Origin of the sequence: Aeromonas sp. sif0611 (assembly GCF_019218845.1) — a bacterium.
Classification (GTDB): domain Bacteria; phylum Pseudomonadota; class Gammaproteobacteria; order Enterobacterales; family Aeromonadaceae; genus Aeromonas; species Aeromonas media.
The window spans coordinates 1-42,650 of sequence record NZ_JAHUWU010000014.1; the positions used below are offsets into that span (position 1 = coordinate 1).

At 61.3% G+C, this 42,650-nt stretch carries 42 protein-coding genes and 1 tRNA gene; 20 read left to right on the forward strand and 23 right to left on the reverse strand.

Annotation, left to right across the window (positions count from 1 at the left end; translation table 11 throughout):
* Together KW824_RS20185 and KW824_RS20190 are read left to right on the forward strand one after the other, a co-directional pair.
* Positions 1-283, forward strand: a 283-nt coding sequence (locus KW824_RS20185; RefSeq protein WP_218410844.1) for a hypothetical protein, incomplete at its 5' end; no start/stop codon positions are given.
* On the forward strand, positions 268-807 hold the full coding sequence (locus KW824_RS20190) for a gamma carbonic anhydrase family protein (RefSeq protein WP_041206725.1): 540 nt from the start codon (positions 268-270) through the stop codon (positions 805-807). The genes KW824_RS20185 and KW824_RS20190, both read left to right, overlap by 16 nt.
* A gap of 83 nt (positions 808-890) precedes the next feature.
* Here the strand turns inward: KW824_RS20190 and polA are convergent, their stop codons facing one another.
* A complete protein-coding gene (gene polA, locus KW824_RS20195) occupies positions 891-3,647 on the reverse strand; it encodes a DNA polymerase I (protein WP_218410845.1) in 2,757 nt (918 codons plus the stop codon).
* A gap of 400 nt (positions 3,648-4,047) precedes the next feature.
* Here polA and elbB point away from each other — a divergent pair, with 400 nt between their 5' ends.
* Entirely contained in the window at positions 4,048-4,698 is a 651-nt protein-coding gene (gene elbB, locus KW824_RS20200; protein ID WP_161506733.1) for an isoprenoid biosynthesis glyoxalase ElbB, read from the forward strand.
* A gap of 72 nt (positions 4,699-4,770) precedes the next feature.
* Here elbB and KW824_RS20205 read toward each other — a convergent pair whose 3' ends face one another.
* The 4 genes from KW824_RS20205 to KW824_RS20220 form a co-directional block, all read right to left on the reverse strand.
* Positions 4,771-4,980 carry a cell division protein ZapB gene (locus tag KW824_RS20205; protein ID WP_025325277.1) on the reverse strand — a complete coding sequence of 70 codons (210 nt, stop codon included), beginning with the start codon at positions 4,978-4,980 and terminating at the stop codon, positions 4,771-4,773.
* Positions 4,981-5,215: 235 nt separating this feature from the next.
* Positions 5,216-6,496, reverse strand: a complete 1,281-nt coding sequence (locus KW824_RS20210; RefSeq protein WP_161506732.1) for a hypothetical protein — start codon at positions 6,494-6,496, stop codon at positions 5,216-5,218.
* 21 nt (positions 6,497-6,517) lie between these two features.
* Positions 6,518-7,297 (reverse strand): serine O-acetyltransferase, encoded by a 780-nt coding sequence (gene cysE / locus KW824_RS20215; protein WP_161506731.1) that lies wholly within the window; start codon positions 7,295-7,297, stop codon positions 6,518-6,520.
* Between the two features lie 8 nt (positions 7,298-7,305).
* Entirely contained in the window at positions 7,306-8,217 is a 912-nt protein-coding gene (locus tag KW824_RS20220) for a cation diffusion facilitator family transporter (protein ID WP_043132612.1), read from the reverse strand.
* A gap of 86 nt (positions 8,218-8,303) precedes the next feature.
* Between KW824_RS20220 and KW824_RS20225 the strand changes: the two genes are divergently transcribed.
* From KW824_RS20225 to trmL, 3 genes are all read left to right on the forward strand, one after another.
* Positions 8,304-8,996 carry a response regulator gene (locus tag KW824_RS20225; RefSeq protein WP_043132614.1) on the forward strand — a complete coding sequence of 231 codons (693 nt, stop codon included), beginning with the start codon at positions 8,304-8,306 and terminating at the stop codon, positions 8,994-8,996.
* Entirely contained in the window at positions 8,993-10,348 is a 1,356-nt protein-coding gene (locus KW824_RS20230) for an ATP-binding protein (RefSeq protein ID WP_171272991.1), read from the forward strand. The genes KW824_RS20225 and KW824_RS20230 overlap by 4 nt, the downstream gene beginning before the upstream one ends.
* An 81-nt stretch (positions 10,349-10,429) precedes the next feature.
* Positions 10,430-10,894 carry a tRNA (uridine(34)/cytosine(34)/5-carboxymethylaminomethyluridine(34)-2'-O)-methyltransferase TrmL gene (trmL, locus tag KW824_RS20235; protein WP_005331110.1) on the forward strand — a complete coding sequence of 155 codons (465 nt, stop codon included), beginning with the start codon at positions 10,430-10,432 and terminating at the stop codon, positions 10,892-10,894.
* Positions 10,895-10,944: 50 nt separating this feature from the next.
* Here trmL and KW824_RS20240 read toward each other — a convergent pair whose 3' ends face one another.
* The 4 genes from KW824_RS20240 to lexA form a co-directional block, all read right to left on the reverse strand.
* Positions 10,945-12,303 (reverse strand): MATE family efflux transporter, encoded by a 1,359-nt coding sequence (locus tag KW824_RS20240; RefSeq protein ID WP_171272990.1) that lies wholly within the window; start codon positions 12,301-12,303, stop codon positions 10,945-10,947.
* Between the two features lie 28 nt (positions 12,304-12,331).
* Positions 12,332-12,958, reverse strand: a complete 627-nt coding sequence (locus KW824_RS20245; RefSeq protein ID WP_218410846.1) for an SCO family protein — start codon at positions 12,956-12,958, stop codon at positions 12,332-12,334.
* A gap of 213 nt (positions 12,959-13,171) precedes the next feature.
* The gene (locus KW824_RS20250) at positions 13,172-13,381 is read right to left on the reverse strand and encodes a hypothetical protein (protein ID WP_256351442.1); all 210 of its coding nucleotides are present in this window, start codon (positions 13,379-13,381) and stop codon (positions 13,172-13,174) included.
* Positions 13,382-13,845: 464 nt separating this feature from the next.
* A complete protein-coding gene (gene lexA, locus KW824_RS20255; RefSeq protein WP_043132624.1) occupies positions 13,846-14,472 on the reverse strand; it encodes a transcriptional repressor LexA in 627 nt (208 codons plus the stop codon).
* A 204-nt stretch (positions 14,473-14,676) separates the two neighbouring features.
* Between lexA and plsB the strand changes: the two genes are divergently transcribed.
* Entirely contained in the window at positions 14,677-17,100 is a 2,424-nt protein-coding gene (gene plsB / locus KW824_RS20260; RefSeq protein ID WP_218410848.1) for a glycerol-3-phosphate 1-O-acyltransferase PlsB, read from the forward strand.
* Positions 17,101-17,161: 61 nt separating this feature from the next.
* Here plsB and ubiA read toward each other — a convergent pair whose 3' ends face one another.
* Both ubiA and KW824_RS20270 read right to left on the reverse strand, forming a co-directional pair.
* Positions 17,162-18,025, reverse strand: a complete 864-nt coding sequence (gene ubiA / locus KW824_RS20265; RefSeq protein ID WP_218410849.1) for a 4-hydroxybenzoate octaprenyltransferase — start codon at positions 18,023-18,025, stop codon at positions 17,162-17,164.
* Positions 18,022-18,573 (reverse strand): chorismate lyase, encoded by a 552-nt coding sequence (locus KW824_RS20270; RefSeq protein WP_218410850.1) that lies wholly within the window; start codon positions 18,571-18,573, stop codon positions 18,022-18,024. Before KW824_RS20270 ends, ubiA begins: the two co-directional genes overlap by 4 nt.
* A gap of 145 nt (positions 18,574-18,718) precedes the next feature.
* Here KW824_RS20270 and KW824_RS20275 point away from each other — a divergent pair, with 145 nt between their 5' ends.
* Together KW824_RS20275 and KW824_RS20280 are read left to right on the forward strand one after the other, a co-directional pair.
* Complete coding sequence (locus tag KW824_RS20275; RefSeq protein WP_043132631.1) at positions 18,719-19,153, forward strand: flagellar basal body-associated FliL family protein; 435 nt, start codon at positions 18,719-18,721, stop codon at positions 19,151-19,153.
* Between the two features lie 15 nt (positions 19,154-19,168).
* A complete protein-coding gene (locus KW824_RS20280; protein WP_218410860.1) occupies positions 19,169-19,399 on the forward strand; it encodes a hypothetical protein in 231 nt (76 codons plus the stop codon).
* A 48-nt stretch (positions 19,400-19,447) separates the two neighbouring features.
* On the opposite strand, the gene KW824_RS20285 is transcribed toward KW824_RS20280, so the two are convergent.
* The 4 genes from KW824_RS20285 to KW824_RS20295 all read right to left on the reverse strand — a co-directional run bounded on the left by KW824_RS20285 (position 19,448) and on the right by KW824_RS20295 (position 22,199).
* Positions 19,448-19,792 (reverse strand): DUF2799 domain-containing protein, encoded by a 345-nt coding sequence (locus KW824_RS20285; RefSeq protein WP_371166203.1) that lies wholly within the window; start codon positions 19,790-19,792, stop codon positions 19,448-19,450.
* Between the two features lie 178 nt (positions 19,793-19,970).
* Positions 19,971-20,093 carry a hypothetical protein gene (locus KW824_RS21050; protein WP_081934617.1) on the reverse strand — a complete coding sequence of 41 codons (123 nt, stop codon included), beginning with the start codon at positions 20,091-20,093 and terminating at the stop codon, positions 19,971-19,973.
* Between the two features lie 72 nt (positions 20,094-20,165).
* Positions 20,166-21,146: an MDR family oxidoreductase gene (locus KW824_RS20290; RefSeq protein WP_218410851.1), complete on the reverse strand. Its 981-nt coding sequence runs from the start codon at positions 21,144-21,146 to the stop codon at positions 20,166-20,168.
* Between the two features lie 30 nt (positions 21,147-21,176).
* Positions 21,177-22,199 carry a LacI family DNA-binding transcriptional regulator gene (locus tag KW824_RS20295; protein ID WP_043132637.1) on the reverse strand — a complete coding sequence of 341 codons (1,023 nt, stop codon included), beginning with the start codon at positions 22,197-22,199 and terminating at the stop codon, positions 21,177-21,179.
* A gap of 252 nt (positions 22,200-22,451) precedes the next feature.
* On the opposite strand from KW824_RS20295, the gene KW824_RS20300 reads away from it, so the two are divergent.
* The 4 genes from KW824_RS20300 (at position 22,452) to KW824_RS20315 (ending at position 25,797) form a co-directional block, all read left to right on the forward strand.
* A complete protein-coding gene (locus KW824_RS20300) occupies positions 22,452-22,895 on the forward strand; it encodes a PTS sugar transporter subunit IIA (RefSeq protein ID WP_218410852.1) in 444 nt (147 codons plus the stop codon).
* Positions 22,896-22,927: 32 nt separating this feature from the next.
* Positions 22,928-23,215, forward strand: a complete 288-nt coding sequence (locus KW824_RS20305) for a PTS sugar transporter subunit IIB (RefSeq protein WP_043132641.1) — start codon at positions 22,928-22,930, stop codon at positions 23,213-23,215.
* Between the two features lie 60 nt (positions 23,216-23,275).
* Positions 23,276-24,532, forward strand: coding sequence for a PTS ascorbate transporter subunit IIC (locus tag KW824_RS20310; protein ID WP_218410853.1), 1,257 nt, complete (start codon positions 23,276-23,278; stop codon positions 24,530-24,532).
* A gap of 215 nt (positions 24,533-24,747) precedes the next feature.
* Complete coding sequence (locus KW824_RS20315; protein WP_218410854.1) at positions 24,748-25,797, forward strand: glycosyltransferase family 9 protein; 1,050 nt, start codon at positions 24,748-24,750, stop codon at positions 25,795-25,797.
* A gap of 25 nt (positions 25,798-25,822) precedes the next feature.
* Here KW824_RS20315 and KW824_RS20320 read toward each other — a convergent pair whose 3' ends face one another.
* The 5 genes from KW824_RS20320 to rfaD are packed head-to-tail and all read right to left on the reverse strand — an operon-like array spanning position 25,823 to position 31,345.
* A complete protein-coding gene (locus tag KW824_RS20320; RefSeq protein ID WP_043132643.1) occupies positions 25,823-26,518 on the reverse strand; it encodes a glycosyltransferase family 32 protein in 696 nt (231 codons plus the stop codon).
* A complete protein-coding gene (locus KW824_RS20325) occupies positions 26,515-27,246 on the reverse strand; it encodes a glycosyltransferase family 25 protein (RefSeq protein WP_182786949.1) in 732 nt (243 codons plus the stop codon). The genes KW824_RS20320 and KW824_RS20325 overlap by 4 nt, the downstream gene beginning before the upstream one ends.
* Positions 27,227-28,549: an O-antigen ligase gene (locus tag KW824_RS20330; RefSeq protein WP_256351445.1), complete on the reverse strand. Its 1,323-nt coding sequence runs from the start codon at positions 28,547-28,549 to the stop codon at positions 27,227-27,229. The genes KW824_RS20325 and KW824_RS20330 overlap by 20 nt, the downstream gene beginning before the upstream one ends.
* Positions 28,550-28,572: 23 nt before the next feature.
* On the reverse strand, positions 28,573-30,336 hold the full coding sequence (locus tag KW824_RS20335) for a polysaccharide deacetylase family protein (protein ID WP_218410856.1): 1,764 nt from the start codon (positions 30,334-30,336) through the stop codon (positions 28,573-28,575).
* Between the two features lie 49 nt (positions 30,337-30,385).
* Positions 30,386-31,345, reverse strand: a complete 960-nt coding sequence (gene rfaD, locus KW824_RS20340) for an ADP-glyceromanno-heptose 6-epimerase (protein ID WP_025325251.1) — start codon at positions 31,343-31,345, stop codon at positions 30,386-30,388.
* A gap of 146 nt (positions 31,346-31,491) precedes the next feature.
* On the opposite strand from rfaD, the gene KW824_RS20345 reads away from it, so the two are divergent.
* The 5 genes from KW824_RS20345 to KW824_RS20365 all read left to right on the forward strand — a co-directional run bounded on the left by KW824_RS20345 (position 31,492) and on the right by KW824_RS20365 (position 37,738).
* A complete protein-coding gene (locus tag KW824_RS20345) occupies positions 31,492-32,136 on the forward strand; it encodes a TetR/AcrR family transcriptional regulator (protein WP_218410857.1) in 645 nt (214 codons plus the stop codon).
* Positions 32,137-32,320: 184 nt separating this feature from the next.
* Positions 32,321-33,511, forward strand: a complete 1,191-nt coding sequence (locus KW824_RS20350; protein WP_043132653.1) for a glycine C-acetyltransferase — start codon at positions 32,321-32,323, stop codon at positions 33,509-33,511.
* Between the two features lie 89 nt (positions 33,512-33,600).
* Positions 33,601-34,626, forward strand: a complete 1,026-nt coding sequence (gene tdh, locus KW824_RS20355; protein ID WP_043132655.1) for an L-threonine 3-dehydrogenase — start codon at positions 33,601-33,603, stop codon at positions 34,624-34,626.
* A gap of 274 nt (positions 34,627-34,900) precedes the next feature.
* The gene (locus KW824_RS20360; protein ID WP_043132658.1) at positions 34,901-35,353 is read left to right on the forward strand and encodes a cytochrome c5 family protein; all 453 of its coding nucleotides are present in this window, start codon (positions 34,901-34,903) and stop codon (positions 35,351-35,353) included.
* Between the two features lie 84 nt (positions 35,354-35,437).
* Positions 35,438-37,738: a bifunctional diguanylate cyclase/phosphodiesterase gene (locus tag KW824_RS20365; protein WP_182786960.1), complete on the forward strand. Its 2,301-nt coding sequence runs from the start codon at positions 35,438-35,440 to the stop codon at positions 37,736-37,738.
* Here KW824_RS20365 and rep read toward each other — a convergent pair.
* Positions 37,725-39,737 carry a DNA helicase Rep gene (rep, locus tag KW824_RS20370; RefSeq protein WP_182786962.1) on the reverse strand — a complete coding sequence of 671 codons (2,013 nt, stop codon included), beginning with the start codon at positions 39,735-39,737 and terminating at the stop codon, positions 37,725-37,727. The two genes, KW824_RS20365 and rep, sit on opposite strands and share 14 nt — an antisense overlap.
* Before the next feature lie 152 nt (positions 39,738-39,889).
* Here rep and KW824_RS20375 point away from each other — a divergent pair, with 152 nt between their 5' ends.
* Both KW824_RS20375 and KW824_RS20380 read left to right on the forward strand, forming a co-directional pair.
* Positions 39,890-41,110: a cysteine desulfurase gene (locus tag KW824_RS20375; RefSeq protein ID WP_218410858.1), complete on the forward strand. Its 1,221-nt coding sequence runs from the start codon at positions 39,890-39,892 to the stop codon at positions 41,108-41,110.
* Between the two features lie 14 nt (positions 41,111-41,124).
* A complete protein-coding gene (locus KW824_RS20380) occupies positions 41,125-41,559 on the forward strand; it encodes a SufE family protein (protein ID WP_218410859.1) in 435 nt (144 codons plus the stop codon).
* Between the two features lie 21 nt (positions 41,560-41,580).
* On the opposite strand, the gene tcdA is transcribed toward KW824_RS20380, so the two are convergent.
* Both tcdA and KW824_RS20390 read right to left on the reverse strand, forming a co-directional pair.
* Positions 41,581-42,417, reverse strand: coding sequence for a tRNA cyclic N6-threonylcarbamoyladenosine(37) synthase TcdA (gene tcdA / locus KW824_RS20385; RefSeq protein WP_182786967.1), 837 nt, complete (start codon positions 42,415-42,417; stop codon positions 41,581-41,583).
* Between the two features lie 154 nt (positions 42,418-42,571).
* Positions 42,572-42,648, reverse strand: a tRNA-Asp gene (locus KW824_RS20390).
* Between the last annotated feature and the right edge of the window lie 2 nt (positions 42,649-42,650).

Here is a 42,650-nt window from a genome sequence, read left to right on the forward strand (position 1 = left end):
CAACCGCCTTCTCGAGTCAAGCCTTATTTTCAAAGGCTTTTCGAGGTTACCGACGAGGTTGTTTGCGTTGCCGCTTGCCCTGTCGATGGAGGCGCATTATAGGGAGCTGAAACTTTCTGGCAAGCCCATTTTTGCAAAAAGTGGCAATAAATCTTCAAAAATAGGCCTTTCTCTAGTTATTCATAGCCAACCACAGCTTTTGTACAAACTTATCCACAGAAGCGGGCCCGGGATTGCTAGAATGGCCAGAAAATTGAGGAGGCCGAGATGGACTTGCGACTGAGATCCTATAAAGGAAAACGCCCACAACTGGGCAAACGGGTATATGTGGACCCCTGCGCCACCCTGGTGGGAGACATAGTGCTCGGCGATGATGCCAGCATCTGGCCCCTGGTAGCGGCACGGGGGGATGTGAACCATATCCGTATCGGCGCCCGCAGCAATGTGCAGGACGGCACAGTTCTGCACCTCAGCCGCAGGAGCGCCGCCAATCCCGATGGTTATCCCCTGCTGATCGGGGAAGACGTCACCGTGGGCCACAAGGCTATGCTGCATGGTTGCACCATAGGCAACCGGGTGCTGGTCGGCATGGGGGCCATACTGCTGGATGGGGTGGTCGTTGAGGATGATGTGATGATTGGCGCCGGCTCTCTGGTGCCACCGGGCAAGCGGCTCGCATCCGGCTTCCTCTATATGGGGAACCCGGCCAAGCAGGCGCGGCCGCTCAAGCCGGCAGAGATTGCCTTTCTGAAGACCTCGGCCGACAACTATGTCCTGCTCAAGGATGAGTATCTGCAAGAGGCTTGAGACAGACAGAGAACGAAAGCAAGAAGCCCGGCATGCGCCGGGCTTCTCTGCTTAATATAGCTAACCAATCACTGTGGTCAGGATCAGTGAGCCTGGTCCCAGTTGTCGCCGGTCCCGGCTTCCACCACCAGCGGCACGTGCAGCTCGGCCGCCGCCGACATCTTCTCCTTGATGAGCGCTATGTACTCCTCCAGCTTCTCTTCGCGGATCTCGAACACCAGTTCATCGTGAACCTGCATCAGCATGTGGATGGAGCCATCGGTAATGCCCCGGATCCAGCCATCGACGGCGATCATGGCGCGCTTGATGATGTCGGCGGCCGTGCCTTGCATGGGGGCGTTGATCGCCGCCCGCTCCGCCGCCTTGCGCAGACCGGCGTTACGGGACTTGATGTCCGGCAGATAGAGGCGACGACCGAACAGGGTCTCGACATAGCCCTGAGCTTCCGCCTGCTGGCGGGTACGCTCCATGTACTCCAGCACGCCCGGGTAGCGTTCGAAGTAGAGATCCATGTATTTCTGCGCCTCGGCACGGCCGATCCCCAGCTGCTTGGCCAGACCGAAGGCACTCATGCCATAGATGAGGCCGAAGTTGATCGCCTTGGCGCTGCGGCGCATGTCGGTGGTCACCGCCTCGAGCGCCACATCGAATACCTCGGCGGCAGTCGCCTTGTGGATGTCCTTGCCCTCGGCAAAGGCGGTCAGCAAGCCTTGGTCACCGGAGAGGTGCGCCATGATGCGCAGCTCGATCTGGGAGTAATCCGCCGCCACCAGCTTGTAACCGGCGCTCGGGATGAAGGCCTGCCGGATCCGGCGTCCCTGCTCGTTGCGCACCGGTATGTTCTGCAGGTTGGGATCGGTGGAGGAGAGCCGGCCGGTCGCCGCCACCGCCTGATGGTAGGAGGTATGTACCCGCCCGGTCTGGGGCTTGATCATCAGCGGCAGCTTGTCGGTATAGGTGGACTTGAGCTTGGCCAGGCCACGGTGCTCCATCAGCAGGCGCGGCAGATCATAGGTCTCCGCCAATTCCGCCAGCACCTCTTCGGCGGTGGACGGGGCCCCCTTGGGGGTCTTCTTGAGGATGGGCAGCCCCAGCTTGACGAACAGGATCTCGCCGAGCTGCTTGGGTGAGGAGAGGTTGAACTCCTGCCCGGCCAGCTCGTGCGCCTGCCGCTCCAGCTCCGCCAGACGTACTTCGATCTCCTGACTCTGCTGGTGCAGCAACTTGGGATCTATGGTGGTACCGAGCAGCTCCATCCGTGCCAGCACCGGCAGCAGGGGCAGTTCGATCTCGGTGAACACCTTGGCAAGCTCAGGCTGTTTGCTCAACTCGCCCCACAGAGTCTGGTGCAAACGCAGGGTGATGTCGGCATCTTCCGCCGCATAGGGCGCGGCCTGCTCCAGTTCGATCTGGTTGAAGGTGAGCTGCTTGACCCCCTTGCCGGCGATATCCTCGAAGGAGATGGTCTCGACCCCGAGGTACTTGCTGGCCAGGGAGTCCATGTCGTGGCGGCTGGCGGTGGAGTTAAGCACATAGGATTCGAGCATGGTGTCGAAGGCGATGCCCTGCAGATCAATGCCGTGGTTCTGCAGCACGTTGCGATCGTACTTGAGGTTCTGCCCCACCTTGAGGCGGGCCGGATCTTCCAGCAGCGGCTTGAGCTTGCCCAGCACCTGCTGTTCGGTCAGCTGGGTTGGCGCCCCCAGATAGTCGTGGCCGAAGGGAACATAGGCCGCCTTGCCCGGTTCGATGGCGAACGACACGCCGACCACTCGCGCCTCCATATAGTCGAGACTGGTGGTTTCGGTGTCGAAGGCAAACAGTGGTGCAGCCTGCAACTGTGCCAGCCAGCCGTCGAACTCGGCCTCCTCCAGAATGCAGCTGTAGTTGGTCTCGATGGCGGCAGCGGGGGCAGTAGCGTCATCAGCTGCGCCTTCCTGCCCGGCGCTCTCTTCGCCACCGGACTCCAGCTCCTTGATCAGGTTGCGCAGCTCGTACTCCCGGTAGACCGCCAGCAGGGACTCCTTGTCGATCGGGCCCAGCAACAGCTCTTCGAGGCTCTGCTCCAGCTCGACGTCGGTCTTGATGGTCGCCAGCTGGTAGGAGAGGCGAACCTGATCCTCCTGCTCGCGGAATTTGTCGGCAAACGTCTTGGAACCACGGAAGCCGAGGGCGGCGACCTTGTCGAGGTTGGCGGCGATCTGATCGATGCTGCCTATCCCCTGCAACAGCGCCTGGGCCGTCTTCTCGCCCACCCCTGCCATGCCGGGAATGTTGTCCACCTTGTCCCCCATCAGGGCCAGGTAGTCGATGATGAGCTCGGGGGGCACGCCGAACTTCTCGATCACCCCTTCCCGATCGGTCTTCACATCTTTCATGGTGTCGATCAGGGTGACATGGTCGGAGACCAGCTGCGCCATGTCCTTGTCGCCTGTGCTGATGAGCACGGGCAGTTGCTTCTCGGTCGCCTGGCGGGCGAGCGTGCCGATCACGTCGTCGGCCTCGACCCCTTCGACCATCAGGAAGGGGAAGCCCATCGCCTTGATCATCTGGTGAATGGGGGCAACCTGGCTGCGCAGATCGTCCGGCATGCTGGCGCGGGTCGCCTTGTACTCGGGGTAGATGTCGTCACGGAAGGTCTTGCCCTTCGCATCGAACACCACGGCCACATGACAGTCAGGGTATTGCTTGCGCAGGCTGCGCATCATGTTGGCCATCACCCGGACGGCGCCGCTTGGCAAACCGGTCGATGTGCGCAAATCGGCCTGCTGGGAGGCGAAGAAGGCGCGGTAAAGATATGAAGAGCCGTCGACCAAGATAAGGGGATTGCTAGGGGCCATGAAATCGTCCTGCCAGGAATAAACAGTCGCTAGGATGCCACAGGGCCCGCGGCACACCAAGGGGCTGACCCCCTCCCATTCGTGCCACGAACCGCCCCATGACCTGTGGATAACTCTGTGCTCAAAAATGGGCTCATGGCTGTGTCATGGTGGCAAAGTTGTGGATTAAAAACAAAAAAGACATATAAAACAGTGTATTGAGATCGTAAAAACAAACCATGACGCCTTCGTCATGATCTCGATCAATGTGGAAAAAAATTCAAGGGGGTCAACGAGGCAGGATCCAAAACGAAACAATCCTAGCACAGCAAGATGACTTGACCAGTGGAGGCCGAACGATAACCATACAAAAGTACAACAATCTACCCTGACTCACATTTTCAACAACGAGGAGTCTGCCATGAAAAAAGTGGCCGTGATCTTGAGTGGCTGTGGCGTGTTTGATGGCGCCGAGATCCATGAAGCCGTCATCAGCCTGCTGGCACTGGCCCGTCAGGGCGCCACCGTCCAGTGCTTCGCGCCCGACGTGCCTCAATTGCACGTCATCAACCACCTGACCGGCGAGGTGAGCGAGGGGGAGAGCCGCAACGTCCTGGTCGAGGCTGCCCGCATCTGCCGCGGCCAGATCCAGAATGTGGCCGAGCTGGATGCGGCCGATTTCGATGCCTTGCTGGTGCCCGGCGGCTTTGGCGCCGCCAAAAATCTGTGCGACTTCGCCGTTCAGGGCGCCAACTGCCAGATCCAGCCCGACGTGCTGAAAGCCTGCCAGAGCTTTGCCGAAGCCCGTAAACCGGCGGCCTATATCTGCATAGCACCGGCCATGATCCCCCTCATCTATGGCGCCGGCACCCTGGCCACCATAGGCCATGACGAGGGCGCCGCCAATGCCATCGAGGCCATGGGGGGCAGCCATCTCAACTGCCCAGTCAGCGAGTTCGTGGTGGATCAGGAACGCAAAGTGATCTCGACCCCGGCCTACATGCTGGCGCAGAACATCGTCGAGGCCGCCGACGGCATCGAGAAGACGGTCAAGCAGTTGCTGGCCCTGTGATCCCCTCCCCTGCCAAAACAAGCGGGCCGCTCAAGGAGCGGCCCGCTTTCATTCCAGTCAATCAAGACGGGATCAGATGGCGTCGCCCATCTGGTCCATCTTGCCCAGCAGGGCGCGCAGACGTTCCTGCCAGGCAACGTGCTCGTTGCGCAGCTGATGGTTCTCGTCTTGCAGTTTGTTGTTCTGCTCTTTCAGCTCGTCCAGCTCCATTTTCAGCAGGGAGATGTTGTCGACGGCGGATTGTACTTTGGATTCGAGTTGCTCAAGGACTTCTAGTGACATATGCATACCTGTATGTTCAATTGCGATGCCCCACAGGGGGCGATTCAAGCGCGTGAAGCCAGCATACCCTGATGCGCTCGGCACAAACAAGCCAGCGCGTTGCAAAATGCGCCCTCCGTGCCGGTATTGCTTAAATATGCGTCGGTTTTTCTCGCAGGCGGCAGGAACCGCGATCCGGGACGCTCGCCACGGCGTCACGGCCCCCTGCTAACCGCCTCCTCTCCCGCCGCCGGCATCAGCCGTGCAGGGCGATGAAGCCCCCCATCAGCAGACAGGCCACCCCGTACATCAACAGCCCGTAGAGCAGGTTCCAGCGCAGCAGCAAACCTGCGCTCAGGTTGTAGCGGGAGGCCAGCGCCAGGTTGGAGCCGGATAGCGGGCTGGTGCCGGTGGCGAGCCCCCATCCCAGCAGGAAGCACATGCCGAGCAGGCTGGGATCCGGCGACAGCGGCCACAACAAGGGGGCCATCCCCGAGATGCTGATGAGGGGGTGCACGCCTATGATGGCGACCAGGAAGATAAGCAGCAGGGTGAGGGATGCCTCAAGCCAGCCGAAGTGGTTGAATAGCGGCAGACCGTGACCCGCGCCGAAGTCGATGACAGAGAGGGCGCTGTTGATGCCGGCAGCCAACAGGCCAGCCCCGAGAAACAGCACCAGCTGGCCGCCGATGGCGGGGAAACGCTCCACCACCTGGCGCTTGAGCGCAGCCCCGCGCCCTTGGCTTGGCATGAAGAGCAGCGCCAGCAAGGGGGCCACCAGGGCGATCACCGCCAGAATGCTGAGCCCGGGCCAGAGCCGGTGGATCACCAGCACCAGCAGCGCCAGGGTCACCGGCAACCCCAAGGTCTGCAGCCTCAGGGGATAACCTGCAAAGTCCGCCACCCCGAGCCGCTCCACCTGCCAGGCCGTCAGCCCCATGGCCAGCAGGGCGGCAAGGATGCCAAACGGCAAAATCTGGGAGAGCTGCAGGCCGGGGGCGTAAGTGAGCGCCACCGCCATGGCGACGAAGAAGGGAGACCAGAAGGCCGCGGCACAGAAGATCCGGCTCAGCACCATGACCTGGCGCCGCTCCAGGGTACCGTTGCGCTCCAGCCGATCACCGATGATGAAGAGCACCGAGAGGTTGATGACGGCACCGAGCAGATTGAGGCTGGCCATGGTGCTCCACAGCCCCTTACGACCGGACCAGGAGGCGGTGCCGGTCAGCAGACCCGAGGTAGCGAGGTTGAGGGTACTGACGGCGGCAAACATGGTGAGCATGTTGATGTTGGGCAGCAGCCAGTCCCCGGGGCTGAGGCTGGCGCCGCGCCACCAGGAGAAGATCAGCAGCAGCAGTGCCGCCCCATAGAGCGCCAGCGCCTGACGACGGGCGGCTCCCACCAGCCAGGGCCAGGTGAGCAGGGAGGCGGCCCAGGCCGCGACGGCGGCTGGCCAGGGGGAGAATCCCAGATAGAGGTGCAGCAGGTTGAGCAGCCACATCCCCAGGATCAGATAGCCTGACCAGCGCTTGACCATACAGCGGCCTCGGTCAGGGGATCAGAGACACTGATCCATATCCAGGGAGGGTTTGTCACACTCGGGCCGACCCACGATCTTGGCAGGCACACCGGCGACCGTGGTGTGGGGCGGCACGGGGTTGATCACCACACTGCCGGCTCCTATCTTGGCGCCGACCCCCACTTCGATGTTGCCGAGCACCTTGGCACCCGCCCCTATCATCACCCCTTCGCGGATCTTGGGATGGCGGTCACCGGTCTCCTTGCCGGTGCCCCCCAGGGTCACGCTCTGCAGAATGGAGACATCGTTCTCGATCACTGCTGTCTCACCGACCACTATGCCGGTGGCGTGGTCAAACATGATGCCCTTGCCGATCCGCGCGGCCGGGTGCACGTCGACCCCGAACACCACGGAGATCTGGTTTTGCAGGTAGAGCGCCAGCGAGCGACGCCCCTGGCGCCACAGCCAGTTGGCAACCCGGTAGCCCTGGAGGGCATGGAACCCCTTGAGGTAGAGCAGCGGCGTCGAGAAGAGGTCGACGGCGGGATCCCTGTCCTGCACGGCGCAGATGTCGGCCGCCACTGCGGCCAGCAGCTCGGGTTCGCTGCGCAGGGCCAGTTCAATCACCTCGCGCAGAGCGATGGCTGGCATGGTGGTGCTGTCGAGCTTGTTGGCGAGCTGAAAACTCAGAGCCGAGCGCAGATCACCGTGATTGAGAATGGTGGAGTGAAAGAAGCTGGCCAGCATGGGCTCCTGGGCCGCCATGCTCTGCGCTTCCTGCTGAATTTTTTGCCACGTTTGGGCAACCAGATCATCCATGTTGCAGCCTACTGTTGTTCAGGGTGAGTGCCTTGTTGTTCTTTTGTCAGCACCGAGATGGGGTCCATATGAATGATCACCTCCATCCGCTCGAAGGACTGGCGAACCGCCAGTTCAGCCTCGTCGGCTATCTGATGGGCCTGGACCAGGGGGAGCTGATCGTCGAGCTCCAGATGTAACTGCACGAAGCGGGTCGGCCCGGATTGGCGGGTACGCAGATCATGTACGCCATGCACCCCCTCTACGGCACAGCAGAGCGCCATTATTCTCGCTTGTTCTTCCTCTGGCAACTGACGATCGAGCAGGGCCTGTACGGATTCGTAGCCAATATGGGCGGCCCCCCACACCAGGAACAGACCAATCAGGATGGCGAACAGGCCATCGGCCCAGTGCCACCCCTGCCCCGCCAGCACCAGCGCCAGCAGCACGCCGGCATTGAGCAGCAAGTCCGAGCGGTAGTGCAGCATGTCGGCCTTGATGGCCACGCTGTTGGTCTTGCGAATGACCAGACTCTGGAAGCTGACCAGCAGCAGGGTCAGCAGGATGGAGCCGGCACTGACCCAGATCCCCGCCTCCAGCCGCACCACGGGGACCTGATTCAGCATCGACGAGATGCCGTGCATCATCAGCAGCAGGGCAGAGCCCGAGATGAAGGCCGACTGGATCAGACCCGCAAGGGACTCCGCCTTGCCGTGGCCGAAGCGGTGCTCCTCATCGGCTGGCGCCAGCGCGTAACGAATGGCCAGCAGGTTGATGATGGAGGCACTCACATCCATGAAGGAGTCGGTGAGGGACGCCAGCAGGCTGGAAGAGTCCGTCATCAACCAGGCGATCAGCTTGCCCAGGATCAGCAAGGTGGCGGTGACGACCGCCGCCGTGCTGGCGAGGGTGACCCAGCGGGAATAATGTTGATGGCTCAAAACCGGCTTTCCTCTGACGCGTAAAAACTTATTATACCCTGACCCGAACGTCAGTTTGGCGCGCAAAATCAACGGAGTGACCCCGAATGAACAAAATACTCCTGGTCGACGACGATCTCGAGCTGACCCAGCTGCTCACCGAAATCCTGACCCTGGAAGGATTTGAGGTCACCGTCGCCGAGGATGGAGAAGAAGGACTGCTGCGGCTGGCAGAGCAGGCATTCGATCTGGTGCTGCTGGACGTCATGATGCCCAGACTCAACGGGTTCGCCATGCTGACCAGGCTGCGCAAGACCCACGACACCCCGGTGTTGATGCTGACTGCCCGTGGCGACAGCCAGGACAGGGTCAACGGGCTCGAAGCGGGCGCCGATGACTATCTGGCCAAACCCTTCGATGACAGGGAGCTGCTGGCGCGAGTGCGCGCCATCTTGCGCCGCACCCAGCACCCCTCACCCCAGCGCGGCGCGTCCGATGAGCTGCGCTTCATGGATCTGGTGCTGCAACCCGGCCTGCAGCGAGCCCGCTGCGACGATCAACTGCTGGAGCTCACCGCCACCGAGTTCGGCCTGCTGGAGTGCCTGCTGCGCAGCCCGGGTCAGATCGTCAGCAAGAACCTGTTGTCCGAACAGGTGCTTGGCAAGAAGCTCGAACCCTTCGATCGGGCCATCGACATGCACCTGAGCAACCTGCGCAAGAAGCTGCCCGAACGAGCAGACGGTCAGCCCCGCTTCAAGACGGTACGTGGGCGAGGCTACCTCTGGCTGGAGCAGGCATGAGAACGGCCCGCACCTTCAATGGCCTCTCCACCCAGATCTTCCTCTGGTTCTGGTTCATGCTGCTGCTCGTGCTGGCCGCCGTGGTGATACTGCCCACCCTGGATCCCCGCAATACCATCCCCCTGCCCGAGCACGAGATGGCCAGGATGAACAACAACCTGCGGGCGTTGCAGGCCGGAGCCGACCCGAACCAGGACTTCGATCTGCAACAGGCCATCACGGTGGCAGGTCTCTTGCCGGTGGACAACGTCTACCTGCGTGATGCCAAGGGCCAGATGCAATCCACCACCCAGTTGAGCAAGTTCGTCATCCGCTTCATGCTGGACGCCGACGACCCGGCCAGGCCCATGCTGGGTAGCGAACACCAGCGGGCCATCGCCGGCCCCTTCCAGATGCAGCACCACGGCCAGACCTATCACGTCTACTTCGGGCTCAACGTCGAGAACTCCTATCTGTTCCTGTTTATCCAGATCCTGGATCACCCCATCCAGATCCTGGGCATCGCCATGCTGGTCAGCACCCCGCTCTGTCTGCTGCTGGCCTGGCGGCTGACCCGCCCCATACTGCAGTTGCAGCAGTCGGTCTCCCAGTTGGCGCAGGGCAAGCTGGAGACACGGATCCCCAACCTGGGGCGGCGGGACGAGATAGGTCAGCTGGCGGATCATGTCAGCCACATGGTGGATACCCTCAAGCGCATGATCCAGAAGCAGAAACAGTTGCTGTCCGACATCTCCCACGAGCTGCGCAGCCCCCTCACCCGCATTCAGCTGGCGCAGGCCTTGATCCGCCGCAAGCAGGGGGACAGCTCGGAGCTGGCGCGGATCGAAAGCGAAATAGCCCGGCTCGACAAGCTGATCGGGGACCTGCTGGATCTGTCGCGGGTTCAGCAGCATGTGGAAGCCCCGGTGGAACTGCCGCTGGCGGAGCTGCTGGAGCCCATCCTGGACGACGCCATGTTCGAGGCCAATCAGAACGGCAAGCAACTCAGGCTGCCACCGCTGCCGACCGAGACCCTCAGGATGTGGCCGGAACTGCTGGCGAGAGCCCTGGAGAACCCGCTGCGCAATGCGCTCAAGTATGCCCGCGAGTTCATCAAGGTGGACTGGTATCGGGAGGGACGGGAGTGGGTGATGACCATCCGGGATGACGGCCCCGGCGTGCCGGTGGAGCAGCAACCCATGCTGTTCCTGCCCTTCTTCCGGGTCGACGATGCCCGCAACGCCAAAACCGGCGGCACCGGCCTCGGTCTCGCCATCGCCGCCGAGGCGATCCAGCGCCATGGCGGCACCATCAAGGCCAGCAACAATCACCCGACCGGGCTCGTCATCACCATCCGCCTGCCCATGGTGTGAGCCACCCCTTTTCATCGGCACGGGCGCTGGGTATGCTGGCGCCCGTTTCGCACCACCCCAGCCTCGCATCAGGATCCCGTCATGCTCGACATCGTGCTCTACCAACCGGAAATCCCGCCCAACACCGGCAACATCATCCGCCTCTGTGCCAACACCGGCTATCGGCTGCACCTGATAGAGCCCCTGGGTTTCGCCTGGGATGACAAGCGGGTGAAGCGGGCGGGACTCGACTATCACGAGTTTGCCGAGGTGAAGCGCTGGCCGAGCTATGAGGCCTTTCTCGCGGCCGTGGCCCCCAAGCGGGTATTCGCCTGCACCACCAAGGGGCGCACCGCTCACTCGGCGGCGCAGTTTGCCCCTGGGGATACCCTGCTGTTCGGGCCGGAGAGCCGAGGATTACCGGCGGAGATCATCGAGAGCCTGCCGTTCGAGCAGCGGCTGCGCATTCCCATGCTGCCTCAGAGTCGCAGCATGAATCTGGCCAATGCGGTCGCGGTTTTCGTCTACGAGAGCTGGCGCCAGTTTGGCTATGAGGGCTCCCTCTAGCCTTTGCTGGCGCGGTGCCCCTCAGAGGCGGCACCGACCATGAGACCCCGTCAGGCGGGTTCCCGACCTTGACCCAGCAGGCGGCCGTCACGTTCCAGTTGCCAGCATAGCCAGCCCAGGGTCAGGCCCCGCCCTGTCATCAGCGCCGCCATGGCGGCCCACAAGGCCGCCACGCCCCATTCCTGGCACAGCCACCAGATCGGGAAGAAGCCGGCAAACACCGCCACCAGCATGCTGTTGCGCATCTCGCGAGCCCGAGTGGCCCCGATGAAGACCCCATCCAGCAGGAAGCACCAGACCGCCAGCAAGGGCATGGCGATAAGCCAGGGCAGTTGGCGGTTCGCCTCGGCGATCACCGCAGGGATATCGGTGATATGGGCGATGAGCTGCCGCCCCCCCATGGCAAACCCCAGAGCAAACGCGATCGCGATCAGCAAGGCCCAACCCAGGTTGAGGACTATGGCCTCCCGCAGCCCCTGCCTGTCCCGCCGTCCTATGGCGCGCCCCACCATGGCTTCCACCGCGTAGGCGAAGCCATCCAGCCCGTAGGAGATCAGCATCAGGAAGTTGAGCAACACCGCATTGGCGGCTACTGCCACGTCCCCCAACCGTGCGCCCTGCAGGGTCATGAAGGCGAAACAGAGTTGCAGGCAGAGGGAGCGGATGAAGATGTCCCGATTCAGGCCGAGCAGCCGCCGCACCGCGGGCCATTGCCACCAGCGCGGCCAGGCGCTCTGCCACACCTCGGCCGGGAGATGGCGCAGGCGGCGGCTCACCAGCCAGAGCCCCACCCCGAGCGAGCAGTAGTCCGCCAGCAGGGAGGCGGCAGCCACCCCCCTGACCTGCCAGCCGAGCCCCAGCACGAACCAGGCGTCCAGCACCATGTTGACCAGGTTGCTCAAGATCAGCAGCAGCATGGGGCTGCGCGCATCCTGCATGCCCAGCAGCCAGCCCATGATGACCAGGTTGCACAGGGCCGCCGGCGCGCTCCAGATCCGCACCGAGACATAGTCTCCGGCATAGACCTGCACCTCGGGGGATCCTCCGCTGAGCCCTATGATGGCCGGCAAGAAAGGCAGCACCAGCAACAGCAGGGCCAGCCCCAACCCGACGGCGAGGCCGAGCGCCCGCGCCAGGGTGTCCAGCTGCCCCTCGACGCTGGCGGCGCCCTGGGCCTGGGCGGTCAGACCCGTAGTGGACATGCGCAGGAAACCGAGCAGCCAGAACAGGAGGTTGATGAGGGTCGCCCCGACCGAGACACCTCCGAGAAACCAGGCCTGCCCGAGATGACCGATCACCCAGGTATCCACCAGGCCGAGCAAGGGGGTGGTGACGTTGGAGAACACCATGGGCAGGGCCAGGGCAAACACGGCCCGGTGGCGGCGAGGATCCCTGAGCCAGGACGGCATCAAGCTAAGCACGATCGAGACTGGCAACTCACTCGGCGGCCAGTCGCACTATGCGGGCGAAGTCGGAGACCATGGTCTGCATATCCACATGGACCACTTCACCCGGGGCGACCTTGGGGCGGAACATGGCCACCAGCTTCCCCTCGGGATTGATCAGCACGATCGAGGCCGAGTGGTCTATGAGGTAATCCTTGCGCTCGCTCGCCACGATGGAATAGACGAGACCAAGGTTGCGCACCAGGGGGAAGAGGGCACGGTGGGTACCGGTCGCCGCCTTGAACTCCGGATGGAAGAAGGCGGTATAGCTCTTGAGACGGGCACTGTCATCCCGCTGGGGATCCGCCGAGATGAAGACCACCTGGCTGCTGGGTTCGATCTTCTTGAGATCCGGGTAGATGGAACGCAGATCCGCCAGGGCGGTCGGGCAGACATCGGGACAATAGGTGTAACCGATGAACAGGAAGGTCCAGTGCCCTGCCAGATTGGCGGCAGTGAAGGGCTCCCCATCCCCATCCGTGAGGGTGAAGGGGTTGATGTCACGTCCTACCGGATAATAATCCGCCTGTTCAGGCAGGGAGGGTTGGCTCCAGTAATAGGCCGCCATTATGCTGCCGACGAAGAGCAACAACAGCAGAGAAAAACGTGGTTTAACCATATAAAACAAAACCTTGCTAGTTCAACCAGCCGAATGGCGGGGCCAATGAAGGGCTATTGTAACCCGCTCGGCCCCGTTTCTGCCTAGTCCCGAGTCCGGATACTGGGCTGGAAAGGGCCTTACAGGGACGAAACAGGTGCTATCACCCGATAATCACAAGATAAAGAAAAGCCCCACGCCAGGTGGGGCTCACACACGGTTCGGGGAGCGGGCTCAGGGTCGCAGTCTGCTCAGCCCCTGGGGGCGCCGGATCGTGGCGCGCAGCGGGATGACCGGGGCCGTCCAGGGTGCATCTGGCAAACCGATGTCGTGGTGGCGGCGAAACAGACGAACCAGGCGGACAATCTTGTCCTTGGGGCACCCCAGCCAGATGGTCCAGCCATCTCCCTTGTGATACACCCAGAGCGCATAAAACCATGTCATCCGACTGCCCTTGATGAATCGGGTGATGGAGGATACGGGGGGTGCAGCCGGACCCGGATCCCACGGTGAGCTTGAAGCCATACCTGTCCTCCTTGCTCAACAGGCCACGCCGACCAGTGTTCCCGCCATCAGGAGGCAGACCAAACACCGTCGCGTACTGACTGTATTGAGTCGTCCAACTGCCTGACGACTCTCCCTTTCTTGCCCCGCACCGACTCAGCGGTGATGCATCCCTGCGATCCATGCAGACCTGGCAGTACACTCAAGGTCATGACGGTTATCCGGCCATGACACTGCGGGCCTTCTCAAAGGATATATCCGAAATGCATGATGCGTGACGGTACTGTTTGCGGCGAATCTGGGCGGTGGCAATGGCGGGGATCGGGGAGAAAAAGGGGCGCGGGGAAAAGCGCAAAAACGAAGAGGCCTCCCTCCCGCAGGAGGCCCCTTGGCATGTTCGATGCCTACATCCAGTCGGCGTTGCGGATCACCCCGACCGCCAGCCCTTCGATGGTCAGATGCTGGCTGGAGAGATCCACCTCGATGGGGGAGAGATCTTCGTTTTCCGGCAGCAACCACACCTGGCTGCCCTTGCGCTGGAAGCGCTTGACGGTGACGTCTTCATCGAGACGCGCCACCACCACCTGGCCGTTGCGCACCTCCTGGGTCTTGTGCACCGCCAGCAGATCCCCATCCATGATGCCGATGTTCTTCATGCTCATGCCCTGCACCCGCAACAGGAAGTCTGCCCGCGGGTGGAACAGGGCGGGATCCACCTGATAGTGGCTCTCGATATGCTCCTGGGCCAGGATGGGCTCACCGGCCGCGACCTTGCCGATGAGCGGCAGGCCGCTCTCTTCTGGCGCAGCCTCCTCTTCCTCGAGCAGCAGACGGATGCCGCGGGAGGTGCCGGGCATGATCTCGATGACCCCTTTCTTGGCCAGGGCCTTCAGATGTTCCTCGGCCGCATTGGCCGACTTGAAGCCAAGCTTCTGGGCGATCTCGGCGCGAGTCGGCGGCATGCCGGTCTCGCTCATGTTCGCCTTGATAAGCTCCAGCACTTCAGCCTGGCGGGGGGTAAGGGGTTTCATAGCATAGGCACCTGTCTTTTTATACAGCACACTGGCAGTATATACAGTGCTGTGGCCAAGGCAAGGCGTTGCTGATATTTGTCCTCACCTTGTCGCAAAAATCCCGCACCTTCTATCCTGAAAAGGCACTCATCCTACCTCTCGGCGACAAGCCGTCGGTGATTTGCTATGCTCACGCCGCATTTTTTTGGAGAGCAGACGCACATGTCCCTTGGACAGAACATTTCCAGAGCCATCCTGCAATGGCCGGTCAGTGGCTTGGTCAATCACAAGAGCCTGCCGGAAAATCCCATCACGGAACTCAAGCTGGATCCGGCAAGACCCATCGTCTATGCCCTGAAGACCAGCTCGATCACCGACCTGATGACCCTGCAACAGTGCTGCGAGGATCTCGGCCTGCCCGGCCCGTTCACGCCGCTGGAGCTGGGTGGCCAGCTGCTGCCGCGCTACGTCTGTCTGGATCGTCCGCCTCCCCTGTTTGGCACGCGCAACAAGCCGCTGCCCTTCCTGCAGGAGTTCCACCAGCTGCTGGACTTGCACAAGCAGGATCCCGAGCTGGATATCCAGGTGGTGCCCGTCACCCTGTTCTGGGGGCGCGCCCCCGGCCGGGAAGGCGAGGAAGCCTCCGGTTGGAACATCATCAGCAGCCTGGCCCCGAACCGGCTCAAGAAGGCGTTGATCGTGATCCTGAAAGGGCGCGAAAACCTGGTGCGCTTCTCACCGCCGCTCTCATTGCGCTACATGGCGGACAAGCACGGCACCGACGAGGCCATCGCCCACAAGCTGGCGCGGGTTGCCCGCACCCACTTCAGTCGCCAGCAGCTGGCGGCCACCGGCCCCAAGCTGCCGAACCGCAACCTGCTGTTCAAACAGCTGCTCGATTCGAACGTCATTCAGCAGGCCATCGAAGAAGAGGCCAGACGGGAGGGGATTAGCCTGGAGAAGGCGCAAAAGCGCGCCCATGGCTACATGGACGAGATCGCCTCCGACTTCTCCTACCGGCTGATCCGGCTTGGCGAGAGCTTCCTCGGCTGGCTGTGGAACAAGCTCTACCGCGGCCTCTCGGTCAACGGGGCCGAGCAGGTGCGCCAGCTCGCCCAGGAAGGGCACGAGATCGTCTACGTCCCCTGCCATCGCAGCCACATGGACTACCTGCTGCTCTCCTACGTGATCTACCACCAGGGGATGGTGCCGCCCCATATCGCGGCGGGCATCAACCTCAACTTCTGGCCGGCTGGCCCGATCTTCCGCCACGGCGGTGCCTTCTTCATTCGCCGCACCTTCAAGGGCAACCCGCTCTACAGCACGGTATTTCGGGAATACCTCAACCTGCTGTTTGCCAAGGGCTACTCGGTGGAGTTCTTCACCGAGGGAGGGCGTTCGCGCACCGGCCGCCTGCTGCCGCCCAAGACCGGCATGCTGGCCATGACGCTACAGGCTATGATGCGCGGGCTGGACAGGCCGGTGACCCTGGTGCCCGTCTATCTGGGGTACGAGCACGTGATGGAGGTGAACACCTACCACAACGAGCTCAAGGGCAGCCGCAAGGAGAAGGAGAGCTTCCTGCAGGTGCTCGGCATACTGCGCAAGCTGCGCAACTATGGCCGCGGCTTCGTCAACTTCGGCGAGCCGCTGACCCTCAACGGCTACCTCAACGAGAAGGTCCCGGAGTGGAAGGCCCACATCGGCAAGGAGGAGCGCCCGGAGTGGATGGCCCCCACCGTCAACCAGCTGGCCGAGCTGATGATGACCCGCATCAACGATGCCGCCGCCGTCAACGGCCTGACTCTGAGTGCCCTGGCGCTGCTGGCCGCCGAGCGCCACGCCCTGACCCGGGACGAACTGCAGGCCCAGCTCAACACCTATCTGGACCTGCTCAAGCAGGTGCCCTATAGCCCCCAGAGCACCCTGCCGGGTGAGGATGCGAAGACCCTGCTGGAGCAGGCCATGGAGCTCAACAAGTTCGAGGTGAGTGAGGACAAGCTCGGGCAGATCATCAGCCTGGACCGCTATCAGGCAATCCTGCTGACCTACTACCGCAACAACATCCTCCATCTGTTCGCCCTGCCCTCCCTGGTGGCGGCCTTGATCGAACGCTGCGAGGGGATCTCCCGCGGCGAGATAGTCGCCCGTTGCGTCGACATCTACCCGCTGCTCAAGACGGAGCTGTTCCTGCGCTACCAAGAGGAGGAGCTGCCAGAGCTGGTCGATGCCCTGCTGGCCGAACTGCAACGCCAGCAACTGGTCGAGGCGCGCGACGGCGGCTACTGGGTCAATCCGGGCAACCAGACCCGCCTGTTGTTGCTGGCCGAGAGCATTCAGGAGACGCTGCAGCGCTACGCCATCGTGCTGACCCGGGTGCTGGCCCAGCCCCGCATAGAGGCAGAGCAGCTGGAGGCGGACGGCCTGATGATGGCGGAGCGCCTCGGCACCCTGCACGGCATCAACGCCCCCGAGTTCTTCGACCAGAAGCTGTTCAGCACCCTGATCCACACCCTGCGCAACGAAGGCTATCTGGACACCGGCTGCAAGCCGGATCTCGGCCGCTTCCAGGCGCTGGCCGACAACATAGTGCCGCTGCTGAGCAACAAGATCCGCCGCACCATACAGGCGGGAAACCGGCTCTAACCACCATCTTACAGCCAACAAAAAGGCCGCATCATGCGGCCTTTTTTATCGACAGGGGTTCTCAAAGGTAGTGGGCGATAACCCCGAGCAGCACCAGGGCACCCACATAGTTGTTGTTGAGGAACGCCTGGAAGCAGGCTTCACGCTGGCGCTCCCGGATCAGCCGCTGCTGATAGACGAACAGCGCCGCCGCCCCCAGCAGCCCCCAGTAATAACCCGAGCCGAGCGCCATCAGCTGGCCCACCCCCAGCAGGATCAGCAGGGTTGCCAGTTGCAGCACGCCAATGATCCGCTTGTCGTGACGGCCAAACAGGATGGCGCTCGACTTGAGGCCGAGCTTGAGGTCATCGTCCCTGTCCACCATGGCATACTGGGTGTCGTAGGCGATGGTCCACAGCAGGTTGGCGAGAAACAGCAGCCAGGCCACGGGCGGCAGGGCATTGGCCTGGGCCGCATAGGCCATGGGAATGGACCAGGAGAACGCCATCCCGAGCACCAGCTGCGGTATGGGAATGAAGCGCTTCATGAAGGGATAACAGACCGCCAGCAGCAGGCCGGCGAACGACAGGCCTATGGTGAGCGGGTTCAGGGTCAGCACCAGGGCGAACGAGATGAGCGCCAGCACGGCGAACAGGATCAGCACCTCCCGTTCGTCGACCCGGCCCATGGGCAGCGGCCGGCCGGCGGTGCGTTTCACGTGGCCGTCGAAGTTGCGATCCGCATAGTCATTGATGACGCAGCCTGCAGAGCGCATCAGGAAAACCCCCACCACGAACACGGTCAGGATCCAGGGATCCGGCAGGCCGCCCGCCGCGAGACAGAGCGCCCACAGGGTCGGCCACAGCAGCAAGAGGATGCCGATGGGCTTGTCGATGCGGGCCAACTGCACATAGGCCAGTCCCCGCTCCTTGGTTAACAGCTTCACTCCAGCTCCTTATGCGATGACAGCGAATGAGACGATAGCGAGGGCAGGAAGAGTTCGTGGACCAGCAAGGGCCACTGCCCCAGATAGAGACGGGAGCGGCGCCCCCAGACGGTGGCGGCCTGGCACCAGGGATTGCTCGCTATCTCGAAACAGGCCAGTTGCAGGTGATCCCGCCGCGCCGGTGCATCACCGAAGATACGCTCCCCCAATGGCTGCTCCCCCAGATCCTGCAGGCCGCTCCCTTGCAACGCCGCCTCGGCAAACAGGGTCCAGCCCAGGATGGCCGGCCCAGCGTCACCGTGCAGGATCACCTCACGGCAGATCCCCACGGGATCGGCAACGGCCACCAACACCTGCTCGTCCGCCCCCAGTGGCACGCTGCGATTGCCGAGCAGTTGCACCGAGAGGTGACTATTGTAGCGCCGCAGGCGCCGGGTCATGGAGTCTGCCTCCAACAGCCAGGGCAGCAAGGCCTCGGGTGGCTCACACTCTGCGGGCACCCGCCAGGGGACGAGCTGGATGAGGGGAACAGTCAACTCGGACTTCACAGCTTCACCATCCGGAGATTTCCGTTGTCAGGTTAAAATCCGGTTTATTATCCGTAAATCAATGGCGAATTGTAAGAACATCCGTGCTTGACGGCCCCGATGGCAGCATCAAAAATGGGGCATCCGTCGCTGCCGAGCCATCTTGATGAAGATCTTCAGAATTCTGCTGGTGTTATCCCTGGGTTGTACCTTGTTGAATACCCACGCCTTCGCCAATGAGGACGCGGCCGCCGATCCGGCCTCCGCCGCCGTCCAGCCGGGATTCGCCTATCATGCGCTGGATCCGGACATCATCACCAACTACCTCGGCGATGGCAAAACCCTGGGGTATGTGCGGGTGACGGTGGAGCTGATGGCCGAAAATGCCGCCGATCTCAAGTTGCTGGAGCAGCACGACCCCCTGATCCGCGACGCCATCATCCGCCTGATTGGCAGCAAGACGGGCGCCCAGATCAAGTCCCTGGTGAGTCGGGAAGAGCTGCGCAAGGAGTGCGAGGGCAAGGTCAACGAACTGCTGGTCAGAGAGACCGGCAAGAAGGCGGTACGCGAGCTCATTTTCACCAAGTATCTTTATCAGTAATGAACAACGAGCAGGGTGCCGACCGGCAGTCTGCTCTCCCTACCGCTCCCATTCACTGTCGAGGAAGTCATCGTCATGGGCCACAAGACGCTGTGTGAATGGCGCCGTCACGAGATCCCCGCCGATCTCAAGACGCTGCGCAAGATACTGCGCAAACCCAAGTTCGTGTGCGGCAAATGCGCCCGCAGCGCCAATGACAAGGACTACCTGTGTCAGCCGTTGCGTCTGAAGAACAAGGAGGAGTAGGTCCCCGCTTCTGCGGGGTCTGAGGAGAAATACTCGGCGGGCCGCGCCCTATTGATCGGTCCAGCCCTGGCGGCCCTGCTCGAACAGCCGACGGGCCTGAACGTCATTGGGGCAGACGCCACGGTACTCCTCCCCGGATCGCCCGGCCAGATAGAGGTGCTCCGGGCGGCAATACCAGGCCAATCCCTTCTGGCGGCCCTGCTGCCACATGGCAACGTCCACCTTGTCGCCGCACTGGGTCTGGTGGAATGCCACCCTGTCATCGGCAAACCCCAGCTTGCCATCGGCTTCCCCTACGTCGCTCCACACCTTTTCGCAGGGATCGTCCGAGTTGGAGACACAGCCCCCGAGCAGGGTGGCACAGAGCATGATGACGAGTGAGCGCATAATCATCCTTGGACGTTGTTTGAGTGGTTTATGGCGTCTCTGGCCTGACGGGCATCCCTCTTCCCACAGCGCCATTTGAGCAGTTCATTCTAACCAGAGCCTCGCGCGGCAACCAAGGGGCATGCTGCCGAACGGACAAAAAATCGGGCGGGCCACCAGGCCCGCCCTCATGCGTTACAGGGAGTCACCGATCGTCGAGGGGGTCATAGTCCTGCCAGTCCTCGTCGTCCAGCTCCTCCAGCTCGTCTTCCCAGGATTCCGGCTCCCACTCATCGTCGAGCTCGAAATCCGGCGTCTGCGTACCCATGCTCATTCTCCTTGGATAGTGCACCGGCCTTCAAAGTCTATCCAGAAACATGAGGCTCGCCAGTGGTTCCACTCAGAGCTTCACCAAGGTACGGCCAGCCACCTGACCCAGGGTAATGGCCTCGGCGGCCTCCACCACCTGCTCCAGCCCTATCTCGGTGACCGCCTGCTCAAAGAAGCTGGCGGGCAGATCCCGCGCCAGTCGCTGCCAGGCCAGTTGACGGCGCGCCAGCGGGCACATCACCGAATCCACTCCCTGCAACCGCACGTTGCGCAGGATGAAGGGCATGACGCTGGTCGGCAGATCGAAGCCACCCGCCAGGCCGCAGGCCGCCACGGCGCCGCCGTAGTTCATCTGGGCCAGCAGCTTGGCCAGCACCTGACTGCCGACGGTGTCGATAGCACCGGCCCACAGCTGTTTCTCCAGCGCCTTGGCAGGCTCCAGCAGTTCGCTGCGCGGCACTATGCGACTGGCGCCCAGCGCCGTCAGCATGGCGCCCTGCTCCTCGGGACGGCCGGTCAGGGCCGCGACGCGATATCCCAGTGCAGACAGCAGGGCGACGGCAGTGGAGCCCACTCCGCCCGCCGCCCCTGTCACCAGGATCTCGCCACTCTCGGGGGTTATGCCCGCCTCTTCCAGCGCCAGCACGCAAAGCATGGCGGTCAGACCGGCGGTGCCGATGCACATGGCCTGCCGCTCATCCAGCCCGGCCGGCAGCGGCACCAGCCAGTCGGCCTTGACTCGCGCCTGTTCGGCCATGCCGCCCCAGTGTCCTTCCCCCACACCCCAACCGGTCAGTACCACCTTGTCACCGCTCTGGTAGCGGCTGTCGGCCGACTCCAGCACTGTGCCGACGAAGTCGATACCCGGCACCAGCGGCCACTGGCGCACTATCTTACCCTTGCCGGTGATGGCCAGCCCGTCCTTGTAGTTGAGGGAGCTGTAGCTCACCGCCACCCGCACTTCCCCCGCCGGCAGCTGGCTCTCGGCCAGTTGGGTCAGGGTTGCCTTGGTCTTGCCATCTTGGTTGTCCAGTAACAGAGCCTTGAACATGCTTGCCTCTCGATGTTGTGGCGTCACCCATCAGGTGCTTTGACGCCTTTGCAGTTGAAAATCCAGGGTCAGGGCCAGGCCGGCCACCGTCTCGCCTGCCAGCTGACGCAGGATGAGATCGGCGGCCTCCTGCCCCATCTGGTGATAGGGGATCCTGACCGAGGTGAGGGCCGGATAGCAGGCCCGCGCCACATCGAGATCGTCGAAACCGGCGATGGCGAGCTTGCCCGGCACGCTCAGGTGGCGGCGCTGACACTCGAACAGCACGCCCGCCGCCAGCTCGTCATTGACGCAGATAAGCGCGTCCAGCTCGGGCCAGCGCAGCAGAAATTCCCCCAGCATGGCGGCCCCGGTGCTGAAACTCGGCAGCTCGGAGGTGTTGATGATGGCATCGGGGGAGAGGTAATTGTCCAGCAGTGCCTTCTGCCATCCCTGCATGCGCTGTTGCAGCATCCACTGCTCCTGACGGGCACAGAGAAAGCCGATGTTGCGATAACCGCGCTCGATGAGATGGCGGGTCAGCTGATAGCCGGCGTCGAAGTTGGAGACCCCCACGTTCATGTCGATGGGTTGGCGCGCCATGGCACCCACCTCCACCACCGGTAGCCGGGCAGCCTGCAGCCGTGTGCGTATGGTTTCGCCGGGATCGCCGCCAAACAGCACCACGGCGGCCGGATTGTGTTGCAGGAAGTTGTTGAGCAGGCTCTCTTCCTGCCGCTTCAGGTGCTGCGCGTCCCCCAACATGATCTGGTAGCCCTCGGCGAGCAGGGTCTGCTGCAGACCCGCTATCATGTCGCCGCAGCCGCGCTCGGTCAGACTGGGCACGATCACCACTATGGTCTGGGAGGTGGCGGAGGCGAGCGCCCCCGCCGCCCGGTTGGGGATATAGCCAAGTTCATCCACCGCCGCCTCGATGCGCTCACGCATCTTGTCGGACACCAGCTCCGGGGTGCGCAGGGCGCGCGACACCGTCATGGCCCCCACGCCGGCCAGCTGGGCCACCTCGTTGAGGGTCACCCGACCCGTGCTACGGCGCTTCTTCGCTTCTGACATCCTTTCCCTTCCTCGGCATACGGGTGCTCACTTTAAGGCAAAAGCGGGGCACTGACTATTTGCTCAAACCGGATTTTACCTCCTTTGAGCGGGTGACAGGGCAAGATGAATCCCTTCTGTGGGAGAAATGATAGCGCTATCACAGAACGATGTTAGCGCTATCTGGTAGCGCTAACTTTCGCGATCAGGCTCACAGTTATCAGCCGGCAAGATCGCTAGATTGGCGCCATCTTATCCAGCCCGGACATTGCCATGCTGACCCAATTGCTGACCGAGGAGGTCATTTCCATCGAAGCGGGCGCCCGCGACTGGCGCCATGCCATCGAGCTCGCCACCACCCCTCTGCTGGCCAACGGCACCATAGAGCCCTCCTATGTGGCGGCGCTGTTTCGTTCCCACGAGGAGCTCGGCCCCTACTACGTGTTGGGCCCGGGCCTGGCCATGCCCCACGCCCGCCCTGAAGACGGCGTCAACCGACTGGGACTGGCGCTGACCGTACTGAAGGAGGGGGTCAACTTCGATTCCGAGGGCAATGACCCGGTCCGGCTGCTCATCACCCTGGCCGCCAGCGACGGCGACTCCCACGTGGAGACAATCGCCCAGTTGGCCGAGCTGTTCATGAATGAAGAAGATGTGGCGGCCATCATGGCGGCCGACACCAAAGACGACATTTTGCGCATCCTGGCGCGTTACTGAGTGGCGCCCAGCGCCTGACAGAGGAAGAGACAATGAAAATTCTGGTTGTATGCGGACACGGCCTGGGCACCAGCCTGATGATGGAGATGAGCATCAAGAGCATCCTCAAGGAGCTGAGCGTCACCGCCGAAGTGGATCACAGGGATCTCGCCTCCGCCGGCAGCGAAACCGCCGAGATGTTCGTGGCCACCCGCGACATCGCCGAGCAGCTTATCAGCATGGGAGTCAATGGCCGACTGGTGTCCCTAGACAACATGGTCGACAAAGCTGCCATGAAAGAGAAGCTCTCCATCGCCCTGCGTGAACTGGGCGCTCTCTAACCTCGATATGACTGTCTGGGCGGCCTGTAGGCCGCCGCTTCCATCCGCTTGGAGCTGACCATGGAATTTTTCAATTTTCTGATGTTTGACGTGCTGTCGGAGCCCGCCGTGCTGGTCGGCCTGATCGCCCTCATCGGCCTGATAGCACAGAAGAAACCCGTGACCGAGTGCATCAAGGGCACGGTCAAGACCATCATGGGCTTCGTCATCCTGGGGGCCGGCGCCACCCTGGTGGTGAACTCCCTCGGCGATTTTGCCACCATCTTCCAGCACGCCTTCGGCATCAAGGGGGTGGTCCCCAACAACGAGGCCATCGTCTCCATCGCCCAGCAGTCGTTCGGCAAGGAGATGGCGATGATCATGTTCTTCGCCATGCTGGTGAACATCCTGATCGCCCGCCTCACGCCGTGGAAATTCATCTTCCTGACCGGTCACCACACCCTCTTCATGTCGATGATGGTGGCGGCCATTCTCTCCGCCGGCGGCATGAGCGGTATCCCGCTGATCGCGGTAGGCAGCCTGGTGGTCGGCGTGACCATGGTGCTGTTCCCAGCCTTGGCCCATCCTTACATGAAGCAGATCACCGGTTCCGACGACGTGGCGCTCGGCCACTTCTCTACCATCTCCTACGTGCTGGCCGGCTGGATCGGCGCCAAGTTCGGCAACAAGGCCCACAGCAGCGAAGAGGTGCAGGTGCCCAAGAGCCTGCTGTTCCTGCGCGACACCCCGGTGGCCATCTCCTTCACCATGGGTATCATCTTCCTCATCACCTCCGCCTTCGCCGGGCCCGAGTTCGTCGCCAGCGTCGCCAAGGGCAAGCACTGGTTCATGTTCTCCCTGATGCAGTCCATCACCTTCGCCGCCGGTGTCTACGTCATCCTGCAGGGTGTGCGCATGGTCATCGCCGAGATAGTGCCTGCCTTCAAGGGGATTTCCGACAAGCTGGTGCCCAACGCCAAGCCAGCGCTGGACTGCCCCATCGTCTTCCCCTACGCCCCCAATGCGGTACTGATCGGCTTCCTGTCGAGCTTTGCCGCCGGCCTGGCGGGCATGGTGCTGCTCTATCTGCTGGGGCTCACCGTCATCATTCCAGGCGTCGTACCGCACTTCTTCGTCGGCGCAGCGGCCGGGGTGTTCGGCAATGCCACCGGAGGCCGTCGCGGCGCCCTGCTCGGTGCCTTCGCCAACGGCCTGCTGATCACCTTCCTGCCGGTGTTCCTGTTGCCAGTGCTGGGGGATCTCGGATTTGCCAACACCACCTTCAGCGATGCCGACTTCGGCGTGGTGGGCATACTGTTGGGCCTTATCGTACGCTGATCACTCTTACCCATCGGGGGCCTGGCAGACGGTGCCATGCCCCCGCTAACCTTCCCGCACTGCCAGCCTGGCTCCGCCAGCCCGAACAACGTCGAAAATATGTGCAAACACAGTGCGTTGGATCGGATTTTCATCCCATAGCGGCAGCATCTGACAGGGGAGTGCGATATGCTGATGCGCTGACGTTCAACCCGACCTCGCTCGAGGCCCTTTCCATGAAATACCTGGTAGTACAAACCAAACAGATAGGAGATGTGCTGATCTCCACCGCACTGTGCAACAACCTCAAACAGCACGACCCCGCCGGGGAGGTTCACTATCTGGTCATGGATTACTGCGCGGGGATGGCGGAGGGGAATCCCAACATAGATCGCTTGATCGTCATCGAGAAATCGCGCCGCAACGAGTGGCGCTACATGAAAGAGTTGCTGCTGGACATTCGCCGCGAGCGCTACGACGTGGTGATCAACAGCCAGGGTCAGATGATAGGCCTGCTCACCTGCCTCATCTCGGGGGCAAAACTGCGGATCGGGTTTGACTCCTTCCCCTGGCGGCTCGGCCACAACCGCATCGTCCGCTTTCGCCACGACACCGAACATCAGGGTAACAGCACCCTGGTGGATGACAGATTCTCGCTGCTAAAACCCCTCGGTCTCACCAAGGAGGATCGCAACTACTATCTCTGGCTGAGTGATGAGGAAAAGCAACGGGGACGGGAGACCCTGCAGGCCGCCGGCATAGATCCGGGCAGGCCGCTGATCGCCATGGGGGTCAACTCCCTTGGGCACTACAAGCGCTGGCCCATCGACTGTTTCGCCGAGGTCGCACGCTGGCTGATAGAGCAACACGATGCCCAGATCCTGATCTACTGCGGGCCGGGGGAGGAAACGTACAACCGCAGCCTGAAGCCCTTGCTGCCCACCGCGCTGCAAGCCAGCGTGTTTGACCATGTCCAGACCCGTTCGGTGCGGGAATTGGCAGGGCTTATCGCCCACTGCCAGCTGTTCGTCGGCAACGACACTGGCCCACGGCATATGGCGCAGGCGCTGGACATACCGCTGCTGACCATAGTCTCTCCCCTGGGGCACTCCGCCATTGCCAACCCCGTCTCTCATTCCCGCTATCGATTCATCGATACCAGTCACCAAGATCCCGAGCAGGAAGTCCTGGCCGTTCAACGACAGTTGAGCATGCTTTGGGACGAAGTGGCATCACCCCATGGCAAACCAGAAGCGTCGGCATCCAACCCTATGTCCGTCGGGTAACCGGGTGACGGACCGCGTCAGGCCATCACTTCCTCAGACGGAAGAACTCCTTCTGCCACTCATAGAGATATCCGGACCATCCCTTGGCCTTGGCTCGCAGGAAGATGAGGCCGGATGAACGCTTCCAGCTGTGCTGGAACCAGTGCGTCATATAGCGCTCCGCGGCGGGCTCAAAATGAATGGCTTCCCCCTGATAGTTGTAAAAGTAATGAACCGGGGCGATAAGGGCGGCATCGCCGGACTGCGCCAACTTCTCTGACACCAGTCTGGTCATGATCTCGGGCCCCATGTACATGGGGGAGGACATAATCTCCTCTTCATAGAACCGCACCAGCTCGGACAACATGGCGGAATCCTGCCTGGCGTAGATGACAGCGGTGCCGATCAGCCGATCGGATTCGTAGCCTGCGCCAAAGGCCACTGACTCGAAGAGCGGGAAGGGATCCTGGTTGATGGTGACATCGGTATCCAGATAGAGGCCCCCTTCCTGGGTGAGGATCTTGAGGCGCAGGTAATCGGTCACGAAGGCCAGCAAGCCCCGTTGGTAGCACTCCCGGGCAAAGGTGCACTCCTGGATCCAGCGCTTTATCTGCGGGTCCGTATCCAGCCACAGCTTGTAGTCGTAACCCTGCTTTCGCCAGTCGTCGATACACACATGCGCCAGGGGCGGCAGCCGGTTGCCCAGCCAGATGGCATGAATGGTTTTATTGGTCGCGCTCATGACTTGCCCCCACAGTGCTTCACGTTCCACAGCGTCATTCTTATGAACCGGTAGAAGCGGTACAGCTCACGGGTCAACTTGAATCCCAGCGGCACCTTCTTCAGTTCAACCTGATTCTGGATGTCACTGCCCATGTCCCGCGGGCTGTAGATGGCATAGGGGATAAGGCCGGTGCAGATGAGCCCGGTGCGATAGGACTCACCGATGAAGTTGTCTACCGAGCAGAGCCACCGCTGACTGTGGGCCAGCAAACGGCGGGCTCCCTGGGGAGAGATGCTGTACCCCGTGGTCCAGCATGAGTTGTTGTGCCAGAACATCAGCTGCATGTTGTCTATGGTGGTCAATGCGGTGGCCGACCCGACCTGGGGTTCCACCTTCACATACTCATACTGCTCATGAACCTTCGGCAGGGTCTTCAACACCTCTTCAAAGTACTGGGTAGGCAGGAAATCATCTTCCAGAATAAGGATGGGTTCATTGAGTTCGACACACTTTTCCCACAACAGGAAGTGGCTGGCATAACAGCCTTTTTCCCCGGGGGTCAGGGGCCGACTCCTGAAACGGATCCTGTGCTGGTCATCCGGCAACGCCTGCAACCGTTCGGGGAGACCTTCAAAGCCATTCACGGCACTGAAGAACTCGAATTCGATGCCTCTGGCCGCCAGGACGGACTCGACGCGACGACGCCGCTCGACGGCCCTATCCAGGCTAATGACGTAAATTTTCATGAGCTTCCTTTGCAAACCGATTCAGTTCCCCATGCAGTGCAACCGAGTAGATGGCGCCCATGAAGACGCTGAATACCCACTGCCCGGAGCGCATGTAGAAAAAGGATTCAAAGTTGTTGATGATGAGCCAATAGATGATGAAAGAGATGGTCAACATCTTGATGAAACGCGAAGAGAGCGAACAGAACAGCACCTGACGGACCACGGTGAAGAGTGTGCCATACAGCACCATGAATCCGGCAATGCCCCAGCACACTAGGGTCTCCATGTTGGAGTTGTGCAGGTGACGGAACTCCCGGGTGATGTAATCCGGCAGAGTCTTGGACAGGGTAATGACCAGTGATTGACTGCCATATCCTGTGCCGAAGAGCGGGTGTGCCAGGAACCACTGGATGGCCTCGAGCCAGGTCTTCAATCTCACCCCTATGCTGAAGTCTCGTACCTCGTTCCAGTTGCCCGTCAATATGGCATGCATATCCCCTTGATGCACAAAACCCGACAACACCCTCTCCCTGATGAACGAGACCTGATAGAGGGCCAGCATGGTCAGCAGCAACATGGCGTAGGTCATCACCACCTTGCGGGTTGGCCAATGTTCGCCATCCCCCAGCAGAGGGAGAATCGCGAGCGATACCGAGATGGCCAGCCAGGACTGGCGGGATTGCAGAATAATGGAGAAAACGCCGAACAGCACTATGCCGAGCAGGATCCCGGCATTGGCCAATGACAGCTTCTTGAATCTTGAGGTGAGCAGCAACAGGACGAAAAACAGAAAGCAGGCGCCCGCGATCAAAGAGCCATGCTGGGCATTGCGGTAATTGAAATCCACCCTGGCGCCGTCGAGCCCCGTCTCGAAGATGGAGAAAAAGGCCGAGTGGTAGGCAAAGGTGAAGACCACCCCGACGCAGAAGGTCAACAAGGTGATAACGATGCGGCGCGGCTCCCCTTTCAGCCAGTAGGCAAGACCGAGGAAGAAGAACAGATAGGCCATCGACTTTACCGAAGGGTACTTGAGGGCATAGTCATGGACATAATATCGGGATGACGCCCAGCTCAGGGACTGCACCACCACGGCCAGACAGAGCAGTTGAAAGACTCTGTTTTTGATGAAAAAAGCTCTATCCACATAGAATGCCAGCAAGGTAGCGAAGACGATGATGGTCTGGCAGACATCGGCGATCAGCTGTATCGAATCCTTGAACAGGGTGTAACCCAGAATATTCAGGAAGATGAAGTTGCCAAACGCCTTGCCATGAAAAAAGCCGAGAAAATCGTGATTCGTCGACAGGGTCTGATCTTTCATCCAGGACAATGTGTATTTTCCCATCAAGATTTTCTGAACACATAGTTGCCACGGATCTTGCGCCACAACCCAAACATGTCGGTGCGGGGGAAGATGGCGATCCGACGGATCTGAAGCGGATCCTGGTGCATGGCCCTGGGGCCGCTGTTGGTGGCCACAGCATAACGGTAGCCAGCCACATCGGCCTGGGCTTTCGCGCTCTCGTTCAGATCCCCGTAAGGGTAGGCAAACGACAGCAGCGAATGGCCGAGCAGTTGCTCCAACCGTTCCTTGTTGGTCCTGATCTCGTACTCCTGCTGCGCGGGAGCCAGCGTGCTGAGGCGCGGATGTGTCAGGGTATGACCCCCAATCTCCACGTGACCGGAGGCCACCAGCGCCTTGATCTCATCGCCACTCATCAGTGCCACCGGGGTATCGGGGTGGGTCGGGTGTTCCACATCCCAACGATTGTGATCCTCGCCGGTCACTATGTATACCACGGCTTTGTAACCATATTTTTCGAGCAGGGGCAGCATGCGAGTGAGGTTGTCCCGATAACCGTCGTCGACGGTGATCATCAGGTACTTCTTGCCGTATTGCAGGCGGTGGATGAAGCCCTTGTCCGCCAGATCCGCGAACGTCAGCGTCTCGTAACCGAGCCACTTCATCAACTTGAGATGTTTCTCGAACATGGCGACGGGCAGCCAGGTGCCATGCACCCCCTTTTCGCTCTCCTGCTCGATGAAGCGGTGATACATGATGACCGGCATTTCCCGGCGCAGCGTTTCCACCACGGCATCCTGATAGATGAACTCCAGTCCGGTGACGACCCCTTGCAAGTCATACTCTTGCAAAATCCGCTGACGCAGACTACCCGGCACGCTCTTGCTCGCCAGGGCTGAGGCAATCTGCCCCTTCAGCGCGGCAAAATCGATGGCCAGATCCTGGGGCCCTATGTCGCCGAAGTTGCTGGCCAACGCCTCGTCCAGATTCTGTTCGGTCACCAGCCCGATGGCCTTGGCCTCGCCGATGGCAAACGCCGGACGGCCGCACAGCAGGGCTTCCATCGCCACCCGGCCGGCGCCGATCACCAGATCGCACTGTGCCAGCAGGGCGGGCACATCATCCACATAGCCGACGAAGTCGACCTTGTCCTGGAATCGGGCAAAGCGCTCCGGCACCTTGGTGCCGCTGACGACTCGGACTTGGCAGGCGTCCAGATCCAGCACCTCGTCCAGCAGACAATAGCAGAGCTCTCCCTTGGGGCCGCTCAGTCGACCTATGATAGCGATCACCGGCTTGGGATTCTCCGGCGCAGGCACAGGCTGGAATTTGTCGGTTTCTACACCATTGCGCAGCACCTGCACGATCGCAGGGTCGACCCCCAGATTGTCGATGATCTGGTGGGCGATATCTTCACAAACGGCAACCGCCCGATAGCCGAGGGCATGGAAGGCCTTGCGGGAGGTATGCACCGGCTGACGACCATGAACTGTGGTGATCATGGGGGTGCCGGTCAGCTTGCAGGCCACATAGCTGCTCCAGCCGGAGGCGCGGGAGTGGGCATGGACCAGCTGGATGTGGTGCTTCCTGATGAGATAGATGAGGTAAAACACATGCCAGAAGCGGCGCAGTATGCTGCGTTTGTTGAACCTCAGCTTGAATACGGGCCCTTGCGTGGGCTTGGTCAGGGTATCTGACACGTAAAAGACGTTGTGACCACGCCGGGTCAGCTCGTTGCCGACCGTGGTGGCATAGACCTCAGCTCCCGTGACTTCGAGCTGGGAGAGTGCCATCAATATGTTCATGCAAGCGCATCCGATCGACGGGCAGCCAGGGCCGCCCGTCAGAGGGGGATCAAGCCCGGTTCAACCAGGCCATGTAATCGGCCACGCCTTCGGCCACTGTCTTGAACTCGCCGTCATAACCGACGCCGCGCAAACGGGTGAGATCTGCCTGGGTGAAGCTCTGATAGCGACCCTTGAGGTGATCCGGGAAAGGGATGTACTCGATGGCGCCTTGCTGGTGATGCTTGATCACCGCTTCCGCCACATTCTGGAACGGCTCGGCCCGGCCGGTGCCGCAGTTGAAGATGCCGGAGTGCTGCGGGTTCTGCCAGAACCAGAGGTTCACCTTGCAGACGTCGTCCACATAGATGAAGTCGCGCATCTGGCCGCCGTCCGGGAAGCCGTCACAGCCCTCGAACAGCTTGGGATTGTCCCCCTGCTTCACCTGGTTGTTGAGGTGGAAGGCGACGGAGGCCATGGAACCCTTGTGCTGTTCGCGCGGGCCGTAGACGTTGAAGTATTTCAGACCCACCACCTGGGAGTCGATCTCCGGCAGCCAGCGGCGCACGTATTGATCGAACAGCTGCTTGGAGTAGCCATAGACGTTCAGCGGCTGCTCGAACTTGGGATCTTCGATGAAGTTGTCGTTGCGACCGCCATAGGTCGCGGCGGAGGAGGCATAGATGAACGGAATTTCCCGCTCGATGCAGTAGTGGAACAGATCCTTGGAGTACTCGTAGTTGACCTCCATGATGAACTTGCCGTTCCACTCGGTAGTCGCGGAGCAGGCACCTTCGTGGAAGATCACCTCGATGCCGCCATCCCACTCTTCAAACTCGTCACCGGAGACGATCCGCGCCTGGAACTCGTCCTTGTCCATGTAGTCGGCGATGGTGAGATCGACCAAGTTGACGAACTTGGTGCCGTCGGTCAGGTCGTCGATGACCACGATATCTGTCCGTCCTTGAGCGTTCAGCTGCTTGACCAGATTGCTGCCGATAAAGCCAGCACCGCCAGTTACTACGATCATGGAGTTTGCCTCGCGTACGTTGATGGCCCCGTGTGACTGCCTGTTAAAGCTGTGTATAGTGGGCCAATTTGAAATTGCCGAAAAGTTTATCACGGGCCGCCAGGGGATTCGACCTCGGCGCACAGGGCCCGGCAGAGGGATCAGCGATGAAGACCAGAGACAGGATCATCCACAGCGCCACCGAGCTGTTCAACGATCAGGGTGAACGCAACATCACTACCAACCACATTGCCGCCCATCTCGGCATCAGCCCGGGCAACCTTTATTACCACTTCCGTAATAAAGAAGACATCATCCACTCCATCTTCGATCAGTACGCCCGTCACCTGAGCGAGAGCTTCACCCCGGCCCGCAGCCACGAGATCAAGCTGGAAGATCTGATGGGTTATCTGGATGCCATCTTCTATCTGATGTGGCAGTTCCGCTTCTTCTACGCAAATCTACCGGACATCCTCAGTCGCGACGAACCCTTGCAGCACAAATACCTCAAGGCTCAGGAGCAGCTGCGCGCCGCCGTGGAGGCGCTGCTCAGAAGCCTGCGCGAGGGCGGCATCATAGACGTCAGCGACGAAGACCTGCCCGACCTTGGCCAGACCATCAAGATGGTGGTCACCTGCTGGATCCCGTTCCAGATAGCCCAGGCACCCGCCACCCGTATCACCAAGCCCTTGCTTTATCAGGGGGTCTTGCGGGTGCTCTTCCTGCTGCGCCCCTATGTGCAGCCCCAGGTGCTCACCCAGATCCGCCAACTGGAGCAGCACTACCACCAACTGGCCCAACCAGCAGGGTGAGATCTGTTTCACAATTGTTGAATATCAGCATAAAAATTTGAATTGGTGCGCAGCGATTGCAGTAAAATGTTGCCCATTCCAGGGTCTGTCGACGTTTCGTCACGACCGCGACGACGTCAGTCCGTGCGCCTCGCACGGCCCAAGATCCTGATAACACAGTCGACACAGTCAATGAGGACCGAGGATGTCTAACGGATTCTATCGTCACCTGGCCGAGCAGCTCGAACAGGTCAAGGCGGAAGGGCTATACAAGCAGGAACGCATCATCACCTCGGCTCAGCAGGCCCAGATTGCAGTGGGTGGCGAGCAGGTTCTGAACTTCTGTGCCAACAACTACCTGGGGCTGGCCAACCACCCGGATCTTATCGCCGCCGCTCATCAGGGGCTCGACAGCCACGGTTTCGGCATGGCCTCGGTGCGCTTCATCTGCGGCACCCAGGATCAGCACAAGGCGCTGGAGCAGAAGCTGTCCGCCTTCCTCGGCACCGAGGACAGCATCCTCTACTCCTCCTGTTTCGATGCCAATGGCGGTCTGTTCGAGACCCTGTTCGGCGCCGAAGACGCCATCATCTCAGATGCGCTCAACCACGCCTCCATCATCGACGGCGTGCGGCTGTGCAAGGCCAAGCGCTATCGCTACGCCAACAACGACATGGCCGAGCTGGAAGCCCAGCTCAAGCAGGCCAATGCCGACGGCGCCCGCTTCAAGCTGATCGCCACCGACGGCGTCTTCTCCATGGACGGTGTCATCGCCGATCTCAAATCCATCTGCGATCTGGCCGACAAATACGATGCTCTGGTCATGGTGGATGACTCCCATGCGGTGGGCTTCATCGGCGAGAACGGCCGCGGCACCCACGAATATTGCGGCGTGCTGGACAGGGTCGACATCATCACTGGCACCCTGGGCAAGGCGCTCGGCGGCGCCTCCGGCGGCTATACCTCTGGCAAGAAAGAGGTGATCGACTGGCTGCGTCAGCGCTCCCGTCCCTACCTCTTCTCCAACTCCCTGGCTCCCTCCATCGTCTCGGCCACCATCAAGGTGATCGACATGCTGGCCGACGGCCACGCGCTGCGCGCTCAGTTGAAAGAGAACAGCGAGTACTTCCGCACCCGGATGAGCGCCGCCGGCTTCACCCTGGCCGGTGCCGATCACGCCATCATTCCGGTCATGCTGGGAGATGCCAAGCTGGCCGCCGAGATGGCGAGCCGCATGCTGGCCGCCGGCATCTACGTGGTGGGCTTCTCCTTCCCCGTGGTGCCCAAGGGCCAGGCCCGCATCCGAACCCAGATGTCTGCCGCCCATACCCGCGAGCAGCTGGACAAGGCCATCGATGCCTTCATCCGCATCGGCCGCGAGCTCGGTGTGATTTGATCACATGGCTAGCTGATTAAAACGGGGGCCAAGGTTGGGCCCCATTTTATTACCCTCTGTACCCGGCACAGCGCCGTGAGGAATCTGTCATGAAAGCACTCTCCAAACTCAAATCAGAAGCCGGCATCTGGATGACGGACGTCCCGGCTCCCGAGCTCGGCCACAACGATCTGCTGATCAAGATCCGCAAGACCGCCATCTGCGGCACCGACATGCACATCTACAACTGGGATGAGTGGGCCCAGAAGACCATTCCGGTCCCCATGGTAGTCGGTCATGAATATGTGGGAGAGGTGGTCGCCGTCGGCCAGGAAGTGCGCGGCTTCGCCATCGGCGATCGCGTCTCCGGCGAAGGCCACATCACCTGCGGCCACTGCCGCAACTGCCGCGCCGGCCGCACCCACCTGTGCCGCAACACCATAGGGGTCGGCGTCAACCGCCCGGGCTCCTTCGCCGAATACCTGGTGATCCCGGCCTTCAACGCCTTCAAGCTGCCGGACAACATCCCCGACGAGCTGGCCGCCATCTTCGATCCGTTCGGTAACGCCGTGCACACCGCCCTCTCCTTCGATCTGGTGGGTGAAGACGTGCTCATCACCGGCGCCGGCCCCATCGGCATCATGGCTGCCGCCGTCTGCCGCCATGTGGGCGCCCGTCACGTGGTGATCACCGACGTCAACGAGTACCGGCTGGAGCTGGCCCGCAAGATGGGCGCCACCCGCGCCGTCAACGTGGCCAAGGAGAAGCTCTCCGATGTGATGGCCGAACTCGGCATGACCGAAGGCTTCGACGTGGGGCTGGAGATGTCCGGCGTGCCCAGCGCCTTCCAGGACATGATCGACAAGATGAACCACGGCGGCAAGATCGCCATGCTCGGCATTCCCCCCTCCACCATGGCCATCGACTGGAACAAGGTGATCTTCAAGGGACTGTTTATCAAAGGGATCTATGGCCGCGAGATGTTCGAGACCTGGTACAAGATGGCCAGCCTCATCCAGTCTGGCCTGGACCTCAGCCCCATCATCACCCATCACTTCCACATCGATGACTTCCAGCAGGGCTTCGAAGCCATGGGGTCAGGCAAGTCCGGCAAGGTGATCCTGAACTGGGATTGAGAAGCCTGGACAACGGCTTGTGGATGTCAGGTGCGAAGGCCCGGTCCGGCACCGGGATCCTGAGTGGAGACAAGTCAGCCTTTTTCACGGCTGATTGCAAAAACCCGGCGAAAGCCGGGTTTCTTTTTGCTCTTGCCTTGCCTGCGGCCACTGCCGCCGCAGAAACTTTGTTCGCAGATTGCTTAACACTTCACACACAAGCGTTTAAATGCCTGTAACTATTCGGTTATAATCCCGTCGTTTTCTAGGGATAATAAGAGCCTGCTGGGAGTACATGAGCGTGTTGAAAAAACTGAGCTATTTGCTGGCTGCCGGGATGGCTGCCGCCACCCTGTCCGGCGCCGTCTTTGCCGCCGATGAGATGTCGACGGAAGCCATCGCCGAGCGCATAGCACCGGTCGGTCAGGTCTACACCGCCAAGGATCTGGAAGGCATTGCGACGGCCGCGGCCGCCCCGGCTGCTGCCTCGTCCGGTCCCCGTGATGGCGAGACTGTGTTCAAGGGCGCCTGCTTTGCCTGCCATGATACCGGCGCGGCCGGTGCGCCCAAGCGCGGGGACAAGGCCGCCTGGGAACCACGCATTGCCCAGGGGTTCGAGACCCTGCGCAAGCATGCCATCGAAGGCTTCACCGGCAAAGCTGGCATGATGCCGGCACGGGGAACCTGCGCAGCCTGTAGTGACGAAGAGATCGAAAACGCCATTCACTACATGATCGACAAGCTCTAAGTGGTTGAAAGGGCTCCTATTGCAGCCCTTTAAATCCAATCACTTCCGACTACGCTTGTAGGTGAGCTAATTCGGGAGTGTTGCATGTCAGTCCAGCCCCTCACACCGCCAGATCCCCCCCCCTTGCTGGCGGTCGTTTCTTCCATCATGGATTTTCCCGCGCCCGGCATCGCCTCTCCTGAGGACTACGCCAGACTGGTAGAGCAGTTGGGCAGACTCTGCCCCCTGCAGCACTTTGCCATGCTGGGGCTGGCCGATGGAGGCCTGCACTGGTTGTATGCACATCAGCTGCCCGAGGCGTTCAAACAGCAATTGGGGCGTGAAGAACCCCGCCTTACCGAACAGCTCACCCAGCTCGATGAACAGCAGGGATGGTGCGTGCAGGCAGTGGAGCACTATGAGGTGCAATGGGTGCTGGCCCGCGGCGCCCCCGAACAGACCCCGACCCTGAGACTGTTGCTGGAGTGTCTGGCCAAGCGCCTGCACGAAACCCAGACCGGCACCCAGCTGGCAGGGCAAGCCTCCCCCCTCATGCAGCGGGATCCTCACTGGCAGCAGAAGATAGAAAAGATCGGCCGCATCATGCGGTTGGCCCACAATCTGCCGCAGCATGCCCTGTTTTCCCAGCTGGAGGCGGTGCTGCGCCAGATGCTGGCCGTCAATGACATGCTGCTGATCCGCCTCGACAACCAGCGACTGGAGAGACTCTATCCGACACGGCTCACCTACGATGATGACGTCATCAGGGGCCTGTGCCACAGCACCAACAGCATAGAGCGCAGCGAGGCCGGATTGTTCTGGTACAGCCTGCCCCTGCGCCAGCAGCAGCAGTATTTCGCCCACCTCCTCATCAACACGACCCAACCCCTGGAAGCCGATGACAGGCTGTTCCTCGACTTCCTGCGCCACCAGTTGACCCTGCTGCTGGAGCTCAAGAGAGTCAGGCAGCAGCTGGATGAGCTCAACTCGGAAGAGTCCATCAACCAGCGACTCCAGCAGTTGCGCCAGACCAACCTGCGGTTGCAGAAACGACTCAGGCATCATCAGGAGCTGGAGCGGCGACTCCAGTTCAATGCACTGCACGATCCGCTGACCCAGTTGCCGAACCGGGCCCTGCTGATGAATCACCTCCATCATGCCATGACCCGCTATCGCCGTTATCAGACGGCCGGCTTTACCCTGATCTTCGCCGATGTGGACCATTTCAAACAGGTCAATGATGCCTTGGGCCACAGTGCCGGCGACCAGTTGCTGCTGGAGCTGGGCAAACGCCTGCAGAGCTGTATCCGGCAAAATGACATGGTGGCCAGGCTCGGGGGCGACGAGTTCGTCATCTATCTGGACAACAGTCAGCAGGAGGAGGACGTCAGCCCGGTGCTCAACCGCATTGTAGGCCGCATCGCCCACCCGTTCCGGCTTCAGGGCAATGAGCTGACCGTTACCGTCAGCCTGGGGGTGGCCAGCGTCTCGGAGCAGACCACGGACATCAGCGAGCTGCTGCACCAGGCCGATCTCGCCATGTACCAGGCCAAGCGCAATGGCCGCAGTCGCATCGTCATGTATTCCGACGCCTGCATGGAGCACTCAGGCTCGCCGGAGGAGCGGCTGTTCAGGGCCTTGCGGGAAGGGCGGATTGTCCCCTATTTCCAGCCGGTGATCAGGCTGTGTGACAGCCGCTTGGTCGGTCTGGAGGTGATGGCGCGCTGGATCACGGAGGAGGGGGAACTGAAAGATGCCTTCGATTTCATTCCACTGGCCGAGCAGTGCGGCCTCATTCAGGATCTGGATCGCCAGATCCTCAGACGCACCTGCCAGCAGTTGAAGAGCTGGCTACAGCTCTCGGGCGGCGGCCGCTTCAAGATATCGCTCAACCTGTCCGGCAAGCACCTGGCCAGCCGCGAGCAGATCATGGCGCTTGTTCACATCATGGAGGAAGAAGGGGTGATACCCGGCTACTTCATCTTCGAATTCAACGAGCGGGAGCTCTCCAGGCAGAGTGCCGACTCCCTCACCTCCCTGCATGAACTCAGGGCCAAGGGGATCCAGATCAGCCTCGACGACTTCGGAACCGGCTTTTCTTCCCTCAATGCCCTGTTCCACTTTCCGGTGGACTACATCAAGGTGGATGACAGCTTCACCCATCGCATGCTGAACTCCCCCAAGGATCTGGCGCTGATCCGCGCCATGCGGGACATCTGCCAGGATCTCGACTTCACTCTGGTGGTCGAAGGCATCGAGAACCAGCAGCAGTTGCAGAAGCTGATCGAATTGGGCTGCGCCCAGGGACAGGGACGCCACATCTCCCCGCCCCTGCCAGGATCCGACATCATACCGCTGCTCACTCAGGCAGACCCGCCGGCCGAGTCCTCCCTCAATCCTTCTTGAACAGGGCTCGCAGATTGGCTACCCCGACCTGCCCTTTCTGCTGGCGCTCCTCGGCGCTTACCTTCTTCTGGTTTTCCCACTCCAAGTCATCCTGGGGCAGCTCCAGCAGGAAGCGGCTCGGCTCGGGGCGCACTGACTCGCCGTACTGGCGGCGCTCCTTGCAGAGGGTAAAGGTCAGCTCGGTCTGGGCCCGGGTAATGCCCACGTAGGCGAGGCGGCGCTCCTCCTCCACGTTGTCCTCGTCGATGCTGGTCTGGTGGGGCAGCAAGCCCTCCTCCATGCCCACCATGTAGACGTAGGGGAACTCCAGCCCCTTGGAGGCGTGCAACGTCATCAACTGCACCTGATCCGCATCATCCTCCCCCTCGTTGCGCTCCATCATGTCGCGCAGAGTGAGGCGAGTGACCACCTGAGCCAACGTCATCGCTTCTTCCAGCTCATCCCCCTCCAGCATCTCGGTGATCCAGCGATAGAGGGTGGAGACGTTCTGCATCCGCATCTCTGCCGCCTTCGGGCTGGGAGAGGTCTCGTAGAGCCACTCCTCGTAGTGGATCTCCTTGATCATGTCCCGTACCGCCTCCACCGGGTTGCCGCGCAGCGCCTGATCGCCGAGCCGCACCAGCCAGTTGGTGAACACCTGCAGGGCCACCAGGCCGCGACCAGACAGGTGCTGCTCCAGCCCCAGCTCGAAGCTGGCAGCAAACAGGCTCTTGCCGCGCTGGTTGGCGTACTGCCCCAGCTTCTCAAGCGTGGTGGGGCCGATTTCCCGGCGCGGCAGATTGACCACCCGCAGGAAGGCGGTGTCCTCATCCGGATTCACCAGCAGCTTGAGGTAGGCCATGATGTCCTTGATCTCGGTGCGGGAGAAAAACGAGGTGCCGCCCGAGATACGATAGGGGATGCGATTGGTCATCAGTGCCTTCTCGAAGATGCGCGACTGATGATTGCCCCGATAGAGGATGGCGTAATCCTTGAACCGGGTGCGGTTCATGAACTTGTGCCCCATCATCTCGGCAGCGATACGCTCCGCCTCGTGCTCCTCGTTCTTGGCGAACAGCACCTTGACCGGCACCCCGTAGTCGAGCTCGGAGAAGAGCGCCTTGTCGAACACATGGGGGTTGTTGGCAATCAATATGTTGGCGCACTTGAGGATGCGCCCCTTGGAGCGATAGTTCTGTTCCAGCTTGATGAGCTTGAGGCTGGGGAAATCCTCGTTCAGCAGCACCAGGTTCTGCGGCTTGGCACCGCGCCAGGAGTAGATGGACTGATCGTCATCCCCCACCACGGTGAAACGGGCCCGCTCGCCGACGATCTGCTTCACCAGCTCGTACTGGCTGGTGTTGGTGTCCTGATACTCATCGACCAGCAGGTAGCGGATCTTGTTCTGCCAGCGGGTCCGCACCTCCTCGTTGTTCTTCAGCAGCAGGGTCGGCATCACGATGAGATCGTCAAAATCCAGCGCGTTGTAGGCCACCATCTGGCGGTGATAACGCTCATAGAGCTGGGCCAGCAACACCTCTTCCGGCCCCCGGGCGATACGCATGGCCCGAGCAGGCAGGATGAGGTCGTTCTTCCAGTTGGAGATCTGGGTGATGAGGGCCGAGAGCTTGTCCTTGTCGTTGTCGAGCTCCGCCTCGGTCAGCTCTTTCAGCAGCGCCAGCTGGTCGGTGTCGTCGAACAGGGAGAAGTTCGCCTTCAGATTCAGGCTCTTGTGCTCACGACGTATGATGTCGAGCCCCAGAGTATGGAAGGTGGAGACCATGAGCCCCCGCGCCTCCTTGCGACCCAGGGTCTGGCCGACCCGCTCCTTCATCTCCCGCGCCGCCTTGTTGGTAAAGGTCACAGCGGCGATGTTGCGGGCGTTATAGCCGCACTGCTGCACCAGATAGGCGATCTTGTTGGTGATGACGCGGGTCTTGCCCGATCCGGCACCCGCCAGCACCAGGCAAGGGCCGGAGACAAACTTGACCGCTTCGTTCTGATTGGGGTTGAGCTTCATGGGCCGGATCTCTTGGCTTATGATGAGGGGCGGCATTGTAACAGAGATCCCGCGGGCAGCCGAAACCGGACACAGGATCCCGCCACTTCGCCTTGTGTTTGCCCGTCATTTTCCGGATCATGGCCGACTTTTCCAGAGGAGATGAGGGGAGCATGAATCAGCAACAGCACGCCCAATTGCGTAGCCAGTTTCCGGCCCTGGCGCAGGAGGTGAACGGCCACCCTCTGATCTATCTGGACAACGCCGCCACCACCCAGAAGCCCCTGGCGGTGCTGGACGCCATCGCTCACTACTATCGGGCCGACAACGCCAATGTGCACCGCGCCGCCCATGCCCTGAGCGGCCGCGCCACCCGCGCCTTCGAGGCAGCCCGCGAGACGGTCGCACGCTTTATCAATGCGCCCCGCAGCCACGAGGTGATCTGGACCCGCGGCACCACCGAGGCGATCAATCTGGTCGCTCACAGTTGGGGGATGAGCGAACTCAAGGTGGGGGACGAAATCGTACTCAGCACCCTGGAGCACCACGCCAATATCGTCCCCTGGCAGTTGATTGCCGAGCGTACCGGCGCCCTTATTCGGGTCATTCCGCTGGATAAGCGTGGAGATCTGGATATGGAGGCTTACCTGGCCATGCTGGGGCCACGCACCCGGCTGGTGAGCGTGGCCCATGTCTCCAATGCCCTCGGCACCGTCAATCCAGTGAAGCAGATTGTGGCCGCCGCCAAGGCAGTCGGTGCACTGACGCTGATCGACGGCGCCCAGGCGGTGGCACACCTCAAGGTGGATGTACAAGCTATCGGCTGCGACTTCTACGCCTTCTCCGGCCACAAGCTCTATGGCCCGACCGGCATCGGCGTGTTGTGGGGAAAGACCGAGCTGCTGGAGCGGATGCCCCCCTGGCAGTCAGGGGGCGAGATGATCGACAGAGTCAGTTTCAGCGGTACCACCTTCAATAGCCTGCCCTTCAAGTTCGAGGCGGGAACCCCCCATATCGCCGGGACCATTGGCCTGGCTGCCGCCATCGACTTTTTGATGGAGCAGGACAAGGATTCATTGACCAACCACGAAGAGGCACTGACCGACTATCTGGTTGCCGGACTGCAACAGGTGCCAGGGCTGCGTCTGGTCGGCGAACCTCGCCAACGCGCCGGCGCCGTCTCCTTCCTGCTGGACGAGATCCACCCGCAGGATGCCGCCACCCTGCTCGATATGCAGGGGATCGCCCTGCGGGTCGGCCATCACTGCGCCATGCCGTTGATGGAGAGCTTAGGGATCGGCGGTACCATGCGCGTGTCCCTGGCCTGCTACAACAATCGGGATGACGTGGATGCCCTGCTGGCGGCCCTGTACAAGTTAAGTGACTTCTTCTAAGGCGAATGATTGAAATGAGTGAGCTTACAACCTATACCCGGATAGGCCTTGAGCCCTACGTCGACACCATCCGCCAGCAGTTTGCTGCGGCCCACGGCTGGGAGAACCAGTACCGACTCATCATCCAGCTCGGCAAACAGCTACCCGTACTGCCCCCCGAGTGGCAGACCGAAGAGCACCGCTTGAAAGGCTGCGAGAGCCAGGCCTGGCTGAAGGGAGAGAAAAGCGAGGATGGTTGCTGGCACTTTGCCTGCGACTCCGATGCCCGCATCGTACGCGGACTGATCGTCATCGTGCTGGCGGCGCTCAACCACCAACCGTCTGCGGCGATCCAGGCTTTTGATATGGAAGGGTATTTCACCGAACTCGGGCTTGAGAAACACTTGAGCCCGTCACGGGGCAATGGGCTCAGGTCGATCGTGTTGGCGATCCGGGAGCAGGCCGTCTAACCCGCCTTATTCAGTGGTCGATTACGCTTCGCTAATCGACCCTACTTCTTCATTTCCGGCCTCTTTCTCGGCACGGGCTCCCCGCTCGGCAATCTTCTTCAATACCCGGGAAGCGGCCACCAATCCAAAGGTTGCCGTCACCGGCGTCACGGCCCCGAAGCCGGAGGCGCAATCCATCTTCATGTTGCCATCGCTGGCCGCCTTGGCCTGACAGGCGCCACCATTACCATCCGGATAACTCAGTTGCTCCGTCGAGAAGACACACTCAACCCCGAACTTGCGCGCCGGATTCTTGCTGAAGTTGTACAACCGGCGCAGGTCGGATCGCACCTTCGCAGCCAACGGATCCTGAATGGTCTTGGCCAGATCGGCCACAGTGATTTGGGTCGGATCCATCTGCCCACCGGCACCACCCGCCACAATCACCGGGATCTTGTTGCGTTTGCAGAAGGCAATCAGCGCCACTTTGGCCTTGACCGAGTCGATGGCGTCTACCACATAGTCAAACTCCCGCTTGATATGCTCTGCCAAGTTGTCGATGGTGACGAAGTCATCCACCTCGATCACCTCGCAGTCGGGGTTGATGGCACGAATGCGCTCGGCCATGACTTCTGTCTTGAGGCGGCCGACCGTGCCCTGCATGGCGTGGATCTGACGATTGGTGTTGGTGATGCAGATGTCATCCATGTCGATCAGGGTGATCTGGTTGATGCCGGCACGGGCCAGCGCCTCCGCCGCCCAGGAGCCGACCCCGCCTATCCCCACCACGCAGACTTTCGCTTGGCTGAAGGAACCGAGCGCGCGTTGACCATAAAGACGGGCAATGCCCCCGAATCGCTGTAGATATTCTGCTTTCATACCACCACCTTGCTTGAGGGCGGCCATTATAGCGGCAACCTCTCTCAGGGGCGATGATCGGATGATGGCGGTGTTGATGTGAGGGAAAAGGAGTGCGGTGTCGGCATGCTTGAAACGAAAAAAAGCCCAGTCGTGAGACTGGGCTTCTTGTTAGTGGCGGAGCGGACGGGACTCGAACCCGCGACCCCCGGCGTGACAGGCCGGTATTCTAACCGACTGAACTACCGCTCCGC

What these genes read in the sequence shown, in the direction of transcription:
- KW824_RS20380 (WP_218410859.1), top strand. Translation starts at nt 41,125, where the DNA reads ATGAGTGAGCTTACAACCTATACCCGGATAGGCCTTGAGCCCTACGTC.
- tdh (WP_043132655.1), top strand. Translation starts at nt 33,601, where the DNA reads ATGAAAGCACTCTCCAAACTCAAATCAGAAGCCGGCATCTGGATGACG.
- KW824_RS20295 (WP_043132637.1), bottom strand. Translation starts at nt 22,199, where the DNA reads ATGTCAGAAGCGAAGAAGCGCCGTAGCACGGGTCGGGTGACCCTCAAC.
- KW824_RS20320 (WP_043132643.1), bottom strand. Translation starts at nt 26,518, where the DNA reads ATGAGCGCGACCAATAAAACCATTCATGCCATCTGGCTGGGCAACCGG.
- KW824_RS20350 (WP_043132653.1), top strand. Translation starts at nt 32,321, where the DNA reads ATGTCTAACGGATTCTATCGTCACCTGGCCGAGCAGCTCGAACAGGTC.
- KW824_RS20300 (WP_218410852.1), top strand. Translation starts at nt 22,452, where the DNA reads ATGCTGACCCAATTGCTGACCGAGGAGGTCATTTCCATCGAAGCGGGC.
- elbB (WP_161506733.1), top strand. Translation starts at nt 4,048, where the DNA reads ATGAAAAAAGTGGCCGTGATCTTGAGTGGCTGTGGCGTGTTTGATGGC.
- plsB (WP_218410848.1), top strand. Translation starts at nt 14,677, where the DNA reads ATGTCCCTTGGACAGAACATTTCCAGAGCCATCCTGCAATGGCCGGTC.
- cysE (WP_161506731.1), bottom strand. Translation starts at nt 7,297, where the DNA reads ATGGATGATCTGGTTGCCCAAACGTGGCAAAAAATTCAGCAGGAAGCG.
- KW824_RS20275 (WP_043132631.1), top strand. Translation starts at nt 18,719, where the DNA reads ATGAAGATCTTCAGAATTCTGCTGGTGTTATCCCTGGGTTGTACCTTG.
- KW824_RS20190 (WP_041206725.1), top strand. Translation starts at nt 268, where the DNA reads ATGGACTTGCGACTGAGATCCTATAAAGGAAAACGCCCACAACTGGGC.
- KW824_RS20210 (WP_161506732.1), bottom strand. Translation starts at nt 6,496, where the DNA reads ATGGTCAAGCGCTGGTCAGGCTATCTGATCCTGGGGATGTGGCTGCTC.
- KW824_RS20245 (WP_218410846.1), bottom strand. Translation starts at nt 12,958, where the DNA reads ATGGTTAAACCACGTTTTTCTCTGCTGTTGTTGCTCTTCGTCGGCAGC.
- KW824_RS20205 (WP_025325277.1), bottom strand. Translation starts at nt 4,980, where the DNA reads ATGTCACTAGAAGTCCTTGAGCAACTCGAATCCAAAGTACAATCCGCC.
- KW824_RS20360 (WP_043132658.1), top strand. Translation starts at nt 34,901, where the DNA reads ATGAGCGTGTTGAAAAAACTGAGCTATTTGCTGGCTGCCGGGATGGCT.
- KW824_RS20330 (WP_256351445.1), bottom strand. Translation starts at nt 28,549, where the DNA reads ATGAAAGATCAGACCCTGTCGACGAATCACGATTTTCTCGGCTTTTTT.
- KW824_RS20225 (WP_043132614.1), top strand. Translation starts at nt 8,304, where the DNA reads ATGAACAAAATACTCCTGGTCGACGACGATCTCGAGCTGACCCAGCTG.
- KW824_RS20335 (WP_218410856.1), bottom strand. Translation starts at nt 30,336, where the DNA reads ATGAACATATTGATGGCACTCTCCCAGCTCGAAGTCACGGGAGCTGAG.
- tcdA (WP_182786967.1), bottom strand. Translation starts at nt 42,417, where the DNA reads ATGAAAGCAGAATATCTACAGCGATTCGGGGGCATTGCCCGTCTTTAT.
- KW824_RS20345 (WP_218410857.1), top strand. Translation starts at nt 31,492, where the DNA reads ATGAAGACCAGAGACAGGATCATCCACAGCGCCACCGAGCTGTTCAAC.
- lexA (WP_043132624.1), bottom strand. Translation starts at nt 14,472, where the DNA reads ATGAAACCCCTTACCCCCCGCCAGGCTGAAGTGCTGGAGCTTATCAAG.
- KW824_RS20290 (WP_218410851.1), bottom strand. Translation starts at nt 21,146, where the DNA reads ATGTTCAAGGCTCTGTTACTGGACAACCAAGATGGCAAGACCAAGGCA.
- KW824_RS20250 (WP_256351442.1), bottom strand. Translation starts at nt 13,381, where the DNA reads ATGACATGGTTTTATGCGCTCTGGGTGTATCACAAGGGAGATGGCTGG.
- KW824_RS20230 (WP_171272991.1), top strand. Translation starts at nt 8,993, where the DNA reads ATGAGAACGGCCCGCACCTTCAATGGCCTCTCCACCCAGATCTTCCTC.
- KW824_RS20315 (WP_218410854.1), top strand. Translation starts at nt 24,748, where the DNA reads ATGAAATACCTGGTAGTACAAACCAAACAGATAGGAGATGTGCTGATC.
- KW824_RS20365 (WP_182786960.1), top strand. Translation starts at nt 35,438, where the DNA reads ATGTCAGTCCAGCCCCTCACACCGCCAGATCCCCCCCCCTTGCTGGCG.
- KW824_RS20305 (WP_043132641.1), top strand. Translation starts at nt 22,928, where the DNA reads ATGAAAATTCTGGTTGTATGCGGACACGGCCTGGGCACCAGCCTGATG.
- rfaD (WP_025325251.1), bottom strand. Translation starts at nt 31,345, where the DNA reads ATGATCGTAGTAACTGGCGGTGCTGGCTTTATCGGCAGCAATCTGGTC.
- KW824_RS20325 (WP_182786949.1), bottom strand. Translation starts at nt 27,246, where the DNA reads ATGAAAATTTACGTCATTAGCCTGGATAGGGCCGTCGAGCGGCGTCGT.
- KW824_RS20285 (WP_371166203.1), bottom strand. Translation starts at nt 19,792, where the DNA reads ATGATTATGCGCTCACTCGTCATCATGCTCTGTGCCACCCTGCTCGGG.
- rep (WP_182786962.1), bottom strand. Translation starts at nt 39,737, where the DNA reads ATGAAGCTCAACCCCAATCAGAACGAAGCGGTCAAGTTTGTCTCCGGC.
- KW824_RS20240 (WP_171272990.1), bottom strand. Translation starts at nt 12,303, where the DNA reads ATGCCGTCCTGGCTCAGGGATCCTCGCCGCCACCGGGCCGTGTTTGCC.
- KW824_RS20375 (WP_218410858.1), top strand. Translation starts at nt 39,890, where the DNA reads ATGAATCAGCAACAGCACGCCCAATTGCGTAGCCAGTTTCCGGCCCTG.
- KW824_RS21050 (WP_081934617.1), bottom strand. Translation starts at nt 20,093, where the DNA reads ATGGGTACGCAGACGCCGGATTTCGAGCTCGACGATGAGTGGGAGCCG.
- KW824_RS20310 (WP_218410853.1), top strand. Translation starts at nt 23,276, where the DNA reads ATGGAATTTTTCAATTTTCTGATGTTTGACGTGCTGTCGGAGCCCGCC.
- polA (WP_218410845.1), bottom strand. Translation starts at nt 3,647, where the DNA reads ATGGCCCCTAGCAATCCCCTTATCTTGGTCGACGGCTCTTCATATCTT.
- trmL (WP_005331110.1), top strand. Translation starts at nt 10,430, where the DNA reads ATGCTCGACATCGTGCTCTACCAACCGGAAATCCCGCCCAACACCGGC.